The sequence below is a fragment of the Streptomyces sp. NPDC028298 genome (assembly GCF_055565895.1).
On the sequence record NZ_JBVHTL010000003.1, the window covers coordinates 1 to 55,397 of the forward strand.

General features: G+C 71.3%; 53 protein-coding genes, 1 rRNA gene and 1 riboswitch (1 of these 55 running past the window's edge). Of the genes, 34 read left to right on the forward strand and 20 right to left on the reverse strand.

Features of this window, described 5'->3' with window-relative positions:
• The 11 genes from rrf to ACZ4TO_RS15200 form a co-directional block, all read left to right on the forward strand.
• Nucleotides 1-84, forward strand: a 5S ribosomal RNA gene (gene rrf / locus ACZ4TO_RS15150); the annotation flags it as partial.
• 173 nt (nucleotides 85-257) lie between these two features.
• Entirely contained in the window at nucleotides 258-866 is a 609-nt protein-coding gene (locus ACZ4TO_RS15155; RefSeq protein WP_382797059.1) for a CDP-alcohol phosphatidyltransferase family protein, read from the forward strand.
• 115 nt (nucleotides 867-981) lie between these two features.
• Nucleotides 982-3,477: a sugar phosphate nucleotidyltransferase gene (locus ACZ4TO_RS15160; RefSeq protein ID WP_468024381.1), complete on the forward strand. Its 2,496-nt coding sequence runs from the start codon at nucleotides 982-984 to the stop codon at nucleotides 3,475-3,477.
• A 107-nt stretch (nucleotides 3,478-3,584) separates the two neighbouring features.
• Nucleotides 3,585-4,481, forward strand: a complete 897-nt coding sequence (locus ACZ4TO_RS15165) for a DUF881 domain-containing protein (RefSeq protein ID WP_382797055.1) — start codon at nucleotides 3,585-3,587, stop codon at nucleotides 4,479-4,481.
• A complete protein-coding gene (locus ACZ4TO_RS15170) occupies nucleotides 4,478-4,810 on the forward strand; it encodes a small basic family protein (protein WP_003988855.1) in 333 nt (110 codons plus the stop codon). The genes ACZ4TO_RS15165 and ACZ4TO_RS15170 overlap by 4 nt, the downstream gene beginning before the upstream one ends.
• Nucleotides 4,811-4,815: 5 nt before the next feature.
• The gene (locus tag ACZ4TO_RS15175; protein WP_382797053.1) at nucleotides 4,816-5,661 is read left to right on the forward strand and encodes a DUF881 domain-containing protein; all 846 of its coding nucleotides are present in this window, start codon (nucleotides 4,816-4,818) and stop codon (nucleotides 5,659-5,661) included.
• A gap of 61 nt (nucleotides 5,662-5,722) precedes the next feature.
• Nucleotides 5,723-6,679: an FHA domain-containing protein gene (locus ACZ4TO_RS15180; protein WP_382797051.1), complete on the forward strand. Its 957-nt coding sequence runs from the start codon at nucleotides 5,723-5,725 to the stop codon at nucleotides 6,677-6,679.
• Between the two features lie 42 nt (nucleotides 6,680-6,721).
• Nucleotides 6,722-7,477 carry a transcriptional regulator FtsR gene (gene ftsR / locus ACZ4TO_RS15185; RefSeq protein WP_382797050.1) on the forward strand — a complete coding sequence of 252 codons (756 nt, stop codon included), beginning with the start codon at nucleotides 6,722-6,724 and terminating at the stop codon, nucleotides 7,475-7,477.
• A gap of 86 nt (nucleotides 7,478-7,563) precedes the next feature.
• Nucleotides 7,564-8,037, forward strand: a complete 474-nt coding sequence (locus tag ACZ4TO_RS15190) for a bifunctional nuclease family protein (RefSeq protein ID WP_006123076.1) — start codon at nucleotides 7,564-7,566, stop codon at nucleotides 8,035-8,037.
• A 214-nt stretch (nucleotides 8,038-8,251) separates the two neighbouring features.
• Nucleotides 8,252-8,926 (forward strand): MerR family transcriptional regulator, encoded by a 675-nt coding sequence (locus ACZ4TO_RS15195; protein ID WP_382797049.1) that lies wholly within the window; start codon nucleotides 8,252-8,254, stop codon nucleotides 8,924-8,926.
• Nucleotides 8,927-8,995: 69 nt separating this feature from the next.
• Entirely contained in the window at nucleotides 8,996-10,612 is a 1,617-nt protein-coding gene (locus ACZ4TO_RS15200; RefSeq protein WP_468024382.1) for a DNA polymerase IV, read from the forward strand.
• A 196-nt stretch (nucleotides 10,613-10,808) separates the two neighbouring features.
• Here the strand turns inward: ACZ4TO_RS15200 and ACZ4TO_RS15205 are convergent, their stop codons facing one another.
• On the reverse strand, nucleotides 10,809-11,177 hold the full coding sequence (locus tag ACZ4TO_RS15205) for a PRC-barrel domain-containing protein (protein WP_382797045.1): 369 nt from the start codon (nucleotides 11,175-11,177) through the stop codon (nucleotides 10,809-10,811).
• A 114-nt stretch (nucleotides 11,178-11,291) separates the two neighbouring features.
• Nucleotides 11,292-11,388: riboswitch (glycine riboswitch) on the forward strand.
• A gap of 178 nt (nucleotides 11,389-11,566) precedes the next feature.
• Between ACZ4TO_RS15205 and gcvP the strand changes: the two genes are divergently transcribed.
• On the forward strand, nucleotides 11,567-14,452 hold the full coding sequence (gene gcvP / locus ACZ4TO_RS15210; protein WP_468024383.1) for an aminomethyl-transferring glycine dehydrogenase: 2,886 nt from the start codon (nucleotides 11,567-11,569) through the stop codon (nucleotides 14,450-14,452).
• Between the two features lie 136 nt (nucleotides 14,453-14,588).
• Here the strand turns inward: gcvP and ACZ4TO_RS15215 are convergent, their stop codons facing one another.
• Together ACZ4TO_RS15215 and ACZ4TO_RS15220 are read right to left on the reverse strand one after the other, a co-directional pair.
• Nucleotides 14,589-14,795, reverse strand: coding sequence for a DUF5999 family protein (locus ACZ4TO_RS15215; protein WP_339128072.1), 207 nt, complete (start codon nucleotides 14,793-14,795; stop codon nucleotides 14,589-14,591).
• Between the two features lie 394 nt (nucleotides 14,796-15,189).
• The gene (locus tag ACZ4TO_RS15220; protein WP_382797041.1) at nucleotides 15,190-15,774 is read right to left on the reverse strand and encodes a hypothetical protein; all 585 of its coding nucleotides are present in this window, start codon (nucleotides 15,772-15,774) and stop codon (nucleotides 15,190-15,192) included.
• A 539-nt stretch (nucleotides 15,775-16,313) separates the two neighbouring features.
• Here ACZ4TO_RS15220 and ACZ4TO_RS15225 point away from each other — a divergent pair.
• A complete protein-coding gene (locus ACZ4TO_RS15225) occupies nucleotides 16,314-17,831 on the forward strand; it encodes a glutamate-cysteine ligase family protein (protein WP_382797039.1) in 1,518 nt (505 codons plus the stop codon).
• Between the two features lie 36 nt (nucleotides 17,832-17,867).
• Here the strand turns inward: ACZ4TO_RS15225 and ACZ4TO_RS15230 are convergent, their stop codons facing one another.
• Nucleotides 17,868-19,625, reverse strand: a complete 1,758-nt coding sequence (locus ACZ4TO_RS15230; RefSeq protein ID WP_468024384.1) for a VWA domain-containing protein — start codon at nucleotides 19,623-19,625, stop codon at nucleotides 17,868-17,870.
• A gap of 184 nt (nucleotides 19,626-19,809) precedes the next feature.
• Here ACZ4TO_RS15230 and ACZ4TO_RS15235 point away from each other — a divergent pair, with 184 nt between their 5' ends.
• Nucleotides 19,810-20,610, forward strand: coding sequence for a CPBP family intramembrane glutamic endopeptidase (locus tag ACZ4TO_RS15235; RefSeq protein WP_382797036.1), 801 nt, complete (start codon nucleotides 19,810-19,812; stop codon nucleotides 20,608-20,610).
• Between the two features lie 3 nt (nucleotides 20,611-20,613).
• Here the strand turns inward: ACZ4TO_RS15235 and ACZ4TO_RS15240 are convergent, their stop codons facing one another.
• Entirely contained in the window at nucleotides 20,614-21,423 is an 810-nt protein-coding gene (locus ACZ4TO_RS15240) for a PhzF family phenazine biosynthesis protein (RefSeq protein WP_468024385.1), read from the reverse strand.
• A 163-nt stretch (nucleotides 21,424-21,586) separates the two neighbouring features.
• Between ACZ4TO_RS15240 and ACZ4TO_RS15245 the strand changes: the two genes are divergently transcribed.
• The gene (locus ACZ4TO_RS15245) at nucleotides 21,587-22,264 is read left to right on the forward strand and encodes a PadR family transcriptional regulator (protein WP_385040525.1); all 678 of its coding nucleotides are present in this window, start codon (nucleotides 21,587-21,589) and stop codon (nucleotides 22,262-22,264) included.
• A 108-nt stretch (nucleotides 22,265-22,372) separates the two neighbouring features.
• Here the strand turns inward: ACZ4TO_RS15245 and ACZ4TO_RS15250 are convergent, their stop codons facing one another.
• Nucleotides 22,373-22,801, reverse strand: coding sequence for a type II toxin-antitoxin system Rv0910 family toxin (locus ACZ4TO_RS15250; RefSeq protein ID WP_382797034.1), 429 nt, complete (start codon nucleotides 22,799-22,801; stop codon nucleotides 22,373-22,375).
• A 318-nt stretch (nucleotides 22,802-23,119) separates the two neighbouring features.
• Between ACZ4TO_RS15250 and ACZ4TO_RS15255 the strand changes: the two genes are divergently transcribed.
• The 3 genes from ACZ4TO_RS15255 (at nucleotide 23,120) to ACZ4TO_RS15265 (ending at nucleotide 25,989) form a co-directional block, all read left to right on the forward strand.
• Nucleotides 23,120-23,665 (forward strand): Clp protease N-terminal domain-containing protein, encoded by a 546-nt coding sequence (locus tag ACZ4TO_RS15255; protein WP_468024386.1) that lies wholly within the window; start codon nucleotides 23,120-23,122, stop codon nucleotides 23,663-23,665.
• Nucleotides 23,666-23,777: 112 nt separating this feature from the next.
• Nucleotides 23,778-24,788: an EamA family transporter gene (locus ACZ4TO_RS15260; RefSeq protein WP_385040447.1), complete on the forward strand. Its 1,011-nt coding sequence runs from the start codon at nucleotides 23,778-23,780 to the stop codon at nucleotides 24,786-24,788.
• Nucleotides 24,789-24,990: 202 nt separating this feature from the next.
• Nucleotides 24,991-25,989 carry a DMT family transporter gene (locus ACZ4TO_RS15265; RefSeq protein WP_468024387.1) on the forward strand — a complete coding sequence of 333 codons (999 nt, stop codon included), beginning with the start codon at nucleotides 24,991-24,993 and terminating at the stop codon, nucleotides 25,987-25,989.
• Between the two features lie 242 nt (nucleotides 25,990-26,231).
• On the opposite strand, the gene ACZ4TO_RS15270 is transcribed toward ACZ4TO_RS15265, so the two are convergent.
• Complete coding sequence (locus ACZ4TO_RS15270) at nucleotides 26,232-26,924, reverse strand: pyridoxamine 5'-phosphate oxidase family protein (protein WP_468024388.1); 693 nt, start codon at nucleotides 26,922-26,924, stop codon at nucleotides 26,232-26,234.
• 35 nt (nucleotides 26,925-26,959) lie between these two features.
• Between ACZ4TO_RS15270 and ACZ4TO_RS15275 the strand changes: the two genes are divergently transcribed.
• The gene (locus ACZ4TO_RS15275; RefSeq protein ID WP_468024389.1) at nucleotides 26,960-28,291 is read left to right on the forward strand and encodes an aminotransferase class I/II-fold pyridoxal phosphate-dependent enzyme; all 1,332 of its coding nucleotides are present in this window, start codon (nucleotides 26,960-26,962) and stop codon (nucleotides 28,289-28,291) included.
• 133 nt (nucleotides 28,292-28,424) lie between these two features.
• Here the strand turns inward: ACZ4TO_RS15275 and ACZ4TO_RS15280 are convergent, their stop codons facing one another.
• Entirely contained in the window at nucleotides 28,425-29,360 is a 936-nt protein-coding gene (locus ACZ4TO_RS15280; protein ID WP_382797024.1) for a DMT family transporter, read from the reverse strand.
• Nucleotides 29,361-29,434: 74 nt separating this feature from the next.
• Here ACZ4TO_RS15280 and ACZ4TO_RS15285 point away from each other — a divergent pair, with 74 nt between their 5' ends.
• Entirely contained in the window at nucleotides 29,435-30,337 is a 903-nt protein-coding gene (locus ACZ4TO_RS15285; RefSeq protein WP_382797022.1) for a LysR family transcriptional regulator, read from the forward strand.
• 21 nt (nucleotides 30,338-30,358) lie between these two features.
• On the opposite strand, the gene ACZ4TO_RS15290 is transcribed toward ACZ4TO_RS15285, so the two are convergent.
• Nucleotides 30,359-30,826, reverse strand: coding sequence for a pyridoxamine 5'-phosphate oxidase family protein (locus tag ACZ4TO_RS15290; protein ID WP_382797020.1), 468 nt, complete (start codon nucleotides 30,824-30,826; stop codon nucleotides 30,359-30,361).
• 187 nt (nucleotides 30,827-31,013) lie between these two features.
• Between ACZ4TO_RS15290 and ACZ4TO_RS15295 the strand changes: the two genes are divergently transcribed.
• Nucleotides 31,014-31,652, forward strand: coding sequence for a cysteine hydrolase family protein (locus ACZ4TO_RS15295; RefSeq protein WP_468024390.1), 639 nt, complete (start codon nucleotides 31,014-31,016; stop codon nucleotides 31,650-31,652).
• 12 nt (nucleotides 31,653-31,664) lie between these two features.
• Here the strand turns inward: ACZ4TO_RS15295 and ACZ4TO_RS15300 are convergent, their stop codons facing one another.
• On the reverse strand, nucleotides 31,665-32,102 hold the full coding sequence (locus ACZ4TO_RS15300; RefSeq protein ID WP_382797016.1) for a Rieske (2Fe-2S) protein: 438 nt from the start codon (nucleotides 32,100-32,102) through the stop codon (nucleotides 31,665-31,667).
• 220 nt (nucleotides 32,103-32,322) lie between these two features.
• Between ACZ4TO_RS15300 and ACZ4TO_RS15305 the strand changes: the two genes are divergently transcribed.
• The 7 genes from ACZ4TO_RS15305 to ACZ4TO_RS15335 all read left to right on the forward strand — a co-directional run bounded on the left by ACZ4TO_RS15305 (nucleotide 32,323) and on the right by ACZ4TO_RS15335 (nucleotide 38,583).
• Nucleotides 32,323-33,096: a HipA family kinase gene (locus ACZ4TO_RS15305; protein WP_382797014.1), complete on the forward strand. Its 774-nt coding sequence runs from the start codon at nucleotides 32,323-32,325 to the stop codon at nucleotides 33,094-33,096.
• The gene (locus tag ACZ4TO_RS15310; protein WP_382797012.1) at nucleotides 33,093-33,476 is read left to right on the forward strand and encodes a DUF3037 domain-containing protein; all 384 of its coding nucleotides are present in this window, start codon (nucleotides 33,093-33,095) and stop codon (nucleotides 33,474-33,476) included. Before ACZ4TO_RS15305 ends, ACZ4TO_RS15310 begins: the two co-directional genes overlap by 4 nt.
• A 203-nt stretch (nucleotides 33,477-33,679) precedes the next feature.
• Complete coding sequence (gene fabG / locus ACZ4TO_RS15315; RefSeq protein WP_382797010.1) at nucleotides 33,680-34,441, forward strand: 3-oxoacyl-ACP reductase FabG; 762 nt, start codon at nucleotides 33,680-33,682, stop codon at nucleotides 34,439-34,441.
• A gap of 17 nt (nucleotides 34,442-34,458) precedes the next feature.
• Nucleotides 34,459-35,220, forward strand: a complete 762-nt coding sequence (locus tag ACZ4TO_RS15320) for an SDR family oxidoreductase (RefSeq protein WP_365495146.1) — start codon at nucleotides 34,459-34,461, stop codon at nucleotides 35,218-35,220.
• A 246-nt stretch (nucleotides 35,221-35,466) separates the two neighbouring features.
• On the forward strand, nucleotides 35,467-37,053 hold the full coding sequence (locus ACZ4TO_RS15325) for an ABC transporter substrate-binding protein (protein WP_468024391.1): 1,587 nt from the start codon (nucleotides 35,467-35,469) through the stop codon (nucleotides 37,051-37,053).
• Nucleotides 37,054-37,219: 166 nt separating this feature from the next.
• Complete coding sequence (gene ung, locus ACZ4TO_RS15330; protein WP_385040421.1) at nucleotides 37,220-37,903, forward strand: uracil-DNA glycosylase; 684 nt, start codon at nucleotides 37,220-37,222, stop codon at nucleotides 37,901-37,903.
• A 122-nt stretch (nucleotides 37,904-38,025) separates the two neighbouring features.
• Entirely contained in the window at nucleotides 38,026-38,583 is a 558-nt protein-coding gene (locus ACZ4TO_RS15335) for a hypothetical protein (RefSeq protein WP_385040418.1), read from the forward strand.
• 26 nt (nucleotides 38,584-38,609) lie between these two features.
• Here the strand turns inward: ACZ4TO_RS15335 and ACZ4TO_RS15340 are convergent, their stop codons facing one another.
• On the reverse strand, nucleotides 38,610-39,071 hold the full coding sequence (locus ACZ4TO_RS15340; protein WP_468024392.1) for a hypothetical protein: 462 nt from the start codon (nucleotides 39,069-39,071) through the stop codon (nucleotides 38,610-38,612).
• A gap of 243 nt (nucleotides 39,072-39,314) precedes the next feature.
• On the opposite strand from ACZ4TO_RS15340, the gene ACZ4TO_RS15345 reads away from it, so the two are divergent.
• Nucleotides 39,315-40,226: a Gfo/Idh/MocA family protein gene (locus ACZ4TO_RS15345; protein ID WP_382797003.1), complete on the forward strand. Its 912-nt coding sequence runs from the start codon at nucleotides 39,315-39,317 to the stop codon at nucleotides 40,224-40,226.
• On the opposite strand, the gene lnt is transcribed toward ACZ4TO_RS15345, so the two are convergent.
• Both lnt and ACZ4TO_RS15355 read right to left on the reverse strand, forming a co-directional pair.
• Entirely contained in the window at nucleotides 40,144-41,730 is a 1,587-nt protein-coding gene (lnt, locus tag ACZ4TO_RS15350) for an apolipoprotein N-acyltransferase (RefSeq protein WP_382797001.1), read from the reverse strand. The two genes, ACZ4TO_RS15345 and lnt, sit on opposite strands and share 83 nt — an antisense overlap.
• 494 nt (nucleotides 41,731-42,224) lie before the next feature.
• The gene (locus ACZ4TO_RS15355) at nucleotides 42,225-42,710 is read right to left on the reverse strand and encodes a nuclear transport factor 2 family protein (protein ID WP_468024393.1); all 486 of its coding nucleotides are present in this window, start codon (nucleotides 42,708-42,710) and stop codon (nucleotides 42,225-42,227) included.
• A 183-nt stretch (nucleotides 42,711-42,893) separates the two neighbouring features.
• Between ACZ4TO_RS15355 and ACZ4TO_RS15360 the strand changes: the two genes are divergently transcribed.
• On the forward strand, nucleotides 42,894-43,634 hold the full coding sequence (locus tag ACZ4TO_RS15360; RefSeq protein ID WP_468024394.1) for an SDR family NAD(P)-dependent oxidoreductase: 741 nt from the start codon (nucleotides 42,894-42,896) through the stop codon (nucleotides 43,632-43,634).
• A gap of 447 nt (nucleotides 43,635-44,081) precedes the next feature.
• Here ACZ4TO_RS15360 and ACZ4TO_RS15365 read toward each other — a convergent pair whose 3' ends face one another.
• The 3 genes from ACZ4TO_RS15365 to ACZ4TO_RS15375 form a co-directional block, all read right to left on the reverse strand.
• On the reverse strand, nucleotides 44,082-44,261 hold the full coding sequence (locus ACZ4TO_RS15365; protein WP_078943018.1) for a hypothetical protein: 180 nt from the start codon (nucleotides 44,259-44,261) through the stop codon (nucleotides 44,082-44,084).
• 427 nt (nucleotides 44,262-44,688) lie between these two features.
• Nucleotides 44,689-45,564: an undecaprenyl-diphosphate phosphatase gene (locus ACZ4TO_RS15370; protein ID WP_382796995.1), complete on the reverse strand. Its 876-nt coding sequence runs from the start codon at nucleotides 45,562-45,564 to the stop codon at nucleotides 44,689-44,691.
• A gap of 288 nt (nucleotides 45,565-45,852) precedes the next feature.
• A complete protein-coding gene (locus ACZ4TO_RS15375) occupies nucleotides 45,853-46,314 on the reverse strand; it encodes a winged helix-turn-helix transcriptional regulator (protein WP_382796993.1) in 462 nt (153 codons plus the stop codon).
• A gap of 159 nt (nucleotides 46,315-46,473) precedes the next feature.
• On the opposite strand from ACZ4TO_RS15375, the gene ACZ4TO_RS15380 reads away from it, so the two are divergent.
• Nucleotides 46,474-47,649, forward strand: a complete 1,176-nt coding sequence (locus tag ACZ4TO_RS15380) for a thiolase family protein (protein ID WP_382796991.1) — start codon at nucleotides 46,474-46,476, stop codon at nucleotides 47,647-47,649.
• A gap of 39 nt (nucleotides 47,650-47,688) precedes the next feature.
• Here the strand turns inward: ACZ4TO_RS15380 and ACZ4TO_RS15385 are convergent, their stop codons facing one another.
• Nucleotides 47,689-48,507, reverse strand: a complete 819-nt coding sequence (locus tag ACZ4TO_RS15385) for a TVP38/TMEM64 family protein (RefSeq protein WP_467848620.1) — start codon at nucleotides 48,505-48,507, stop codon at nucleotides 47,689-47,691.
• A 50-nt stretch (nucleotides 48,508-48,557) separates the two neighbouring features.
• Here ACZ4TO_RS15385 and ACZ4TO_RS15390 point away from each other — a divergent pair, with 50 nt between their 5' ends.
• The 3 genes from ACZ4TO_RS15390 to ACZ4TO_RS15400 all read left to right on the forward strand — a co-directional run bounded on the left by ACZ4TO_RS15390 (nucleotide 48,558) and on the right by ACZ4TO_RS15400 (nucleotide 51,798).
• Nucleotides 48,558-49,292 carry a DNA alkylation repair protein gene (locus ACZ4TO_RS15390; protein ID WP_468024395.1) on the forward strand — a complete coding sequence of 245 codons (735 nt, stop codon included), beginning with the start codon at nucleotides 48,558-48,560 and terminating at the stop codon, nucleotides 49,290-49,292.
• 318 nt (nucleotides 49,293-49,610) lie between these two features.
• On the forward strand, nucleotides 49,611-50,780 hold the full coding sequence (gene tuf / locus ACZ4TO_RS15395) for an elongation factor Tu (RefSeq protein ID WP_385040396.1): 1,170 nt from the start codon (nucleotides 49,611-49,613) through the stop codon (nucleotides 50,778-50,780).
• Between the two features lie 172 nt (nucleotides 50,781-50,952).
• The gene (locus tag ACZ4TO_RS15400) at nucleotides 50,953-51,798 is read left to right on the forward strand and encodes a spermidine synthase (RefSeq protein ID WP_382796983.1); all 846 of its coding nucleotides are present in this window, start codon (nucleotides 50,953-50,955) and stop codon (nucleotides 51,796-51,798) included.
• Here the strand turns inward: ACZ4TO_RS15400 and ACZ4TO_RS15405 are convergent.
• From ACZ4TO_RS15405 to ACZ4TO_RS15415, 3 genes are all read right to left on the reverse strand, one after another.
• Complete coding sequence (locus ACZ4TO_RS15405) at nucleotides 51,760-53,124, reverse strand: MFS transporter (RefSeq protein WP_385040393.1); 1,365 nt, start codon at nucleotides 53,122-53,124, stop codon at nucleotides 51,760-51,762. The genes ACZ4TO_RS15400 and ACZ4TO_RS15405 overlap by 39 nt on opposite strands.
• 163 nt (nucleotides 53,125-53,287) lie before the next feature.
• Nucleotides 53,288-54,328 (reverse strand): DUF8017 domain-containing protein, encoded by a 1,041-nt coding sequence (locus ACZ4TO_RS15410; RefSeq protein WP_468024396.1) that lies wholly within the window; start codon nucleotides 54,326-54,328, stop codon nucleotides 53,288-53,290.
• Nucleotides 54,329-54,442: 114 nt separating this feature from the next.
• Nucleotides 54,443-55,397: the 3' portion of a DUF8017 domain-containing protein gene (locus ACZ4TO_RS15415; protein ID WP_468024397.1), read on the reverse strand. The gene runs 206 nt beyond the window's last position; only the last 955 of its 1,161 coding nucleotides appear in the window; the start codon falls outside the window, past its right edge; it ends in the stop codon at nucleotides 54,443-54,445.

Consider the following 55,397-nt stretch of genomic DNA (forward strand, 5'->3'; position numbering starts at 1 on the left):
TACATTCCGAACCCGGAAGCTAAGCCTCACAGCGCCGATGGTACTGCAGGGGGGACCCTGTGGGAGAGTAGGACGCCGCCGAACTAAATTTAGAGCTCCGGCTCTCGGGATTCATCCCGAGAGCCGGAGCTTTTTTGTTTTCCGGCAGAAATTCCGGAAGACGTTTCGCCTCTGCCTGCCCCCTCTGCGCCGACCCGTCCGGGCTGCGGGTAAGGTCAGGGAGCATCGTTGGCTCGTTTCCCACAGGAGGCCCCCGGGTGGAGGTCCAGGAGACCCGCGTTCAGACGAACCGGGTCCTCACCATCCCGAACATCCTCAGCATGGCGCGTCTCGCCGGCGTGCCCCTCTTCCTGTGGTTGATCCTCAGGCCGGAGTTCGGCGGCCCCAACAGCGACGGCTGGGCGCTGCTCGTCCTCATGCTGAGCGGTATCAGCGACTATCTGGACGGCAAGCTCGCCCGGCGCTGGAACCAGATCAGCAGCCTCGGCCGGCTGCTGGATCCCGCGGCCGACCGGCTCTACATTCTGTCCACGCTCGTCGGACTCACCTGGCGCGAGATTCTCCCGATCTGGCTCACGGCCGCACTTCTCGCGCGCGAGCTGGTTCTGCTGGTGATGGTGTGGATCCTCCGGCGCCACGGCTATCCGCCGCCGCAGGTGAACTTCCTCGGGAAGGCAGCCACCTTCAACCTGATGTACGCCTTCCCGTTGCTGCTGCTCAGTGACGCGAGCGGTTGGATCGCGACACTCGGCGCCATTTTCGGATGGGCGTTCGCCGGGTGGGGTACAACCCTCTATTGGTGGGCAGGAGTCCTCTACGTGGTGCAGGTCCGCCGGTTGATCCGGGCGGACGCCATGACCGATTGAGCTCGGCCCGATTGGGCGCAGTGGTGCCCCGATGGCCCCCGCCCGAAATCTGCGGGACAATCAGGACGGGTGAAGTCGGCTGTACCGTCGTCTCTTCAAGGAGGACGCTTCCGACATGAAGGCCGTCGTGATGGCCGGAGGCGAAGGCACACGCCTTCGTCCGATGACCTCGAGCATGCCCAAGCCGCTCCTGCCGGTGGTGAACCGCCCGATCATGGAGCATGTGCTCAGGCTGCTGAAAAGGCATGGGCTCAACGAAACCGTGGTCACCGTCCAGTTCCTGGCCTCAATGGTCAAGAACTACTTCGGTGACGGTGAAGAGCTCGGTATGGAGCTCACCTATGCCAATGAGGAGAAGCCACTCGGTACCGCCGGGAGCGTCAAGAACGCCGAGGAGGCGTTGAAGGACGACGCCTTCCTCGTCATCTCCGGTGATGCCCTCACCGACTTCGACCTCACCGAACTCATCAACTTCCACAAGGAGAAGGGCGCGCTCGTCACCGTCTGTCTGACGCGCGTGCCCAATCCGCTGGAATTCGGCATCACCATCGTGGACGAGGAAGGCAAGGTCGAACGCTTCCTGGAGAAGCCGACCTGGGGCCAGGTCTTCTCGGACACCGTGAACACGGGCATCTACGTCATGGAGCCCGAAGTCTTCGACTACGTCGAGGCCGATGTCTCCGTCGACTGGTCCGGCGACGTCTTCCCGCAGCTCATGAAGGAAGGCAAGCCCATCTACGGCTACATCGCCGAGGGCTACTGGGAGGACGTCGGCACGCACGAGAGCTATGTGAAGGCCCAGGCCGACGTCCTGGAGGGCAAGGTCGACGTCGAACTCGACGGGTTCGAGATCTCCCCGGGCGTCTGGGTGGCGGAGGGCGCCGAGGTGCATCCCGACGCCGTGCTGCGTGGGCCGCTCTACATCGGTGACTACGCCAAGGTCGAGGCGAACTCCGAGATCCGCGAGCACACCGTCGTGGGCTCCAACGTCGTCGTCAAGAATGGCGCGTTCCTGCACCGAGCCGTCGTGCACGACAACGTGTACATCGGGCAGCACAGCAACCTGCGCGGCTGTGTGGTCGGAAAGAACACCGACATCATGAGGGCCGCCCGCATCGAGGACGGCGCCGTGATCGGCGACGAATGCCTCGTCGGTGAAGAATCGATCATTCAGGGCAACGTCCGTGTCTACCCGTTCAAGACCATCGAGGCCGGCGCCTTCGTCAACACCTCGGTGATCTGGGAGTCGCGCGGCCAGGCCCACCTCTTCGGCGCCCGCGGTGTCTCCGGGATCCTGAACGTCGAGATCACCCCGGAACTGGTGGTGCGTCTGGCAGGGGCCTACGCGACGACCCTAAAGAAGGGCTCCACCGTCACCACGGCGCGCGACCACTCCCGAGGTGCCCGCGCACTGAAGCGAGCGGTGATCTCCGCGTTGCAGACCAGCGCCATCGACGTACGCGACCTGGAGAACGTACCGCTGCCCGTGGCGCGGCAGCAGACGGCCCGGGGCAGCGCCGGCGGCATCATGATCCGGACGACCCCGGGAGTGCCGGACTCCGTCGACATCATGTTCTTCGACGGGCAGGGCGCCGACCTGTCGCAGGGTGGGCAGCGGAAGCTGGACCGGGTGTTCGCGCGGCAGGAGTACCGGCGCGCCTTCCCCGGCGAGATCGGCGATCTGCACTTCCCCGGCAGCGTCTTCGACTCGTACACGGGATCGCTGCTCCGGAACGTCGACACCACCGGGATCGCGGATTCCGGTCTGAAGGTGGTCGTCGACGCCTCCAACGGCAGTGCCGGACTGGTGCTGCCCAGCCTGCTGGGCAAGCTCGGCGTGGACTCCCTGACCATCAATCCGGGTCTCGACGAGTCCAGGCCGACCGAGACGGCCGAGACCCGGCGGGCCGGCCTGGTGCGGCTGGGTGAGATCGTCGCGTCCGCGCGGGCCGCGTTCGGAGTGCGCTTCGACCCGGTGGGCGAGCGGCTCTCCCTCGTCGACGAGAAGGGACGGATCGTCGAGGACGACCGGGCCCTGCTCGTGATGCTGGACCTGGTGGCCGCGGAGCGGCGCAGCGGGCGGGTGGCGCTGCCGGTCACGACCACGCGGATCGCCGAACAGGTGGCCGCGTACCACGGCACGCAGGTGGAGTGGACGACCACGTCGCCCGACGACCTGACCCGGGTCGGCCGCGAGGAGTCGACGATCTTCGGCGGCGACGCGCGCGGCGGCTTCATCATCCCCGAGTTCAGCGGCGTCTTCGACGGCGCGGCGGCCTTCGTACGGCTCATCGGTCTGGTGGCGCGGACGCAGCTCACGCTCAGCCAGATCGACGCCCGGATTCCGCGGGCGCACGTCCTCAAGCGGGATCTCGCGACTCCGTGGGCCGTCAAGGGTCTGGTCATGCGCCGGGTCGTGGAGGAGGCGGGAGACCGCTTCGTGGACACCACGGACGGCGTCCGGGTCGTGGAGACGGACGGACGCTGGGTGATGGTGCTGCCCGACCCCGCCGAGGCCGTCACCCACCTGTGGGCGGAAGGTCCGGACGACGCCTCCGCGGAGGTTCTGCTCGACGAATGGGCGGCTGTTGTGGACAGCGCCGGCCGCTGAAACACTCTTCACCCGTACGTGTCGGACAAGTGCCCCCAAGGGGGCCTGTCCGGCACGTTGGTGGGGCCATTCGGAGGTAGTACCCGCGACGTGCGACGATGTGCGGCATGCCGCAGCAGCCCCCCGTTCGGAGCAGCGCTCCGCGCCCCTCGCGCCCGGACGCCTCCATGTCGCTGCTCACCAACGTCATGGACCACAGCCTCGACGAGGGTTACGCCGAGGCGGCGGCCCGCAGACAGGCCGACGGCGCCGGTGGCCTGCCGAAGACCCTCCGGGCCAAGGTGGGGCTCGCCGCGGGTCTGGTGCTCGCCGCGCTCGTGGTCACCGTGGGAGCGGCCAACGCGCGGCTCGCGGCCCCTGTCGTCGCCAAGGAGCGCCAGGAGCTCATCGACCGCATCGAGCGTGAGACTGCGGCCGCGGACAAGCTGGAGAACGGCGTCGACACCCTGCGCGCCGACGTCAGCGCCCGCCAGCGCGCGGCGCTGAAGAAGGACGGCGGAGAGCAGGCCGACCTGGTGAGCATCCTGTCCGGTGCCACCGATGTGCACGGACCGGGCGTGAAACTCGTCGTCAACGACGCCAAGGAAGCCAGTACGGGCGGTGACGGCACCAATCCGCGGGAGACCTCGGGATTCTCCGACACCGGACGGGTACGGGACCGCGACATGCAGCGCGTGGTCAACGGTCTGTGGGAGTCGGGCGCGGAGGCCATCTCCGTCAACGGGCAGCGGCTGACCGCTCTGTCGGCCATCAGGGCCGCGGGTGACGCGATACTGGTCGACAACAAGCCGCTGGTGCCGCCGTACACGGTGCTCGCGGTGGGGGACGGCCAAAGGCTCAGCACCAGGTTCCAGAACAGCGCCGACGGGCTGTATCTGCATGCCCTGCAGGAGAACTACGGCATCAGGACCGGCATCTCCGTCGAGGCGGACGTCCGCTTGTCCGCCGCACCGAGTGTGATCGTACGTACAGCAGAGCCGAGAACAGAGAAGGGCACACCGTGATCGCCGTACTGGGCCTCGTCGTGGGAGTCGTGGCTGGACTGTTGGTCCGGCCCGAGGTTCCGGCGGTCGTCGAGCCTTACCTTCCGATCGCCGTCGTGGCGGCGCTCGACGCCGTGTTCGGCGGTCTGCGCGCGATGCTCGACGGCATCTTCGACGACAAGGTCTTCGTGGTCTCGTTCCTGTCGAACGTGGTCGTCGCCGCGCTGATCGTCTTCCTGGGGGACAAGCTGGGCGTGGGTGCGCAGCTCTCCACGGGTGTCGTGGTCGTCCTCGGCATCCGGATCTTCTCCAATGCCGCGGCCATCCGCCGGCACGTGTTCCGGGCGTGAGGCCGATGAGCGACGAGAACGAAGCCGAGAGCCCCGACAACCCGCTGCGCCGGGAGCTGCCGGAGGAGGTACCGGCGGCCGCCGAGGAGACCGGGCCGCAGGTGGCCGAGGACAGTGGCACGCCGACGCTGTCCGGCCGTCAGAGGCTGGTCAAGGGGCTGTGGCCGCCGCGGGTGTCGCGTGCCCAACTCATCGTCGCGGTGCTGCTGTTCGGCCTGGGATTCGGGCTGGCCGTCCAGGTGGCGTCCAACAGCGACGGCGACAGCGCGCTGCGCGGCGCGCGCCAGGAAGATCTCGTGCGCATTCTCGATGAACTCGACAGCCGGACTCAGCGTCTTGAGGACGAGAAGCAGGGTCTCGAGGATCAGCGCACCGAGCTGGAGAACAGCTCGGACCAGGCCGAGGAGGCCCGCAAGCAGACGGTCGAGAAGGAGAAGCAACTCGGCATCCTGGCGGGCACCGTGGCCGCTCAGGGGCCCGGCATCACGTTGACCATCGACGACCCGAAGGGGACGGTCAAGGCGGACATGCTGCTCGACGCCATCCAGGAGCTGCGCGCCGCCGGTGCGGAGGCGATCCAGGTGAACGGCGTGCGCGTGGTCGCCGGTACCTATCTCTCCGACTCCGGGAGCGGAGTGAAGGTCGACGGGAACAAGATCACCCAGCCCTATCGTTTCAAGGTCATCGGCAAGCCGCAGGACCTCGAGCCGGCGCTGAACATCCCGGGAGGCGTGGTGCAGACACTGGAGAAGGAGCAGGCCACCGTCACGGTGGACCGCTCGACGAAGATCGTCGTAGATGCCTTGCGACCGGCGGAGCGGCCTGACTACGCTCGGTCGTCCTCCCGGTGAACGGCGGTCGGATGCCGGTCGTCGGGCGAGGGCAGGAGGTTGCGGGGGGTCGGCGCACCGAATGGGTGGTGCGTGGTGGAAACTGTCTGGTGGATACGGACGTTGTGAGGATGTCCGGGTCGACCGGTGTGTTCAATCAGGGTTCGTCCTGCCCCACGGGCGGGTCTGTTTCGGTCAAGGGGAATCGCCCGTGAAGTTGTTTGCGAAGTTGTTCGGCAAGAGCTCGCGAGAGGACAGCGGCGACAACGCGGCTGCCCGTCATCGCGCACCGCGCCAAGGGGACGCGGAGGCGCAGAGCGGCGACCGTCCGCTGTTCCGGGACCAGGTCGGCGGCCCCGGTGGTCAGGGCGCGTCGTCTGTTGACCCTGGCCAGCCCGGCCGCATAGGTTTCGGAGAACCGTCAGCCTCGAGCGCGGGCGGAGGGTATGCCTCCGACCCGTATGCGTCCCATGCCCCTGGTGGGCAGCCGCGGCAGGAGGATCCGTCCATGTCGGCCCAGGTGTGTACGAGGTGCGGGAACCGCAACGCGGAGAACAGCCGGTTCTGTTCCAACTGCGGTGCGCCGCTGCGGGGCGGACCCGAGCGTCCGTCGGAGACGACGTCCACGATCTCCATCTCCGGCATCGAGGCCTACGACGCCGAGGTGACGGGCCAGACGCCGTCGCCGATGCTCTCCCCGGAGGCGCAGGCGGCCGTGGACGCGCTGCCGGTTGGTTCGGCGCTCCTGGTGGTGCGCCGTGGCCCCAACTCGGGCAGCCGCTTCCTGCTGGACGGTGAGCTGACCACGGCGGGGCGTCATCCGCAGAGCGACATCTTCCTCGACGACGTGACGGTGTCGCGCCGGCATGTGGAGTTCCGTCGTGTCGCGGACGGTTCGTTCACGGTCGCCGACGTCGGCAGCCTGAACGGCACGTACGTCAACCGGGAGCGGATCGACCAGGTGCCTCTGTCGAACGGTGACGAGGTGCAGATCGGCAAGTACCGGCTGGTGTTCTACGCGAGCCAGCGGGGCATCTGACCCTCCCCCAACTCCGTCCGGGGGGCCACCGAGGGAATGTCCATGCTTCAAACACCGAGCGGCGGTGCCGGTAGCGGTACCGCCGCCGCGGACAGTGGGCTGATGAGCATCGGAGCGGTGCTGAGTCTGCTGCGCGACGAGTTCCCCGAAGTCACCATCTCCAAGATCAGATTCCTGGAGTCGGAGGGGCTCGTCGAGCCGCAGCGGACCCCGTCGGGGTATCGCAAGTTCAGCCCGGACGACGTCGAGCGCCTCGGCCACGTGCTGCGCATGCAGCGTGACCACTACCTTCCGCTGAAGGTGATCCGCGAGCACCTGGACGCGATGGCTCGCGGTGAGCAGGTGCGTCTGCCCTCCGTGGGCCGCCAGCGCGAGGCGGGGGAGCAGGAACCCCACGGGGAGCTCTACGGCGAGCCCGAGGGCCCCACGGTGGCCCGGGTGGGCCGTGAGGAGCTGCTGGCCGCCGCCGAGATCGGTGAGCAGCAGCTCCAGGAGTGGGAGTCGTACGGACTGATCGGCCCGCTGCCCGACGGTGTCTACGACGCGGAGGCGGTGACCGTCGCCGCGCTCGTCGTCGAGCTGGGACGCTTCGGGATCGAGCCGCGCCATCTGAGGGCGATGAAGGCCGCGGCCGAGCGTGACGCGGGACTGGTGGACCAGGTGGTCGCCCCGCTGCGGCGCCACCGCAATCCGCAGACCCGGGCGCACGCGGAAGCCCGTACGAAGGAACTCGCGGGGCTCACGGTGAAGCTGCACGCGGCGCTCGTGCAGACCGCGCTGGGCGTGCGTCTGCGCTGATCCGCGCCCCCGGCGCAGGCTGTGGATCGTCCACCCGTTCTGTGCCCGACTACCCAAACGTCCCGGGCACGGCCTAGGGTTGCTGTGTGAACGAGCTCGATGTCGTAGGTGTCCGGGTCGAAATGCCCTCCAACCAACCGATCGTGCTTCTGCGTGAAGTGGGAGGCGACCGCTACCTCCCCATCTGGATCGGACCGGGGGAGGCGACGGCGATCGCCTTCGCTCAGCAGGGCATGGCCCCCGCCCGACCGCTGACCCACGACCTGTTCAAGGACGTGCTGGAGGCCGTCGGCCAGGAACTCACCGAAGTACGCATCACCGACCTGCGTGAGGGCGTCTTCTACGCCGAGCTCGTCTTCGCCAGCGGGGTCGAGGTGAGTGCCAGACCGTCCGACGCCATAGCGCTGGCGCTGCGCACCGGAACGCCCATCTACGGCAGCGACGGGGTGCTCGACGACGCGGGGATCGCGATCCCGGACGAGCAGGAGGACGAGGTGGAGAAGTTCCGCGAGTTCCTCGACCAGATCTCGCCCGAGGACTTCGGTACCAACAGCCAGTGAGCCGGCCGGGCGGCTCTCGCGGGCGGCAATTGCCCGGGGCGAGTGTGGTGTGCCGCGGCCCGCGCCGAGAGCATTCGGCTAGCCTTTCCCCGCGGTAGGGCACGGGAAACCACTCTTAGGGTGATTATCACTCGGCGTGCCGAGTGTGGCGATCGTTGACGCGCCCCTGGTGACTGCCTACCGTCGAGAAGGCAGGTCAAGGACGGAGGTCGGCGTGAGAAGCAGCGGCGACGGTACGGCTGGGGGTGCTCCCGGACACGGTCCGGGAGAGAGCGGCCCGTACCCTCCCCCAAGCTCTCGGCTCGGCTCGAGCAGGGGGCGCCCCCATCACGGCAGCGCGGCCGAACAGGTTCCGGTCCGGCCGGCAGCAGTGCCCGACGAGGGAGGGACGGTTCCCGAGGAGGTCGGTTACCGAGGACCCACGGCGTGCGCCGCCGCGGGCATCACCTACCGACAGCTCGACTACTGGGCGCGGACCGGACTGGTCGAGCCCAGCGTGCGTCCCGCCTACGGGTCGGGGACGCAGCGCCTCTACAGCTTCCGGGACGTGGTGGTCCTCAAGATCGTCAAGCGGTTCCTCGACACCGGGGTGTCGCTCCAGAACATCCGCACCACGGTCCAGCACCTCAGGGAGCGCGGTTTCCAGGACCTGGAGCGCATGACGCTCATGAGCGACGGCGCGACGGTCTACGAGTGCACCTCCCCGGACGAGGTCCACGCGCTGCTTCAGGGCGGCCAGGGCGTCTTCGGCATCGCCGTGGGCGTGGTGTGGCGGGACGTCGAGGGGGCTCTGTCCCAGTTGCACGGAGAGCGTGTGGACACCGGCGAGACTCTCCTCTCGCACCATCCCGCGGACGAACTGGCGCGCAGGCGCAACCGTGCGGTGTGAGCCGCGTGCGATGACGCGATGCCCCGGTGAGCCGGGGCATTGTCAGTGGCGTAGGGCAGCATCGGAGATGTGAGAACCGCGCCCACGATCCTGCATCTCGACATGGATGCCTTCTTCGCCTCGGCGGAGCAGGCGTCCAAGCCGAGCCTGCGCGGGAAGGCCGTCGTCGTGGGCGGGCTCGGACCCCGCGGAGTCGTCGCCACCGCGTCGTACGAGGCACGCGTCTTCGGGGTGAACTCCGCGATGCCCATGGCCCAGGCCCGCAGGCGCGCACCGAACGCCGCCTACCTCGTGCCGCGCTTCGGGTTGTACCGAGAGATCAGCGAGCAGGTGATGGGGCTGCTGCGGGCCCTGTCGCCGCTGGTGGAGCCGCTGAGCCTGGACGAGGCGTTCGTGGACCTGGAGGCGGGCGGGGCGGCGTGGGACGAGGCGTCGGCGCGGCTGGCCGGCGTCAAACTGCGCGCGGACATCCGGGCCGTCACGGGGCTCACGGGATCGGTGGGTCTGGCGGCCTCCAAGATGCTGGCGAAGATCGCCTCGGAGCAGGCCAAGCCCGACGGTCTCGTCCTGATCGAGCCGGGCACCGAGCGGGCGCTGCTGGGCCCGATGCCGGTGCGGACGCTGCCGGGCGTGGGGCCCGCCACGGGCGACCATCTGCGCCGGGCCGGCATCAACAGCGTCGAGGAGCTCGCCGAGGCGGGCGAGGACGAGCTCGTACGCCTCCTGGGGAAGGCTCACGGGCACGCGCTGTTCGCGATGGCGCTGGCCCACGACGAGCGGCCCGTGGTGGCCGAGCGGGAGACCAAGTCGGTGTCGGTCGAGGACACGTACGACGTGGACATCCACGACCGGGTCCGGGTGGAGCTCGAGGTGCAGCGGCTCGCTGACCGGTGCGTGCGGCGGCTGCGCGGGGCCGGGCTGTCGGGGCGGACCATCGTGCTGAAGGTCCGCCGGTACGACTTCTCGACGCTGACGCGGTCCGAGACGCTGCGGGGACCCACGGACGACCCCGGGGTCGTCCGGGAGGCCGCCGCCCGGCTGCTGGAGGGCGTGGACACGACGGGTGGCGTCCGGCTGCTGGGGGTCGGTGTCTCCGGGCTCGCCGACTACACGCAGGAGGACCTGTTCGCGCAGGCGCAGGCCGCGGCCGTGGGGGAGCCGGTGGCCGAGGACCACGCCGCGGACGAACCGGCCCAGGCGGCCGCCGTGGCCGAGCCGGCGCCGCCGACCGAGCGGAGATGGCCCTCCGGGCACGACGTGCGGCATGCCGAGTACGGGCACGGCTGGGTGCAGGGGAGCGGGCTCGGGCGGGTCACCGTGCGGTTCGAGACGCCGTACTCCGAGCCCGGCCGGGTGCGGACCTTCCGGACGGACGATCCGCTGCTCGAACCGGCCGACCCGCTGCCGCTGGTGGAGCGAAGACCCGAGGCGGCCGACGGGGCGCCGTCCGGCCCCGGGTCATCGGGGCCGCAGGGTCCGGAGGCCCAGGGCCCCGCGCCGGCGGCCCAGGCAGGGGCGCGCCACCACGGGACGTCCGTCCAGGAAGCCGGCCCCCGGAGCGCCGAGCCGTCCGTCCGGGAAGCCGGAGCCAGGAGCGCCGAGTCGGCAGTCCCGGAGCCCGGGACTCGGAGCGTCGACCTGTCCTTCCGGGAACCCGGAACCCGGATCGCCGACCTGTCCGTCTGAGAAGCCGGAGCTCGAAGCGTCGACCCGGCCGTCCCGGACCCCGGAGCTCCGACCTGCCCGTCCCGGAAGGCGGAACGCCGAGGCCCCCGTCGTCGGACCCTGAGGTCGGGGCGCGGAGGTCTGGGACGGCCGCCGGCCCGGAAGCTGGGGTGCGGAGCCTCAGGGCCGGGCTGTAGGTGCGGGCGGGATCCCGGGATCAGGGGTCTTCCGAGCCCGCCAGGTGGCCGAAGTCGCGGTCCGGCGGGGGCGGGGACGCCACGTCGAGGCCGTAGTGGTGGTAGAGCTGGAGCTCCTGCTCGGGGGAGAGGTGGCGCCCGACGCCGAAGTCGGGGGCGTCCTTGATCAGGGCCCGGTCGAAGGGGATGCGCAAGGTCCCCTCGACGATCTCGCTGGGCTCCAGGGGTACGAAGGCGTCCCTGCTGAACAGCCCCGTACGTATGGCCGCCCACTCCGGGACACCGGTCGCGTCGTCGAGGTAGACCTCGTCGATCGTGCCGATCTTGGTGCCGTTGCTGTCGAACGCCTTGCGGCCGATCAGGTTGCGCGGATCGATGTCGGTCTGCACGGTCCCTCCAGTGGTCGCAAACTCATCCGTAAGTACTACAAAAGGGCACTTTTGTGAAGGCGGCCACTCGAAGGCTGTCGTCTTGTCCTCGCTGGTAGGCTGGCAAGCGGCTGCTGATCCCGTGCGGGAGAGTCCTCCGGAATTTCGTCGGAGGCGCCGAAGGAGCAACTCCTCCCCGGAATCTCTCAGGCTCACGTACCGCACGGACGAGGTCACTCTGGAAAGCAGGGCGGGTGTCGATGGCCTCCGCTCTCACCGACGGTGAAAGCCGGGTCGTCCGCGGGACCATCCGGTGAAACTCTCAGGTTGAGATGACAGAGGGGGAGGCCGTCGGGGTACCCGTGCCGGGGTGCCCCTCGAAGGTCGCGTCAGACCAGGAGGCCTCCGCCATGACCGCCCCTCGCATTCCGCTCTCCGAGCTCGAACAGGGAATCCCCTTCGAGCAGCGCCACATCGGACCCGACTCCGAAGCACGGGCCAAGATGCTCGCGCAGGTCGGTTACGGCTCGCTCGACGAGCTGACGGCCGCCGCGGTGCCGGACGTGATCAAGAACGTCGAGGCCCTGAACCTGCCGGCCGCGCGCACCGAGGCCGAGGTACTGGCCGAGCTCCGCTCCCTCGCGGACCGCAACCAGGTGCTCGGTTCCATGATCGGCCTGGGTTACTACGGCACGTTCACGCCGCCGGTGATCCTGCGCAACGTCATGGAGAACCCGGCCTGGTACACCGCGTACACGCCGTACCAGCCGGAGATCTCGCAGGGCCGACTCGAGGCGCTGCTGAACTTCCAGACCGTCGTCGCCGAGCTGTCCGGGCTGCCGACCTCCGGCGCCTCCCTCCTCGACGAGGGCACTGCCGCCGCCGAGGCCATGGCGCTGTCCCGCCGCATGGGCAAGAACAAGAAGGGTCTCTTCCTGGTCGACGCGGACGCGCTGCCGCAGACCATCGCCGTCATAGAGACCCGCGCTGAGCCGACCGGCGTCGAGATCGTCGTCGCCGACCTCGCCGACGGCATCCCGGCCGACCTCGCCGGGCGCGAGATCAACGGCGTGCTGATCCAGTACCCCGGCGCCTCCGGTGCCGTACGCGACATCAAGCCGATCATCGAGCAGGCGCACGAGCTGGGCGCCGTCGTCACGGTCGCCGCCGATCTGCTCGCCCTGACCCTGCTGACCTCGCCCGGCGAGCTCGGCGCGGACATCGCGGTCGGTACGACGCAGCGCTTCGGCGTGCCGATGGGCTTCGGTGGTCCGCACGCCGGATACATGGCGGTCCGCGAGAAGTTCGCGCGCAGCCTTCCCGGCCGGCTGGTCGGCGTGTCCGTGGACGCGGACGGGCACAAGGCGTACCGCCTCGCCCTGCAGACGCGCGAGCAGCACATCCGCCGCGAGAAGGCGACCAGCAACATCTGCACCGCCCAGGTGCTGCTCGCCGTGATGGCCGGCATGTACGCCGTCTACCACGGCCCCGAGGGCCTGCGGACCATCGCGCGGCGTACCCACCGCTACGCCACGGTGCTGGCCGCCGGGCTCACCGCCGGCGGTGTCGACGTCGTCCACGGCGCCTACTTCGACACGCTCACCGTGCGGGTCCCGGGCCGCGCCGCGGCGATCGTCGCCGCCGCCCGCGACAACGGCGTCAACCTCCGCCTCGTCGACGCCGACCTGGTGTCGATCTCGTGCGACGAGACGACCACGCGCGAGCAGCTCACCGCCGTGTGGAGCGCGTTCGGTGTCCTGGGCGACGTCGAGGCGCTGGACGCGAGCACCGAGGACACCCTGCCGGACGCGCTGCTGCGCACCGACGCGTACCTCACGCACCCGGTGTTCCACGACCACCGCTCCGAGACGGCGATGCTGCGCTACCTGCGCAAGCTCTCCGACCGCGACTACGCGCTCGACCGCGGCATGATCCCGCTGGGCTCCTGCACCATGAAGCTCAACGCGACCACCGAGATGGAGTCGGTGACCTGGCCCGAGTTCGGGCAGCTCCACCCCTTCGTCCCCGCCGAGCAGGCACAGGGCTACCTGACGCTGATCCACGAGCTGGAGGACCAGCTCGCCGAGGTCACCGGCTACGACAAGGTCTCGCTCCAGCCCAACGCCGGTTCGCAGGGCGAGCTGGCCGGTCTGCTGGCCGTCCGCGGCTACCACCGCGCCAACGGCGACGACCAGCGCACGGTGTGCCTCATCCCGTCCTCCGCGCACGGCACCAACGCCGCCAGCGCCGTGATGGCCGGCATGAAGGTCGTCGTCGTGAAGACCGCGGACGACGGTGAGATCGACGTCCAGGACCTGCGCGCCAAGATCGAGCAGTACCGCGACGAACTGTCGGTGCTGATGATCACGTACCCCTCGACACACGGTGTGTTCGAGGAGCACGTCGCCGACATCTGCGCCCAGGTGCACGAGGCCGGCGGCCAGGTCTACGTCGACGGCGCCAACCTGAACGCCCTGGTGGGTCTCGCCAAGCCGGGTCACTTCGGCGGCGACGTCTCGCACCTGAACCTGCACAAGACCTTCTGCATCCCGCACGGCGGCGGCGGCCCCGGCGTCGGCCCGGTCGGTGTGCGCGCCCACCTGGCGCCGTACCTCCCGAACCACCCGCTCCAGCCCGAGGCCGGTCCCGAGACGGGCGTCGGCCCGATCTCGGCCGCTCCCTGGGGCTCCGCGGGCATCCTGCCCATCTCCTGGTCGTACGTCCGCCTGATGGGCGGCGAGGGACTCAAGCGCGCCACGCAGGTGGCCGTCCTGTCCGCCAACTACATCGCCAAGCGCCTGGAGCCGCACTACCCGGTGCTGTACACGGGCCCCGGCGGTCTGGTCGCGCACGAGTGCATCATCGACCTGCGCCCGCTGACCAAGGCGACCGGCGTCAGCGTCGACGACATCGCCAAGCGCCTGATCGACTACGGCTTCCACGCGCCGACGATGTCGTTCCCGGTGGCCGGCACGCTGATGATCGAGCCGACCGAGTCCGAGGACCTGGGCGAGGTCGACCGGTTCTGCGACGCGATGATCGCGATCCGCGCGGAGATCGAGAAGGTCGGCGGCGGCGAATGGTCCGTGGACGACAACCCGCTGCGCGGGGCGCCGCACACGGCCGCCGCGCTCGGTGGCGACTGGGAGCACGCGTACAGCCGCGAGGAGGCCGTCTTCCCGGCCGGTGTCTCGGCCGCCGACAAGTACTGGCCGCCGGTGCGCCGCATCGACCAGGCCTACGGCGACCGGAACCTCGTCTGCTCCTGCCCGCCGCTGGACGCCTACGAGGACTGATCAGCGCTCGGCACGCGGACGCCTACGAGGAGTGATCGTCCTCGGACATGCGTCGGGGCCGGTTCGGAGAGTACGTCTCCGGGCCGGCCCCTCGTGTGTCTGGGCGGCCTGTCACGGCCGCCCGGGGTCGTGCGGCTCAGGCGGCCGTCATCACCGGCGCGCCGCCCAGCGGGCGGTGCGGGGCGATGATCTGCCCGTCCGGCAGGAGCTCACCGGTGTCCTCGAAGAGCAGAACGCCGTTGCACAGCAGGCTCCATCCCTGCTCCGGGTGATGCGCCACAAGGCGGGCGGACTCCCGGTCGGCTGATTCGGCTGCGGGACACAGTGGCTGGTGCTGGCACATGGATGGGATCTTTCGCTGGGTCGAGATGTGAGTGATGGCTGTGGTGTCTGTCTTGCGGCTCGAGGTACTCATCGCCGCCCCCCGTTGGTGTGTGGTCTGACCCCAGTGTTGCCCCACGGGCGCCGATCCGCAGGGATTTGAGGGCACCGCTTCTCACAGGTTGATGACGCATCACCCGTGCGGAGGGTTCACCCCAACTGCGCCGTCCTTTCGGGTGGTTCGAGGTGGCCGGATCGGGCTAGTCCGGTTGGGCGTGGAGCGCGTTTCCCCTCGTACGAGCGGCCTTCAGCGCTAACGAGCGAACCCTGCTCCGGGTTCGCGACAGCGCCGTGCCCCGCGGCAGGTTTACCCGTGTGGGGCACGGCTGCGGGGCACGGACGCGAGGATCGGAGGTTCAGGCGGGCGAGCTGAGGAGCGGTGCCGGCGTGACCCGGTGGGTGAGGACCGGCAGCAGTTCGGCGACGAGGTGCGGCCGGTGCGCGGCGATGCCGGGCGGGGCGGGTGCGAGCGGGACGAGGAGGTCGGTGGCGGCCGGATGGCCGGTGGCGCCGTCCGCCGTGCAGTCGCCGTGCAGCCAGAGCGTCAGCATGTACAGCTCCGGCACGGACAGCAGCCGCGCCTGGTAGGGCTGTTGCATGGTCTCGGCCTGTCGCAGGGCGCGTTCGGTGGCGGCGATGTACGGGCCCTCGAAGAAGCGCGAGAAGGCCCAGCCGTCCGGGGTCAGCATGGTGTCGGCGGCGGCCACCGCGCGGTCGCCGCTACGGATGAGGAAACGCCACCCGGCGAGCCGGGTGGCGGAGGCGCCCGCGGGGGTGATGCGGTCCAGGACGTGGACGGGCAGCGGGAGTTCGGGGGTGACGGGTCCCTGCGCCAGGCGCAGGGACGGGGTACGGGCTTCGCGGACAGCGGTGGGGGAACCGAGTGCCGTGAGTACGGTGCGCAGGGCGGGCGCGGGAGCCGGGGGTACGTGCAGCGGCATGGTGGGTCGCCTCTCATTCGACAGGCACAGTGGCGCGAGGGCGGGGGCGGACGGCGCTGTCAGCTCTCGGGTCAGAGGGGCGAGGGGTCTGGATCTGCCGACAGGGTGTCGCCTGCCGCCGTCACCGTGACGACAGGACCTAGGACCGCGAGCGCCAACTCTCTGCCTCGGTAGCGGAGTTTATACGACGCGTGTTCAGGCGGTGTTTCGTCTAGTCGTCGCGAATTCGAAGAACAAGTCGATATCCGGTCGGCGAAATGCGGGATTCCTCCCGGTTCTGCGCGATCGAAACGCGGTGACCTCGGAATGCTTCGCCCGAGCGGTCGGCCGATTCTCGTCGGCGTTTTTCACGAGATCGTTCCGGCCGGTAAACTTGCTGAATGCTCCATGCCCGGTGAATGTGCCCGGGGCCGATGTCCAGACTAGCGGTCGAAGAGCCCGCGCGGGACGTTATGGATCGTGTTGCCTGGGCATCATCCCCCGTGACCCGGGACGCCAGGGCCGTAACTCGGCCTGCCCATCCGAGGAGGGACACTTCGATGGGGGAGAAGGTCGTGGCAGGGACGTTCGGCCTGTCCGATCGGCAGCGCCACCGCGACAAGCTCCGACAGTGTCTGACGGGGCTGGAGCGACTGCTGGAGGAGAAGAGGTTCGACCGTCCGAAGAACCTGATGGGCCTGGAGATCGAATTGAATCTCGCGGGTCCTGACGGCATGCCCAGAATGATGAACGGGCAGGTTCTCGAAAGGATTGCGAGCCGCGACTTCCAAACAGAACTCGCCATGTTCAACCTGGAAGTCAACATAGCCCCACACCGGCTGGGCGGCCGGGTATTCGACCGGCTCGCCGAGGAGATCCGCACCTCGCTCGCGTATGCCCACCGGAAAGCCAGCGAGGTCGACGCCGGAATCGTCATGATCGGTATTCTGCCGACGCTCGGGCAGGACGATCTGGTGTCCTCCAACCTGTCGGAGGCCGACCGCTACATGCTGCTCAACGATCAGATCGTGGCCGCGCGCGGGGAGGATTTCGCACTCGACATCGACGGGGTGGAGCGCCTGGTCTGCAGGTCGACGTCCATCGCGCCCGAAGCCGCCTGCACCTCGGTGCAGTTGCACCTCCAGGTCACACCGGGCCGGTTCGCGGACGTGTGGAACGCCGCGCAGGCGGTGGCGGCCGCGCAGGTCGCGATCGGCGCCAACTCGCCCTTCCTGTTCGGGCGCGAGCTGTGGCGCGAGTCGAGGCCCCCGCTCTTCCAGCAGTCCACCGACACCCGGCCGCCGGAGCTGCAGGCGCAAGGGGTCCGGCCGCGCACCTGGTTCGGCGAACGGTGGGTCACCTCGGCGTACGACCTCTTCGAGGAGAACCTGCGGTTCTTCCCGCCCCTGCTGCCCTTCTGCGACGAGGAGGACCCGCTCGGCGTCCTCGACGCCGGGGGCGTGCCCAAGCTGGCCGAACTGGTGCTGCACAACGGCACGGTGTACCGCTGGAACCGGCCCGTGTACGGGATCGCCGACGGCGTCCCGCATCTGCGGGTCGAGAACCGGGTGCTGCCCGCCGGACCGACCGTCACCGACGTCATCGCCAACGCGGCCTTCTACTACGGCCTGGTCCGCGCGCTCGCCGAGGAGCAGCGTCCGGTGTGGACCCGGATGTCCTTCGAGGCGGCCGCGGCGAACTTCGACGAGGCCTGCCGGCACGGCATCGAGGCCCGCCTGGAGTGGCCGCGGCGCGGCCGTTACGGCGGGACCGCGCAGGTGGACGCGGCGAACCTGGTGCGCGACGAGTTGCTGCCGCTGGCCGCCGCGGGCCTGGACGCGTGGGGCATCGAGCCCGCCGACCGTGACCTCTACCTCGGCGTGATCGAGGACCGGTGCCGGCTGCGCGTCAACGGCGCGACCTGGCAGGCGGCGACCTTCCACCGGGCCCTGGAGAAGGGGCTCGGCCGGGAGGCCGCGCTGGCCGCGACGACGCGGCGCTACGGCGAGCTGATGCATCTCGGCGAGCCCGTGCACACATGGCCGGTCGGGCTGCCGGAGCCGGTTCCGCTGGGGTGACGCGAGGCGGTGCGCCCGACGTCGCGCCGGGAGCGGTCAGTCCGGGGTTCCGGCGCCCGCCGCCGTGATCGCCTTGAGCATCGCCGCGTGGATCTGTGAGGGCTCGTTGACGCGCTGGCCGGAGCCGCCGGTCGCCCTGGCGATCTCGTCGACCTCCCGCCGGTCGCTGTCCGGGCCCACCGCGATGGCGATGAGCGGCACCGGGCGCTCCGGGTCGGCCAGCTTCTGCAGCTCGGTGATGAGTTCGGACCGGGAGATGCTGCCGGGGTCGCGGTTGACCCCGTCCGTGAGGACGACGAGCGCGTTGAACCGGCCCTTCGTGTAGGAGGCGACGGCCTCCTTGTACGCGGCGAGCGTGGTGTCGTACAGACCGGTCTCTCCGTGCGGGACCGGCTTCAGGGAGGAGAAGGCGGCGGTCAGTCTCGCGCGCTGGCTGCCCTTCTTCTTGCTGTCGCCGAGTCGCTCGGTCGGTACGAGGACGCGGTAGTCCTTGTCGCCGTCGAGCTTGGTGGAGAACTTCCACAGCCCGATCTCGTCCTCGGCGGTGAAGGTGGCGAGGGCCTGGAGCAGGGATTCCTTGGTGACGTCCATACGGGACCGCCCGTCGCCCGGCAGTGTCACGCCCATGGAGGAGGAGGCGTCGACGACCGTCGTGATCCGGGCGCTCTCCACGGTGATCGTCCACATCCCGAGGGCCTCCTGGACCGCGCCCTTCGACGAGGAGTCGGCCAGGACGCGCGCGTACGGCTGCGGCGACCTGCCGCCGGCCTCGGCGACGAGTGTGGCCGCCGGGCTCTCCGCGTCGGTGCGGAACCCGAACAGCCGCAGGAACTGCCGGGGTGCCGCCTCGCCGAGCAGGGTCATGAACCGCAGGGCCGCGCGGCCCTCGTCCGTGCTCAGTCCGGGCTCGTCGACCAGCGTGTACGGGTAGTCGAGCAGCGGCGAGCCGTCCTTGGGGTAGAACAGGTCGAGGTCCTGACCGCCGTCCTGAGCGCTGTTGTGCGCGAACGCGGCCTGCTCGGAGAGGATCAGGGCCTGATTGCTGTCGGCGCCGTCCGAGCCGTCGCGGGGCAGGGTGTCCAGGAGCGCGGTGTCGCTGCCGGAGGTGCGGTGCGAGAGCGCCTTGGCCAGGGCCGCCGCCCGGACGTCGCCGTCCTTGACGCCCGAGGCGGCCGCGCTGATCCGTGCCAGCGCGAGCAGTCCCGGCGAGCTGCGGGCGGGGTCGACCGCGCCCAGCCGTAGCTTCCTGGCCCGTGTCGAGTCGCCGGCCAGCTCGGTCCAGGTGTACGTCTTGTCGGGCCAGCCCAGTGCCTTGGCGGCCGACGGGACCACGGCGACGCCTACGGGTGAGGAGGCGACGTTGCCCAGGCTGGTGACCTGCGTGGCGGCGCTGGTGCCGGTGACGCGGTCCACCCACGCGTCGGAGTCCGGCACCCACACCTGCACGTCGGACTTCTCGCCCTTCCCGAGCGAGGCGGCGACCTCGTACGACTCGCGGGCGGTCACGCCGACGTCGAGACAGCGGCCGTCGGAGGTGACGTCCTTCTCGCGGGCGTCCTCGGCGATGGCCCTGAGCGCGGGCGCGATGTCCGGGGAGGCGGCCACCTCGATGTGCACCACGTCGTCCTCGCAGGAGCTCCCGAGGGAGAACAGCCCCCCGTGGATCGCGGCGGCCGTGCCTCCGACGACGGTGAGGACGAGTGCCGTCGCGAGGGCCGTGTTGCGGCGGCGCGCGCGGATCCGGGGGTCGGCGGAGCCCGCCCGTCGAGCATCGGGCAAGCTGTGTCGTCCCATGACGGTGAGGTCCTCCCGGGTGAGCCTGAGCCGTGAGACAGCCGCGGAACAGGGGAAGGGGGACGCAGGCCCCGTACGGTGCCCGCCCCCCGACGGCCTGTCGCGCACGATCTTCGTAACTTCTTTCGAGACCCTAGCGGGGCGCGGACGGGGATGCGGCGGGAATACCCAACTGGAGGCGGGAGTGCAGGTGGAGGCGGGACCGGTGGCCGATTCTTTTCCGGCCGAGAGGCTGACCCGACGGATTCTCCGGGACGAGACGCTGCTCGTCCTGGCCCTGTCGCTCGGGGCGAGCGGCGTGTCAGCGCTCATCAGTTTCGTCGGATCGGTCACGAAACCCGGCGGGCTCAAGGATCAGGCGGCCACCCTCAACGCCTCGGCGGCGCCGGGCCGTCCCTGGCTCGACCTGGCCTGGCAGCTCTTCGGCATCGCGTCCGCGCTGGTGCCGGTCGCGCTCGTCGCGCACCTGCTGATCCGCGAGGGCCAGGGGATGCGCGTGATCGGCTTCGACCGTACGCGTCCCTGGCCGGACCTCGGACGCGGCGCCCTGGTCGCGGCGGTGATCGGGAGCACCGGAATCGCCTTCTACCTTGCGGCGCGCGGGTTCGGCGCCAACCTCACGGTGGTGCCCGAGGCGTTGCCGGACGTCTGGTGGAAGTATCCGGTGCTCATCCTGTCGGCCGTGCAGAACGCCGTGCTGGAGGAGGTCATCGTCGTCGGGTATCTGCTGCGGCGGCTCGGCCAGTTGGGCTGGACGCCCGGGACGGCGCTGATGGCGAGTGCGGTGCTGCGCGGTTCGTACCACCTCTACCAGGGCATCGGCGGGTTCGTCGGCAACATGGTGATGGGCGTGGTCTTCGTCTATCTGTACCGGCGTTGGGGCCGGGTCGGGCCGCTCGTGGTCGCCCATTCGCTGCTCGACATCGGTGCCTTCGTGGGGTACGCGCTGCTCGCGGGCAAGGTGGGATGGCTCCCGACCGCGTGATCGTCAGACGAGCAGCTCGCCCTCGATGACCGTGACCGCGTGGCCCGAGAGCAGGGTCCGTTCCCCGCGCACCTCGGTGCGGACCAGGCCGGAGCGCGGGGAGGCCTGCAGTCCGGTGAGGGCCCGGCGGCCGAGGCGCTCCGACCAGAACGGGGCCAGGGCCGTGTGGGCGCTGCCGGTGACCGGGTCCTCGTCGATGCCGACGTTCGGGAAGAAGCCGCGGGAGACGAAGTCGTAGCCCCGTGAAGGGTCCTCGGCGCGTGCGGTCGCGATGACGCCGCGCTCGGAGTGGCGGGCGAGTGCCCTGTGGTCCGGGGCGAGGGCGCGGACCGTCTTCTCGTCGGCGACCTCGACCAGCAGGTCACCGGTGTTCGGGCCGGTGTCGAGGGTGCGCAGCGGTTCGGCGCCGAGGGCCTCGGCGACACCGTCGGGGATCTCGACCGGGGTGAGGGGCGCCGTCGGGAAGTCGAGGGTGATCGAGCCGTCGGCCTCGGGGGTGGCGACGAGGACACCGCTGCGCGTGGCGAAGCGCACCGGGCCCCGATGGGCGCCTGTGGTGGTCAGGACGTGCGCCGCGGCGAGGGTCGCGTGTCCGCACAGGGCCACCTCGGTGGCGGGGGTGAACCAGCGCAGCGCCCAGTCCGCCTCGCCGCCCTCCGGGAGCCGGTGGGTGAACGCCGTCTCCGCGTGGTTGACCTCCCGGGCCACGTTCTGGAGCCAGGCGTCGTCGGGGAAGGAGTCGAGGAGGAGGACCCCGGCCGGGTTCCCGGCGAAGGGGCGGTCGGTGAAGGCGTCGACGATACGAATCCGCATGTCCCGAAGCTAGCGGTCCCGGGCGCCCACCGGCCAAGGCCAATCGGGGCCGGCTGGCCCCCTGCCGGCGAGGGAGGTATTTCGGCAGGGGGTTGTCATGCGAACACTACCGATATATCGTTGACGCATCGCGACCGATCAACGATGGAGTGGAGTGATGGCGATGCGTTCCCGTGGAGAAGACTTCGGATACGAGCACGAACACGGACACGGACATGGACACCATGGCGGACCCGGCCGTCGGGGTCGGGGCGGCTTCGAGGGGCTGCGGGGGGCTTTCGGGCCCTTCGGTCCCGGCGGTCCCGGCGGCGGACCCGGCGGTCCCGGCTTCGGCTTCGGCGGACCCGGCTTCGGCCCGGGCCCCTGGGGCGGGCGCGGCGGCCGGGGCGGACCCCGGGGCAGGGCGCGGCGCGGCGACGTACGCGCGTCGATCCTCGCCCTGCTCAAGGACCGGCCCATGCACGGTTACGAGATGATCCAGGAGATCGCCGAGCGCAGCGGCGGGGCGTGGAAGCCCAGCCCGGGTTCGGTGTACCCGACCCTTCAGATGCTGGAGGACGAGGGCCTGATCATCAGTGAGGCCGAGGGCGGCAAGAAGCTGTTCTCGCTCACCGAGCCGGGGCGCAGCGCGGCCGACGAAGGTCCCGAGGCGCCCTGGGAAGAGGCCGGGCGCGGGGTCGACTGGGAGACGCTGCACGAGATCCGGCAGGCCGGCTTCGGTCTCATGGAGGCCTTCGGCCAGGTCTGGAAGACCGGCAGCAAGGGTCAGCGCGAGAAGGCGCTGGCGGTCATCAACGAAGCCCGCAAGAAGCTGTACCTGATCCTCGCCGACGAGGACTGACGGCGTGCTGTGGTACCTGCCGGCGCCCCGTGGAAGCGTTTCCGCGGGGCGCCTGTCCGTGTACGGGGGGCCGTCCGCCGCCTCGGGCGGCGCGCGGACGCGCGAGGTTCAGGCCACCAGTCCGGCCAGCTTGCGCAGCGACTCGTCGAGGGCGGCGGTCGCCGAGTCCTTGAGCTTGCCGGCCATCAACGAGACCGCCGCACCCGTGAACTCCCCGTCGATCCGCACCGAGGTGGCGTCGTCGTCGGGGGTGAGCGTGTAGCGCGTGGAGACGTTCACCGACATCGGGCCCTTGCCGCGGATGGCCAGCGCGCGGCCGGGCTCCAGTTCCTCGATCGTCCAGGTGACCTCGGCCGGGAAGCCCATGAGCTTCATGTTCTCCGCGAACGTGCCGCCCACCTCGAACTTCTCCGGGCCGCCCTGCGGGAAGTTGGTGTGCGTCGCGTTCCACTCGCCGTAGGCGGACCAGTCGGTGAGCTGGGCCCAGATCTTCTCGGCGGGCGCCTCGATCCGTGCCTCCGCGCTGACTTCGGCCATGCGACCACCCCTTCGTGTCGGGCGCTGCGCCCGGCGCAGCTACGGTGTCGCGGAACGTAGCTCCAGGCCCCGGAACATTCAATACTGATGAACCGTCAGGAATTGTGGAGGGGTGGACGGCCCGGCTCCGGCGCGGGCGGACGGGGGCGCCGCCGGCCACGGGGAGGTGTGGGAAGGCGGCGCGCGCAGCCGTGCGGAAATCGGCGCGAAGTCATCCGCGAGGAGGAGGAACCGCACAGGGATGCCCACCTTGTGTCGGATCCGAAGATGCTGCCCGCCGCCGATGACCCCGGGCCGCGAGGCTGATGAGGTGGAGAGGTGCCGCCCCGCATTCCCGAGCAGTCCGCCGCCACGAGCGGACCGAAGCATGCCGGCATCGAGGCCGGACTCGGCGCGGAGCTGGCCCCGGTGATCACCGGCGCGCGCAGAAGAGCGCTGCGCGACGGAGACCGGCAGATCGACACGGCTCATCTGCTGCACTCCCTGCTGGAGTGCGACCCCGAGGCGCGGGCCGTCTTCGGGGACGGGCCGCAGCTCGCCCGGCTGCTCGGCTATCTCGTGCAGCGCAGCATCGGCTACGGACTCCGCTGGCAGAGCGCCGTCCGGAACTCCGGCGCGGTGCCCGCCCCGGCCAGGGGGAGCTGGTCCCCCGTGGCGGCCGACGCGATGGGGGAGGCGTACGAGCGTGCCGTGGTGCGTGGTGACGAGCGCGCCCGCGGTCTCGACCTGCTGGCGGCCATCGTCGCCGACCCCCGGTCGCGGGCCGTCGAGGTCCTCGGACGGGCCGGCGTCGACCTCCCGCGACTGAGGGAGCGCGTCGAGAGCGCACACGAGGAGTGTGTGGGCCGGGGCGACGCGGGCTGACCGGGGTGAGGAGCGCGCCGGACGGACGCCACCAGGCGGATGTCCTGTCCCCGGTCCAGCGGTTGAGACAGGTGTCTTTGGGGGTGACGGTCATGTCGTCGCCTGTCATCATGTGGCCGTGCATACGTCTCAGGGCAGTCAGGACAACCAGGGGAGAGGCGTCGGTCTGGGCCTGGCGCTCGTGTCGGCGGTCGCCTTCGGCGGATCCGGCGTCGCGGCCAAGCCGTTGATCGAGGCCGGACTCGACCCGCTCCACGTGGTGTGGCTCCGCGTCGCCGGCGCCGCCCTCGTCATGCTGCCGATCGCCGTGCGGCACCGGGGGCTGGTCAAGCGACGCCCCGCGCTGCTCGCCGGCTTCGGTCTCCTCGGCGTGGCCGGTGTCCAGGCCTGCTACTTCGCCGCGATCTCCCGTGTTCCCGTCGGCGTCGCCCTCCTGGTCGAGTACCTCGCCCCCGCGCTGGTCCTCGGCTGGGTGCGCTTCGTGCAGCGCCGGCCCGTCACCCGTGCCGCGGCACTCGGAGTCGTCCTCGCGGTCGGCGGACTCGCCTGCGTGGTGGAGGTGTGGTCGGGGCTCGGCTTCGACGCCGTCGGACTCCTGCTCGCGCTGGGCGCCGCCTGCTGCCAGGTCGGCTACTTCGTCCTGTCCGACCAGGGCAGCGACGCGGGCGACGAGGCACCCGACCCGCTGGGCGTGATCGCGTACGGACTTCTCGTCGGCACCCTCGTCCTGACCGTGGTCGCGCGCCCCTGGACCATGCACTGGTCCGTTCTCGGAGGCAGCGCGGACATGAACGGGACGTCCGTGCCCGCCACGCTGCTCCTCGGCTGGATCGTCCTCGTCGCGACCGTCGTCGCCTACGCCACCGGCGTCCTGTCCGTGCGCAGGCTCTCCCCGCAGGTCGCGGGTGTCGTGGCGTGTCTCGAAGCGGTGATCGCCACGGTCCTGGCATGGGTGCTGCTGGGCGAGCACCTCTCGGCGCCCCAGATCGCGGGCGGTGCCGTCGTGCTGCTCGGCGCCTTCATCGCGCAGTCGTCGGCCCCGGCGAAACCCTCGCGGGAGCCGGTCGCGAGCGGGTCGGGTGACGCCGAGAGAGAGTTGTCGGCCCACGGAACGGCCGTCTAAGGTGCTGATCATGCCGTCGACGCTCGTTCTTCCGCCTCCGGCCGCCTGAGGCGGGCGTACCGGAACACCGCCCGGCCCCGTGCCGGGCGGAACGGCGCTGCCCGCAGAAGAAGTCCGAGGACCTTCCGCACACCCGTGCCCCCGCGGCACGGGCTGCGACGCGGTCCCTTCCCGAACTTCTGCGGAACTGCGGAGAGAACACGTGTCGAACACCGCTGTCGGCCTGCCCGTCGGGCGAGGCCTGCTCTATCTGATCGTCGCCGGTGCCGCCTGGGGCACCGCGGGCGCCGCCGCGTCACTGGTCTACCGGGCCAGTGACATGGGGCCGGTCGCCCTCTCCTTCTGGCGCTGCGCGGGCGGACTCGCCCTGCTGCTCGCCGTACGCCTGCGTGGCCGCGGTGGCCCGCGCCGTCGCCCTCGTCCCCAAGAGCGAGGGGAGCGCGACGCCCTGCAAGAGCCGCTCGGCCGCAAAGCGCTGCGGATCGGTCTGATCGGCCTCGGGCTGGCGCTCTTCCAGACCGCCTACTTCGCCGCCGTCGAGGCGACCGGCCTCGCGGTCGCGACCGTCGTCACCCTGGGCGCGGGGCCCGTCCTCATCGCCCTCGGCGCCCGGCTGACCATGGGGGAGCGGCTCGGCCGGGGTGGCATCGCCGCCGTCGCGGGGGCGCTGACCGGGCTCGGCGTGCTGGTCCTCGGCGGCGGGGACGCCACCGTGCGTCCCTGGGGCGTCCTGCTCGCGGTTCTCTCCGCGGCCGGCTACTCCGCGATGACGCTGCTCACCCGGTGGTGGGGGCGCGACTCCCGCGTGGACGGGTCGAGCACGACCGTGTGGGCGTTCGCCGTCACCACCGTGTGCCTGCTGCCGCTCGGGGTCGCCGAGGGGCTGTTCCCGCACGCCGTCCAGCCCGTCCGTCTCCTGGTGCTGCTGGCCTACATCGCCGCCGTGCCCACCGCGCTGGCCTACGCGCTCTTCTTCGCCGGTGCCGCCGTCGTCCGCTCCGCCGCCGTGTCCGTGATCATGCTTCTGGAACCGGTCTGCGCGGCCGTGCTCGCCGTCGGTCTGCTCGGCGAGCGGCTCACCGCGGCGACACTCGTCGGCACCCTGCTGATGCTCGGCTCGGTCGCCGGACTCGCGGTGGCGGAGGCGCGTGCCGCGGGCGCGGAACGGCTCGCGGCGCCCGAGGAGGCACTTCTCGTGTGAGCCCCCGCCGGACGCGGGACACCGGAAGCGGGACGCCGGACGCTGGACGTCCGCCGTCCCGCGTGAGGTGGCTGCGCCCGGGTGGGGCCGCCTGACGCGGGTGTGCCCCGTGCCTGTGTGATGCCGCTGTGCGCAGGTGCGGCCAGGACGGCACCGGTTCCAGTGGGAGGCGGTGCCGTCCTCGGCGCCGGGCGGGCCGGGTCGTTCGCGGCGGGTGTCGTGACGACCGCCCGCCCCGGGGTCTACAGGGCCGTCAGGTAGTCCGGCACGCCGATGCCCGGTGCCAGGGTGTCCGCCGGGACCGGGACGCCGTGGCCCTTGGTCAGCGGGATCACGCCGGTCCAGTGGGGGAGCGAGAGATCCTCGGGGTCGTCGCTCGGGCCGCCCGTGCGCAGCTTGGCGGAGACCTCGTCGAGATCCAGGCTGATCACGGCCGTGGCCGCGAGTTCCTTGGCGTTGGCGGGACGGGAGTCGGCCGAGCGGCCCGGGACGGCGTGGTCGACCAGCGCGTCCAGCGCCAGCCGCTTCTCCTCGGGATCCGTCACCTGGTGGGCGATGCCGTGCACGACTACGGAGCGGTAGTTGATCGAGTGGTGGAAGGCCGAGCGGGCCAGCACCAGTCCGTCGACATGGCTCACGGTGAGGCAGACGGCCAGCCCGGGATAGGTCCCGCCCGCCATGCGCAGGGGACGCGAACCCGTGGACCCGTGCACGTAGAGCCGCTCGCCGACCCGCGCGTACAGCGTGGGCAGAACGACGGGCGCGCCGTCGCGGACGAAGCCGAGATGGCAGATGTACCCCTCGTCGAGTATCGAGTGCACCAGCTCCCGGTCGTACGCGGCGCGTTCCTTGGAGCGGGTGGGGACAGTGCGGTCGGTCGGGGTGTAGGCAGCGGACGCCGTCGGCCCCGGCTGCTGGGTGATCGTCTCCGACATTGCCATCTCCATTGCACTAGTGCATAATCTCTTTTGTGCTAGGAGAGTATCGGATCGAAGGGCGTCGCGCAGCCGAGATCGCCGCCGACGTCGAGCGGGCGGTCGGGGCGGGGGATCTGGAACCCGGACAGCTCCTGCCGCCCATGCGCGAGCTGGCCGAGGAACTCGGGGTCAACCCGAACACGGTCGCGGCGGCCTACCGCACGCTGCGCGAGCGCGGGGTCATCGAGACCGCCGGCCGCCGCGGCAGCCGGGTGCGCCCGAAGCCGGCCACCACGGGGCGCGAGCACCTGCGCGTCGAGGTGCCCGAGGGCGTGCGGGACGTGAGCGAGGGCAATCCCGATCCCGCCCTCCTGCCGGAGCTCGCCGAGGCCTTCGCGGTCGCGGCCGCGGAGTCGGACCGGCATCCCGTGCAGTACGGGCAGGACCCCGTCGAGCCGGAGCTGGGGCGGCTGGCCCGCGCCGGGCTCGACGCGGACGGCGTGCCCGAGGGGCCCGTGGTCGTCACCTCCGGCTCGCTCGACGCGATCGAGCGCGTCCTGATGGCCCACCTCAGGCCCGGCGACACGGTCGCCGTCGAGGACCCCGGCTGGGGCAGCCTGTTCGACCTGCTGCCGGCGCTCGGGCTGCGTACGGCCGGGGTCGGCGTCGACGACGAGGGCCTGCTTCCCGACGACGTACGGCAGGCGCTGGCGGCCGGGGCGCGGGCGCTGATCGTCACCGACCGGGCGCAGAACCCGACCGGCGCCGCGGTCACCGCCGAGCGCGCGCGGGCGCTGCGCTCCGTGCTCCGGGAGTACCCGCGAACCCTGCTCATCGAGGACGACCACGGCCATCAGATCGTCGACGTGCCCCTGCATCCCCTCGCCGGGGTCACGCACCACTGGGCCTTCGTGCGTTCCGTCGCCAAGGCGTACGGGCCCGATCTGCGGCTCGCCGTCCTCACCGGGGACCCCGTCACCGTCGACCGTGTGCACGGGAGACAGCGGGTCGGACCCGGCTGGGTGAGCCGCGTGCTCCAGAAAGCCGTGGTCCACCTGTGGACCTCCGGCGCGGTGGACGTGCCGGCCGTGGCGGCGGCGTACGGGGCGCGCCGCGACATGCTGATCGACGCGCTGCGGGAGCGCGGTGTCGAGGCACGCGGACGCAGCGGGATGAACGTCTGGATCGCCGTCCCCGACGAGACCGGGGCCGTCTCCCGGCTGTTGCAGCGCGGCTGGGCGGTCGCGCCCGGCGCCCGTTTCCGGATGAGTTCGCCGCCGGGTGTCCGGATCACCGTCTCCACGCTTCGGCCCGAGGACGCCGGGCCGCTCGCGGACGCCGTGGCCTCCGCCGTGGGACCGGCCCCCGCGCGCCGCTACGTCTGAGCCGTGCCGTACGTCTGAGCCGTGCCGCTACGTGTGAGGTGTGCGCCTCGTGCCGCCCAGGGTCTGCCCGACAGTGCCTGGGCGACAGGGCCCGTCCGACAGGTCCTGGCCGCGGCTCGGGGCGAGCCGGGTCTCAGCGGCGCGGCTTCGCCTGGGTGAGGAAGGCGCCCGCGAGGACGATCACCGCGCCGACCGGTGTCGACCAGGCCAGCGACTCGCCGAGGATCGCGACACCGGCGGCGGTGGCGATGACCGGGATGAAGTACGTGACCATCTGGGCCGTCGTCGGGCCGACCTCGGCGACGATGCCGTACTGGAGGAGCATGGCCAGACCCGTTCCGAGTGCCCCGAGGGCCGCGACCGCGAGCAGCGGCACCCAGGCGACGTGACTGGGGAACGTGGTGAACAGCGGGGTGACGAAGGCGAGTTGCACCGTGGCCAGGAGCAGTTGGGCGCCGGTCATCGACAGATGGGAGTTTCCGGTGCCCGCCAGGGTCCGGCGCACGTAGATCCAGCCGACCGGATAGCTCAGCGACGCCAGCAGGGCCATGGCCGTGCCCGTGGCGTCCAGGCCGTGGAAGCCCTGCCAGACGCCGAGGACCGTCAGGACGCCCAGGAAGCCGATGCCGAGGCCGGCCACTCTGCGCCGGGTCGGCCGGTCCTCGGAGAGGGCGACCAGGGACAGGGCCATGCCCCACAGCGGCGACGTCGCGTTGCAGATGCCGGCGAGCGTGGACGGGATCGTCAGCTCGGAGTAGGCGAAGAGGGAGAAGGGCAGCGCGTTCAGCAGGAAGGCCGCGACCGTGAGGTGCCCCCACGTGCGCGCCCCGCGCGGCAGCCGCTCCCGCTTCACCGCCATCGCCGCCACGAGCACCGCGCTCCCGAACAGCAGCCGGCCGAAGGTGACCTGGAACGGCGCGAAGCCGTCCGTGCCGACCTTGATCAGCAGAAAGCTGAAGCCCCAGATCAGCGACAGGAAGCCGAAGCGGATCCGCCAGTCGAGGGCGGCGCGGCGGCGGGGTGCGACGCCGTTCGGCGTGACAGGGCGGGGAGAGGCGACGGTGCTCATGGGGCAAGAATGCGGCAGGACGATCTCGTAGCACAAGCGAGAATGTTCGAGCGATATCTCGTAGCATTGCTTACATGTTGAATCTGGAGCGACTGCGCACGCTCGACGCCCTCGCCCGGTACGGCTCGGTGAGCGGCGCGGCCGAGGGACTGCACGTGACGACGTCGGCCGTCTCCCAGCAGATGTCGAAGCTGGAGCGCGAGGTGGGACAGCAGCTCCTCGCCAAGAACGGCCGGGGCGTGCGGCTGACCGACGCTGGGCGGCTCCTCGCCGAACACGCGGCCCGCATCCTTTCCCAGGTCGAGCTCGCGCAGTCCGACCTGGAGGCGCAGCGCGGTCAGGTGGCCGGCGAGCTCAGGCTGTCCGCGTTCCCGACCGCGGCGCGCGGACTGTTCCCGGCGGCGCTCGCGGAGCTGCGGGCCCGGCACCCCGGACTGCGGGTGCGCTCCAGCGAGCTGGAGCCGGAGGCCGGGGTCGCGGGAGTGGTGCGCGGGGACCTGGACCTCGCGGTCGTGCTCGACTGGTACAACAAGCCGATGCCCCTGCCCGACGGACTGGTGAAGGCGTCGATCCTCGACGACCCCGCCGATGTGGCGATGCCGGCCGGCCACCGGCTCGCGGGCCGAGCCGAGGTCGACCTCGGGGACTTCGCCGAGGACGAGTGGATCACCTGGGCCGAGGGCGAGTTCTGTCACGAGTGGCTGATGTTCACGCTGCGCTCCCAGGGCGTCGAGCCGCGCATCGGACACCGCGCCGGGGAGACGCACACCCAGCTCGGACTCGTCGCCGCGGGGCTCGGCGTGTGCGTGGCCCCGCTCCTCGGACGTCATCCGATGCCCGAGGGAGTCGTCACCGTGCCGGTCCGCCAGCGCGTGCGCCGCCATGTCTACGTCGTCTGGCGGGCCGACGCCGACCGCCGGCCCTCGATCAGGGCGGCGGTGGACGCCTTGCGCAGGGCCGGAGCGGCCCTGGAGTAGAAGCCTGCGGCGGGTGTCCGGCTACATCGGAGGGAGCTTGCGGAAGTCCCACGAGGCGATCGCGGACGGTGTCAGCCGCATCCACGCGTGCCGGCCGTCGTGCGGCATCTCCTCCAGACCGAAGTTCTTGCGGGCGAACAGGATCTCGGGGACGTCGAGTTCGGCGCACAGCTCCCCGGTGCGGGGGAACTCGCCGACGAACTCCACGGTGCCGGACAGCTCGACGCCCCGCAGCTCCCCGTACTCCTCGCCCGAGTCGATCACCACCGCGACGCGCGGGTCGTTCCGCAGTTGCACCCACCGCTTGCTGCGCACCACGGAGTACAGCCACAGCGAGGTGCCGTCCCAGGCGAACCACAGGGCGCTCACGTGCGGGACTCCGTCCTTCGACACGGAGGCGACGCGGCAGGTGCGCTGGGTGGTGAGGAACTCGTCCAGTTCACCGGGGGTCATCATGATCTTCCGGCCCCTGCGCTGGGTGACGGTCATACGGTCCCCTCCCGATTGCGTGGATCGGCCAAGTCCTGCCCGATCTTTCACAGGTGCACCGACTCTGTCCGTCGGGGCTTTCCTCAAAGCTTTCTGACGTTCCGTCAGGAAAATCATGCGGCGTCTTCCGTCCGCACGCAATGCTCGTTACGCTCCGCCGTCCCGACCCGCGACGACAAGGAGAGCCATGCCGTCGTCAGAGCACCTCAGCGAACTCCTCGACCCCGTCGGCACGGTACTGCTCACCGTGGAGTGCCAACAGGGCGTCGTGGGCCCGGACAGCGCGCTGCCCGAACTCGCCCAGGAGGCGCGGTCGTCCGGAGCGCTCGACCGGATCGCCCGGCTGGTGGCCGCCGCGCACGAGAGCGGGGTGCAGGTGATCCACGCGGTCGCGGAGCGCCGCCCCGACGGCCGCGGCGCCAACCGCAACGCCCGGCTGTTCAGGGCCGCCGAGCGACTGCCCGTACGGCAGACGACCGGCTCGGCGGCGGTGCGGATCGCGCCGCCCGTCGAGGTCGCCGAGGAGGACCTCGTCGTGCGGCGGCTGCACGGCCTGTCGCCGATCTCGGGCACCGACGTCGACCCGCTGCTGCGCAACCTGGGCTGCCGCACCCTCGTCGTGACGGGCGTATCGGCCAACATCGCGATTCCCAACGCCGTGTTCGACGCCGTCAACCGCGGCTACACCGTCGTCGTTCCCGCGGACGCCGTCGCCGGGGTGCCCTCCGAGTACACCCCAGCGATGGTCCGGAACACGCTGGCGCTGGTCGCCACCGTCACGACCACCGAGGACGTGCTCGCCTGCCTCGAAGGACGGCGCGGCTGACGCCGGTGCTCCTCAGGCGAGCTTGATCGCGCCCCCGTCGACGGTGATGTCCGCCTTGGCCAGCCCGGTCGTCGCGGGCCCCTTCTTCACGCTGCCGTCGGTGGCCGAGAACTCGCTGCCGTGACACGGGCAGGTGATGACACCGTTCGCTATGCCCTTGACCGCGCAGCCCTGGTGGGTGCACTTGGACGAGAAGGCCTTGTACGTGCCCGCCGTCGGCTGGGTCACCACGACGCCCTGGTCGGCGAAGACCTTGCCGCCGCCCTCCGGGATCTCGCTCGTCTTGGCGAGTTCCGTGCCTGCCGCGCCGTTGCCCGAGCCCACACTGTCGGAGGCCTTGTCGTCCGCCCCGCACGCGGTCAGCGCGACGGCGAGTCCCGCCGCCCCGACCGCCGCCACGACGGTGCGCCGGGCAGGGGCCTGTGCGGAGTGAAGCGATTCGCTGGTCATGCTGGCTTTCCCTTCAGCGGACATGATCTGGATCTGTCGAGAGGTACGGTCCACCAGCACGCACTGTTCAGGCAATGGCGACTTCTTGACCTGATCCACAGCCCCCCGACAGCCGGATGTGCGGCGGCGCGGCCCCTCCGGCCCCGGACACCGGGCTCCGCCTCCGCCACCGTCACCGGGTCGCGTCCGCCGGGCGCGACCACCCCAGTAACCTGGGGCGATGCTCAAGGAAGTGAACGCCTCCCGCTACATCACGCCGTTGCGCGAGGGCGGCTCGCTGCCGGGACTCGTCGAGGCCGACGACCTCGGGACGTACGTCATGAAGTTCACCGGCGCCGGACAGGGCCGCAAGACGCTCGTCGCGGAGGTCGTCTGCGGTGAACTGGCCCGCCGGCTGGGCCTGCGGGTGCCCGGCCTGGTGACGATCGGCCTCGACCCGGTCCTCGGGCTCGGCGAACCGGACCAGGAGGTCCAGGAGCTGCTGAAGTCGAGCGGCGGCCCGAACCTCGGGATGGAATTCCTCCCGCGCGCGATCGGCTTCGACCCCCTCGCCTTCGAGGTGAGCGCGGAGGACGCCGGGCGGATCGTCTGGTTCGACGCCCTCGTCAACAACGTCGACCGCTCCTGGCGCAACCCCAACCTGCTGATGTGGCACGGCGATCTGTGGCTCATCGACCACGGCGCCACCATGATCTGGCACCACCACTGGCCCGGAGCCGAGACCTCCGCCGCCAAGCCGTACGACATCTCCGACCACGCGCTCGCCCCCTTCCGCCCCGACGTCGCCTCGGCCGCCGCCGAACTGGCCCCGCTGGTCACCGAGGAGCTGCTCGCCGAGGTCACGGCGCAGATCCCCGAGGCATGGCTGGCCGGCGAGCCGGGCTTCGACACGGTCGAGGCGCTGCGGCGCGCCTACGCACGGCCGCTGCTGGCGCGCGCCGCCGTCATCCACGAGCGGATCAAGGGCCTCGACGGCACCGAGGGGGACAAGTGAACGAGCGGGACGTCTTCGAGTACGCGCTGCTGCGGGTGGTGCCGCGGGTCGAGCGCGGCGAGTGCTTCAACGCGGGCGTGCTGGTGTACTGCCGCGCCCACTCCTTCGTGGCGGCCCGGACCCATCTGGACGAGAGCAAGCTGCTCGCGCTCGACCCGGACGCGGACGTGCCGGGCGTACGGGCCGCGCTGCGCGCCGTCGAAGGAGTCTGCGCCGGCGGAGAAGCCGCTGGTCAGGCCGCGGGCGACGATCCCGGGCGGCGCTTTCGCTGGCTGATCGCGCCGCGCTCGACGGTGGTCCAGCCGGGGCCCGTGCACACCGGCCTGACGGCCGATCCCGAGGCCGAGACCGAGCGGTTGCTCCAGCTCCTGGTCAGGTAATGGATCACATGCGCGCGGTGCGCCGTTGACACCGGGTGCCAGGGCTTCTAGCGTCACGTCTGCTGAAGGTACTAAGCGGTCGCTCACCGGACGGGCGTACCGTGTGAGCCGCGGGTCCTCCGGGACCCCGAAGACTCCGCAAGGTTGTCGAGACAGCTTGGCCGGGCTTGGGCCGGCTTTTCCAAGGGCGAGGAGAACCAGCAATGTCCACCACTGAGCAGCGCGTCGCCGTAGTCACCGGTGCCGCGCGCGGCATCGGTGCCGCGACCGCCGTACGACTGGCCGCGGAGGGCCGCGCCGTCGCGGTGATCGACCTCGACGAGGCCGCGTGCAAGGACACCGTCGAGAAGATCACGGCCGCCGGCGGCAAGGCTCTCGCGGTCGGCTGCGACGTCTCCGACGAGGCCCAGGTGGAGGCCGCCGTCGCGCGGATCGCCGAGGAGCTCGGCGCGCCGACCATCCTGGTGAACAACGCGGGTGTCCTCCGGGACAACCTGCTGTTCAAGATGAGCGCGTCCGACTGGGACACCGTCATGAACGTGCACCTGCGCGGCGCCTTCCTGATGGCGAAGGCCGTCCAGAAGTACATGGTCGAGGCCAAGTTCGGCCGCATCGTCAACCTGTCGTCGTCCTCGGCGCTGGGCAACCGCGGCCAGGCGAACTACTCCACCGCCAAGGCCGGTCTCCAGGGCTTCACCAAGACCCTGGCCATCGAGCTCGGCAAGTTCGGCGTGACCGCGAACGCCGTGGCGCCCGGCTTCATCGTCACCGACATGACCGCCGCCACCGCCGCCCGCGTCGGGATGGACTTCGACGACTTCCAGGCCGCCGCCGCGACCCAGATCCCCGTGCAGCGCGTCGGCAACCCCGACGACATCGCCAACTCCATCGCCTTCTTCACCGGCGAGGCCGCCGGATTCGTCTCGGGCCAGGTGCTGTACGTGGCCGGCGGACCGCTCAACTAGACGCAGGGGAAACGCACATGACCACGCTTCCCGAACTCTCGGGCAAGGTCGCGCTCATCACGGGCGCGAGCCGCGGCATCGGCTACGGCGTCGCGGAGGCCCTGATCGCCCGCGGCGACCGGGTCTGCATCACCGGCCGCAACGAGGACGCCCTCAAGGAGGCCGTCGAGACGCTCGGCGCCGACCGCGTCATCGCCGTCGCCGGCAAGGCCCACGACGAGGCCCACCAGGCCGTCGCCGTCGAGCGCACCATGGAGGCCTTCGGCCGCGTCGACTTCCTGGTCAACAACGCCGGTACGAACCCGGTGTTCGGGCCCATCGCCGAACTGGACCTGAACGTGGCGCGGAAGGTCTTCGAGACCAACGTCGTCTCGGCGCTCGGCTTCGCCCAGCAGACCTGGAAGGCCTGGCAGGGCGAGAACGGCGGCGCGATCGTCAACATCGCCTCGGTCGCCGGCCTCGCGCCTTCGCCCTTCATCGGCGCGTACGGCATCAGCAAGGCCGCGATGATCAACCTGACCGTGCAGCTCGCGCACGAGTTCGCCCCCAAGGTCCGGGTCAACGCCATCGCGCCCGCCGTGGTGAAGACGAAGTTTGCGGCCGCACTCTACGAGGGCCGCGAGGCGGAGGCCGCCGCGGCCTACCCGCTCGGCCGGCTCGGCGTGCCCTCCGACATCGGCGGCGCCGCCGCCTTCCTCACCTCGCAGCAGTCGGACTGGGTCACCGGTCAGACGCTCGTGGTCGACGGCGGGATGTTCCTCAACGCCGGAGTCGAATAACACGAGGACCGGTCGGGCGCTCCCCCTGGGTGGGGAGCGCCCGACCGGTTTTTTGTTGAAAGTTGACAAACACTCAGTCCGCCCCGGGCGAGCCGGAGTTCGACGTGCGGAGTGTGGACGCGTTCACATCATGCTGACAACGTAGTCACATACATGCTGATCAAGTGCCCTGCCGGGGAAACGCCGTTCCCCCGGCAGGGCACTGCGGTATGGTCTGCCGACCCTTGGCACGGCGGATCCAGGAGCGTGTACGTGTTCAACCGGAACCGATACCTGCGACAGCTCGCGGCGATCACCTCCATATCCCTGGTGGCCGCGTGCGGCGCCATCTCCAAGGGATCACCGGCCGACGAGGGGCCGATCGTCGTGGGCACCACCAGCGCCCCCAGCACCCTGGACCCGGCGGCCTCCTGGGACGGATCGTGGGAGCTGTTCCGCAACATCTACCAGACGCTGCTGAGCTATCCGACCGGCGCGGCGTCTCCGCAGCCCGACGCCGCGCGGAAGTGCGGATTCACGGATGGAACCAACACCGTCTACCGCTGCGAACTGCGCCCGGACCTGAAGTTCTCCGACGGCCACCCGCTCGACGCGTCCGCCGTAAAGCACTCCATCGACCGCATCAGGAAGATCGGCGTACGCGGCGGTCCCGCCGGCCTGCTCGGCAGTCTCGACCGGGTGCAGGCACTGGGCGAGCGTGACGTCGTCTTCCACCTCAACAAGCCGGACGCCACGTTCCCGCTGGTGCTGGCCACCCCGGCGATGTCGATCGTCGACCCCGCCGAATACCCCGCCGACGCCCTGCGGAACGACAACAAGGTCTTCGGCTCCGGGCCCTACGTCCTGCGCTCCTACACGGAGGACAAGCAGGCCGAACTCGTCAGGAACGACCACTACGACGGCTTCGCCAAGCGCAAGAACGACGCGGTGACGATCCGCTACTTCCAGGACTCGGCCCAGTTGGTCGGGGCGCTGAAGGCCAAGAAGATCGACGTCACCTACCGCGGCCTCGCCGCCTCGGACGTCGTCGCGCTCCAGGGGCAGGGCGACCGCAAGGACATCCAGCTCGTCGACGGAGCCGGAACCGAGATCAGCTACCTGGTCTTCAACCCCGAGGACCCGTGGGCCGGGAAGCTCCCCGTGCGCCGCGCGATCGCCCAGGTCGTCGACCGCTCCGCCATCATCCACAAGGTCTACCAGGACACCGTCGACCCGCTCTACTCCATGGTCCCCGCCGGACTGGCCGGGCACACCACCGGCTACTTCGACGCGTACGGCAGCCCGAGCCCGGCCAAGGCCCGCACGATCCTGCACGACGCGCACATCGACCGGCGCGTCCCGCTCACCCTCTGGTACACGACCGACCGCTACGGCTCCGAGACCGGCCCGGAGTTCCGCGAGCTCAAGCGCCAGCTCGACGGCTCCGGCCTGTTCAGCGTCACGCTCAAGAGCCGCCCCTGGAAGACGTACGAAGCGGGCTACCGCAACGGCGAGTACCCGGTCTTCGGCCGCGGCTGGTTCCCCGACTTCCCCGACGCCGAGAACTTCATCGCCCCGTTCGTGGGGGAGCGGAACGCCCTCGGGACGCCCTATCCGACCCCCCGGATCACCGATGTCCTGCTGCCCGAGTCGCGCGGGGTGCGGGATCGCGGGGCGGTGGTGAAGCAGTTCGAGGAGGCCCAGAAGATCCTCGTCGACGACGCCCGGCTGCTGCCTCTGTGGCAGGGCAGGCAGTATGTGGCCGCGAACGTGGAGATCTCGGGCGGGGAGCGGGCGCTGGACCCGTCGACGATCATGATGATGTGGGAGCTGGACCGCAAGACGAGCTGGTAGCGCGCCCGGTGGGCCGGGTGACGCGCGGGCCCGCGCGTCACCCGCCGTGGGCCCGCGGGGGCACACCGTACCCCTCATCCGGCCCCGACGCGGGCCCGGAACCGATTGTCAGTGGGCGACGGTAGGTTCTTGGTCTGGAAGTCACCGCACATCGAAGGAAGTTGACGTGACCGATATCGCCATGTTGCCCGAGTCCTGGCGCGGCGTCCTGGGCGACGAGCTTCAGCAGCCCTACTTCAAGGAACTCACCGAGTTCGTCGAGGAGGAGCGCGCGAAGGGTCCCGTCTTCCCGCCCCGCGAGGAGGTCTTCGCGGCGCTCGACGCCACCCCGTACGACCGGGTGAAGGTCCTGATCCTCGGCCAGGACCCGTACCACGGCGAGGGCCAGGGCCACGGCCTGTGCTTCTCGGTCCGCCCCGGGGTCAAGACCCCGCCCTCGCTGCGGAACATCTACAAGGAGATGAAGGAGGAGCTCGGCACCCCGATCCCGGACAACGGCTATCTGATGCCGTGGGCCGAGCAGGGTGTGCTGCTGCTCAACGCGGTGCTCACCGTCCGCTCCGGTGAGGCGAACTCGCACAAGGGCAAGGGCTGGGAGAAGTTCACCGACGCGGTCATCCGCGCCGTGGCCGACCGCCCCGACCCGGCCGTCTTCGTCCTGTGGGGCAACTACGCGCAGAAGAAGCTCCCCCTGATCGACGAGGAGCGGCACGTGGTGGTGAAGGGCGCGCACCCGTCGCCGCTGTCCGCCAAGAAGTTCTTCGGCTCGCACCCGTTCACGCAGATCGACGCGGCCGTGGCCGCCCAGGGCCATGAACCGATCGACTGGCGCATCCCCGACCTCGGCTGACCGCCGGACCGCCGGCCAGGCCCGTCACCGGCCTGGCCCAGCGGCCCACGGGGGCGCCTGAGCGCGATTGCCACCGGCTCCGGTTAGCTTCGTCAGGGACAGTGACGAGCCTGGAGGACGCGGTGGCGGAGCAACAGGAGCAGGCGGCGCCGGACGCCATGATGACCCGGATCGGACAGGCCGTCATGCTGCACCACGCCGGGGACCGCGAGGAGGCCCGGGGCCGCTTCCTGGATCTGTGGGGAGAGATCGGGGACGGCGGCGACGCGCTGCACCGCTGCACCCTGGCCCACTACATGGCCGACACCCAGGACGACCCCGCAGACGAACTCGCCTGGGACCTGCGGGCCCTCGCGGCGGCCGAGGAACTGGGCGACGGCCGCGTCGCCGAGCCCCACCAGTCCCTCGCCGTCCGCGCCTTCTACCCCTCGCTGCATCTGAACCTCGCCGCCGACTACGCGAAGCTCGGCCGCTCCGAGGCCGCCCGCACGCATCTGCGCCGGGCCCGCGGCGCGGCCGGCGCCCTCGCGGACGACCGGTACGGCGACGGTGTCCGCGCGGCCATCGGCCGCCTGGAGCTGAGGCTCCGGGACACCGGCGCCGCGGCGGAGACCGCCGGATCCGACCGCTTCGACGGACCCGGGGGCGAGACCCTGGGCCCGCCCAGACAACGCCCCTGACCGCCGCGCCGATGCCGCGGGCGCTGTCAGTGTCCGTACGTCTTCGCGCAGAGGACCGCCTCCGGGCTGTCCGCCTTCCAGCCCCCGTACTTCCGGCCGAGCGCGCACACGTCCGGACGCTTCGGCACGGCCGGGGCACCGGGCGGGACGGCCGTACGGTGCCGGGGATGCCGTGGCTCGGGGCGCGGGACCGGACGGGCGTGCCGCGGCGGGGCCGGGGGTGCCGCGGCTCGCGGCGGGGGAGCCGGCCGGTGCCGGGCCGCCGCCTCGGCCGAGGGCTTAGGCGAGGGGCCGACACGCTCCAGCGCCTCCCGCGCCGGCGCCTGCACGATCCGGGGTCCTTCCTTGCTGTCCGCACGCGGCGCGCTGTGCCGCGCCGGAGCGGCGGGGGACGCGGAGGCGGACGGCCGCTGGACGGTCACACAGCCGGAGAGGGCTGTGACCGCCACGGCGACCAGGAGCGTTGCGGTCGTCGTCGTTCGATGCACCCGCGCAACTCTGCTGGTTCCGGAGGACTTCCAGGGCGCCGAGAAGCGCCGGATGCCCCACACGGGTGATCCTTCCGCTCCTCCGGTGGGCGCGGGCGTCGGCGAGCTGACAGGCTTCCGGGGCGTACGTCGCCCGGAAACCGGCGCCACCCGCGCACCGCCGCCCCAGGGGGCCGATCACCCAGGCACGACGCGGCCGTATGCTTCCGACGGAACCCGCGTCGGCGAGTGAAGGAGACCCCTGTGAAGGTCGGCTGCATCGGACTCGGCGACATCGCGCAGAAGGCGTATCTGCCGGTGCTCGGCGTGCAGCCCGGGATCGAACTGCATCTCCAGACCCGGACGCCCGCCACACTCGACCGGGTCGCCGACAGCCTTCACCTGCCGCCGGCCGCGCGTCACCGCGACCTGGACGCCCTGCTGGCCCAGGACCTCGACGCGGCGTTCGTGCACGCGCCCACGGTGGCCCACCCGGAGATCGTCACCCGGCTGCTGGAGGCGGGCGTACCGACGTACGTCGACAAGCCGCTCGCCTACGAGCTGGGCGAGTCGGAGCGGCTGGTGCGCCTCGCGGAGGAGCGGAACGTCAGCCTCGCGGTCGGTTTCAACCGGCGTCACGCACCCGCGTACGCGCAGTGCGCCGAGCACCCCCGCGAGCTGATCCTGATGCAGAAGAACCGCACGGGGCTGCCCGAGGAGCCCCGCACCATGGTTCTCGACGACTTCATCCACGTCGTCGACACCCTGCGCTTCCTGGTGCCGGGTCAGGTCGACGACGTGACCGTGCGGGCCCGGACCCAGGACGGGCTGCTGCACCATGTCGTCCTCCAGCTCGCCGGGGACGGGTTCACCGCACTCGGGGTGATGAACCGGCTCAGCGGTTCGAGCGAGGAGATCCTCGAGGTCTCGGGCCAGGACACCAAGCGGCAGGTCGTCAATCTCGCCGACGTGATCGACCACAAGGGCCAGCCGACCGTGCGCCGGCGCGGCGACTGGGTCCCGGTGGCCCGGCAGCGCGGGATCGAGCAGGCCGTCCTCGCGTTCCTCGACGCCGTGCGCGGCGGAAAGGTGCTCAGCGCCCGGGACGCGCTGGCGACTCACGAGTTGTGCGAGCGGGTCGTACAAGCGGTTCAGGACCGGTCCGCCGCAGCCTGAACGTACGCGCGCCCTCCGCGACGCACAGCGCCGCCATCACCAGCAGGGCGCCGTGCACCGGCCAGTCGCCGAACCGGACGTACGGAGTGACGCCCCGGGCCAGCGGCACGTCGTACATCGTCGCGCCGCTCGTGTCCGTGCCGAGCCAGGAGCCGATACGGCCGCCGTCCGGGCCGTAGACGGCGGAGACCCCCGTGAGCGTCGCGTGCACCATGGGCCGACCGGTCTCCGCGGCACGCAGCGCGGCGAGCGAGGCATGCTGCTCGGGGGCCCAGCTCCGCTGGAACGAGGACGTCGAGGACTGTGCCACCAGCACCTCGGCGCCGTCCTGGACGAGGTGACGGCTCATGTCGGGGAACGCCGTCTCGAAGCAGATCATGGGGCCGACGCGCAGCCCGTGACCGACGTTCATCACCACCTGTTCCGTACCCCGCACACGGTCCTCGCCCGCGGCCTTGCCCACGGAGGTGGCCCAGCCGAGCAGGGAGCGCGCGGGCACGTACTCGCCGAACGGCACGAGCCGCATCTTGTCGTAGCGGTCGCCCGTCGGGCCGAGCGGTCCCACCAGGACCGAACTCTTGTAGATGCCCGGCCGGTCGGAGCGGCGCGCGTCGACGTTCACCAGGATGTCGGCGCCGACCTCGCGGGACAACGCCGCGACGCGCCGCGCCAGATCGGGCCGGTCGGCCAGGTCGAAGCCGACGCTGCTCTCGCCCCAGACGACCAGGTCGGCGCCCTGGCCCACGAGTTGACGGGTCAGCGCCTCCTCGCGCGCGAAGCGCCTGTCACCGCTCGTGCTCCCGTCCACGACACCGGGCTGCACGACCGCGATCCGCACCCGGCCGTCGACGTCCGGGCGCGGCGACCACACCCAGGCCGCCGAGGTCGCGGCGGCCGTCGCGACCAGTCCGGCCACCGCGGGCATACGGGACTCACGCACCGAGACCAGCACGGCGACCGCGATGTTGACCGCCACCACGAGGAAGCTGAGCAGCCACACCCCGCCGACCGAGGCCAGCCTCAGGGCCGGCTCCACCTGCCACTGACTCGACCCGAGCAGACCCCAGGGACCGCCCAGACCCTGCCAGGACCGGGCGAGTTCGACCATCAGCCACCCGGACGGCAGGACGAGCAGGGCGGCCCCGACCCGGCCCGGTGAGGGCAGTCCGGCCAGGAAGCGCCGGACGAGCCAGCCCCACGGAGCCCACAGCGCGCCGAGCAGCGCCGCTATGACCACCGTGAAGACGTGCAGGCTCGGCAGCAGCCAGTGGTGCACCGCGAGCATGAACCCGAACCCGCCGAACCAGCCGTCGTACGCGGCACGCCTGCCCGTGGGGGCCGAGCGGGCCAGGAGGATCCAGGGCACGAGGGCCACGTACGCGAACCACCACCACGACAGGGCGGGGAACGCGAGCATCGGCAGCGCGCCCGCCAGCGCGGCGACGACATCGCGCCGCCAGGGGGAGACCAGCCATGGGCCGAACGCACGGTCGGGCCTGTTCATCCTCCGCCTCCCTGCCCCGGGGTCTCTCCAGTGTGCGCGTCGAAGGCGATCTACGACAGGGGGCGTGGTGATCAGAGAGGGGCGCGCCGGAGGGTGGGCGCTCCCGGGGCGCCGGGGCCGCGTGGGCTGGTCGAGGCCCCTCATCCCGCCGGAGTGCGGGGACCGGGAGCCCCGGCGGGATGAGGGTGGGAAGGGAGAGGGGAGGGGTGGAGGGCGGGACGGATCGGGAGGGAAGGAGTGGACGGGAGGAGGGAGGGGGAGGGCGGAACGAGGTTGGCGGGGAAGGGGAGGTAGGGCGGCGGGGCGGGGTTGGCGGCGAAGGGGGGCGGAAGGGGAAGGGCGGGATGGGGGCGGCTGCGAAGGGGACGGAAGGGGAAGAGCGGGATGGGGGCGGCTGCGAAGGGGACGGAAGGGGAAGAGCGGGGCGGGGTCGGCGGCGAAAGGGGCAGAAGGGAAAGGGCGGGGCGGGGGCGGAGGGTGTCGGGCGGGGGTGGTCAGGTGTCGGTGGGTGTCCGCGGGGGCTGCGGCATGCGGCGCCATTTCTCCTGGACGGTCACCTGGCGCAGTCGCCAGCCGTCGCCGGTGCGCAGCAGGTCGAAGACGTACCGGCCGCCGCACACGAGGTCGGGCGCGGTCGAGTCGCCCTCCTGCCCGGCGAACCGCATCGGATTGATGTAGTCCGCCTGGACCTCGGCCGTGTCACCGGTGTCCTGGTCCAGGACGCCGAACCGGACCCGCCGGTTGACGATCAGATGCTGGCGCATCGCGAACAGGTCGAGGCTCTGGGCGAGCCATTCGGCGACCTCGGCGGCGTCGCCCTCGACGCCCCCGGCCGAGCGGTAGTCGGCGCGGCCCTTCGGAGCGAACAGCCCCCGGTATCCCTCCCAGTCGCCGTCGTCCACGGCCACCGCGTACGCGGTGACGATCTCGTCCACGGAGAACCGGTCCAGCACGGTCGCGAGCTCCACACGCTGCGTCATCGGCTCAGTGTTGGCCACCGCGCCTGCCACGCCAAGGGGCCGGGCGGGGATATTCGGTCCGGCCGGGTCGGATACGCCGTACCGACGCCGATCCGGATCTGCGATCGTGGGTGCTCCATGATCCACTCGGGTGATCCCCGACCGCGGGGATCACCCGAGTGGCGTTCCGTTCAGGAGGCTCGTATGACACGTCCGGTCACGATCGTCACGGGTGGCAGCCGGGGTATCGGCGCCGCGACCTGTACGCGGCTCGCCGCGGACGGGCACGATGTGGTCGTCGGTTACGTGAGCGACGCCGCGGCAGCAGAGCGCACCGCGGTCGTCGCCCGTGAGGCCGGGGCGAACTGTGTCGCCGTCCGCGTGGACACCTCCGACGCGGCCGCCGTCGAGCGGCTCTTCGACACGGCCGAGGACCGGCTGGGGCCGGTTACGGGGCTGGTGAACAACGCAGGGGTCACCGGACCGCTCGGGCGGCTCGCGGACGCCGATGCCGCGGATCTGCGCCGGGTGGTCGAGGTCAACCTGCTCGGCACGCTGCTCTGTTCGCGCCGTGCCGTCCGGTCCATGGCGGCACGGGGAGGGGGCGCCATCGTGAACGTGTCCTCGGCGGCCGCCACGCTGGGCAGTCCCGGCGAGTTCGTGCACTACGCGGCGAGCAAGGCGGGCGTGGACGCGCTGACCGTGGGGCTGGCCAAGGAACTCGGTCCGGACGGCATCCGTGTCAACGCGGTCGCGCCCGGCATGATCGACACCGAGATGCACGCGACGATGGGCGACCCGGGCCGCGCCGAACGGGCCGCCGCGTCGATCCCCCTGCGCCGCGTCGGCGCGGCGGAGGAGATCGCCGCGGCCATCGCGTGGTTGCTGTCGCCCGACGCGTCGTACACGACGGGGACGGTGCTCCGGGTGTCGGGCGGGCGGTGAGTCCGCGGAGGTGAAGCCGGTGCCGTGCGGGCGGTGAGTCCGTGGGGTGAAGCGGGCGTCCCGGGCGGAGGTTCTGCGGGGAGTCGCCGGGCGGACGAGGCCCTTCGCGGCGCCGCGGGACGCTGAGCGTCGGCGGCGTCGGGGGAACCGGAGGGCTATGAGCTTGCCGGGGTGCTGGGGGGCCGGGGGCCGATGAGTTTCTGCGGCACCAGCGAAGCAGGGGGCTATGACCTTGCTGCGGGGCTGCGGGGCTGCGGGGCTGCGGGGCTGCGGGGCTGCGGGGCTGCGGGGCTGCCGGGCAGGGTGCTGGCGGGGCCGGCGGGGCCTGGGTGTTGTGGGCCGTGGTGCCCGCGGGACCGGGTGTTACGGGTCGCGGTGCCGGTGGAACCGGGGTGTCGAGGGCCGTGCTGCCGGCGGGCGGTGCGTGCCCGCGGGGCCGGGGTGGTGTTACGCCGCTTCGATGATCTCGCCGCGGATCGCCTCGGCCCACTTCACGATCAGCAGTTCGTACTCCGCCCGCTCCTGTGCGGACAGGGAGCCGCCCGTCCGCGTCCACAGGGCGCGGATCTGTTCGTTCAACGCGGCAGCAGACCGCACGGAACCAGGCGGAGTGACTTCGGGGGACATGCGGACCAGCCTAGGCGCAAGGACTGACACTGCGCTACCGGGCGGCTACTCAAGTCGTATGTGCTGCGTCACGGTACTGAAGAACAGGGCCCCTAAGGTGGCCGAACTCCGCCCTCCGTGGCCGGAGTCGGTCCCGCGTCGGGCGGATCGGCGACGGCGTTCGCGCGGTCAGCCGTGGGGCATGCCCGCCTCCGCCCGTTCCGTCCAGACCCGTGCCGCGAGCGCCTCCGCCTCCTCCTGAGGGATACCCGCCCTCACGAGGATGACCCCGCGGCTGCCATCCGGGAACTTCACACTGCGCGCTTCGGTACCCAACCTGCCCTGCGCGGGATCTTTCGGCATGCTCCACCTCCAGTCGGAGAGACCACGCTAAAGCGCCGCAACCCGGTGCGCAGATCGGTTCGGCCAGACGGCCTAGACGCTCGGGTCAGCCGGAGGACTCGGCCGCGTGCGGGCTGAGGACGTCGGTCCCGACCAGCCCGATGATGACGAGCCCGAGGGCGATCCGGTACCAGACGAACGGCATGAAGCTCTTGTGGGAGATGAACTTCATGAACCACGCGATGACGGCGTATCCGACCCCGAAGGCGATGATCGTCGCGAAGACGGTCGGTCCCCAGGAGACGTGTCCCTCCGCGGCCGCGTCCTTGAGTTCGAAGGTGCCGGAGGCGAGGACGGCCGGCATGGCGAGCAGGAAGGAGTAGCGGGCCGCCGCCGCGCGGCTGTAGCCCATGAACAGGCCGCCACTGATGGTGGCGCCGGACCGGGAGACGCCGGGGACCAGGGCCATCGCCTGGCAGAGGCCGAACAGCAGGCCGTCCTTGGTGTTCAGGTCCTCGAGCACCTTGCGCTGCTTCGCCGCCCGGTGCCTGCCGCCCGTTTCGTCACGGGCCGCGAGCCGGTCGGCGATGCCTATGACGATGCCCATCACGATCAACATGGTCGCGGTGACCCGCAGATCGCGGAACGGTCCCTCGATCTGGTCCTTGAGCGTGACCCCGAGCACTCCGATCGGGATCGAGCCGACGATCACCAGCCAGCCCATCTGGGCGTCATGGTCGCGGCGCATCGCCTTGTTCGTGAGCGAGCGGAACCACGCCGACAGGATCCGTCCCACGTCCTTGCGGAAGTAGATCAGCACCGCGGCCTCGGTGCCGAGCTGCGTGATCGCGGTGAACGCCGCGCCGGGGTCGTCCCAGCCCGCGAAGGCCGCGGTCAGCCGCAGATGCGCGCTGGAGGAGACGGGGAGGAATTCGGTCAGCCCCTGGACGAGTCCGAGGACGAGGGATTGAAACCAAGACATGAAGTTACGTGGTCCAAGTGCTGATCGTGGAACGGGAGATGGGCACGTCCGGCACCGCGGAGTGCGGCGGTCACGGACGCTCAGGGAAGCCTAACCTCCGCTGCCGACAGCCCGGCCACGGGGGTTTCGGTGACCGTCCGACCACCCTGTGCGGCGGTTCGCTTTCCCGTAGCCCGTAGCCCGTAGCCCGTAGCCCGTAGCCCGTAGCCCGTAGCCCGTAGCCCGTAGCCCGTAGCCCGGAGCCCGTAGCCCGCAGCCCGCCCATCACGGCGCGGCGCGGCGCGGTGGCTAGTCCGCCAGCGGTCCCGTGACCGTCCAGCCCGGGGCCTGCGGGTGGGCCGTGAGGGATTCGTGCTCGACCTGCTCGCCGCACTCGCGGCAGACGACCTGGGGGACCAGTTCGTGGCCGCAGGTGTGCTCCAGCACCATGGGCCGGAAGCCGCCCTCCTGGAGGTGCCGGTCGCCCCAGGACATCAGCATCAACAGGACGGGGCTCAGTTCGAGGCCCGCGCGCGTGGGCCGGTACTCGTAGCGCTTGGGGCGGTCGCTGTACTCCGCCTTCTCCAGCAGCCCGGCGTCGACGAGCCGCTTCAGCCTGGCCGTCAGCACGTCGCGGGGGGCGCCGATGTTGCGCGCGAGCTGGTCGAACCGCGTCGCGCCGAGCGACACCTCGCGCAGGACCAGCAGGGAGTACTTCTCGCCGACGAGGGCGAGCGTCGCGGCGATCGAGCAGGGGCGGGGGTCCTTCATGGCGCCAGTCTACGAAGGTGGGTTGGATGTTCCAACTCACTGGGTTACTCTTGGGTCACTTAGTGGGTTTGGAAATCCAACTCACTCGGTTCGGTGACCGGCCCCGCTCGGTCGCCGGTCTTCCCGACCTCAGTGACCGACCGACCTGAGAGGCATCCCATGCGTGACGCCGTGATCGTCGAAGCCGTACGCACCCCCGTGGGCAAGGGCAAGCCGAACGGTTCCCTCGCCCACGTCCACCCCGTGGAACTCCTCGCCCACACCCTGCGCGCGCTCGTCGAGCGCACCGGGATCGACCCCGCGCTGATCGACGACGTCATCGGCGGCACCGTCGACCAGGTCGGCGAGCAGGCCATGAACACCACCCGGTACGCGGTGCTCTCGGCGGGTTTCCCCGACACCGTTCCGGCGACCACCGTGGACCGCCAGTGCGGCTCGTCCCAGCAGGCGGTGCACTTCGCGGCGCAGGGCGTCATGTCGGGGGCGTACGACATCGTCGTGGCCTGTGGCGTGGAGTCGATGAGCCGAGTGCCCATGTGGTCCAACGTGCCGGCGGGCGCGGACCCCTTCGGCCCCGGCGTCGCCGAGCGCTACCCCGAGGGTCTGGTGCCGCAGGGCATCAGTGCCGAACTCATCGCCGCCAAGTGGGGCATCACCCGCGAGCGGATGGACGACTTCGCGATCGGCTCGCACCGGAAGGCGGCACAGGCCTGGGACGGCGGTCTGTTCGACGCCGAGGTCGCGCCTCTGGAAGGCCTGGCCCGCGACGAGAGCGTCCGCCCCGGCAGCACTCCCGAGGTGCTCGCCGGACTGAAGCCCGCGTACTACGACCCCGGCTTCGCCGAACGCTTTCCGCAGATCGACTGGTCCGTCACGGCCGGGAACGCGAGCCCGGTCAACGACGGCGCCTCCGCCGTGCTCATCACGTCGAGCGAGACCGCCGCCCGCCTCGGCCTGCGTCCCGTCGCCCGGCTCCACAGCTTCGCCGTCACCGGCTCCGACCCGCTGCTGATGCTCACCGGTGTCGTCCCCGCCACCGAGAAGGTGCTGCGCAAGGCCGGTCTCGGCCTCGGTGACATCGACCTCTTCGAGGTGAACGAGGCCTTCGCCGCCGTCGTTCTCGCCTGGCAGCAGGAGACGGGCGCCGACCTGTCCAAGGTCAACGTGCACGGCGGAGCCATCGCGATCGGCCACCCGCTCGGCGCGAGCGGCACCCGCCTCACCACGACCCTCGTCCACGCGATGCGCGCCCGGGGCGCCCGCTACGCGCTCCAGACGATGTGCGAGGCGGGCGGACTGGCGAACGCGATGATCCTGGAAGGGCTGCGCCCCTAGCGGGCGCGGCCGTTCCCCCGTACGGGTGCCGCGCGGGTCTCAGTGGCCGCGCAGGTGGTGGCGCTTGCGCCAGGCCACCACCGTTCCGACCAGGGCGGGAACGGTGATCAGGGCCATCGCGATCAGGAACGCGGGGGAGGTCGGCGACGAGGCCCGGGCGCCGGCGACGGCGTACGCGGCGGTGTTCGGGATCGAGCCGAGCGCCGTCGCGACCACGAAGGGCAGCCAGCCCATGCGCGACACCGCCGCGCAGTAGTTCGCCGCCCAGAACGGCACGCCGGGGAACAGCCGGGCCACCATCATCGAGCGGAAGCCGTGCCGGCTGAGCTGGCCGTCCGCCGCCTTCAGCCAGCGGGCCCGCAGCAGCGGCCGCAGCGCGTCCTGCCCGAGGAGCCGGCCGAGTCCGAACGCGGCACCCGCGCCGAGCACCGTGCCCACCAGCGCGGTGCCCAGGCCCAGTTGGGAGCCGAACACGGCACCGGCCGCCAGATTGAGCAGCGGCCGGGGCACGAAGGCGACCGTGCACAGCCCGTACGCCACGGCGAACGCGACGGCCGCCGCGGCGCCGCCGAGCTGAGGCGGCCAGCCGTCGGCGAGCAGCCGCTGCGGATCGAAGAGGAACACGCTCGACGCGGCCGCCGCGAGCAGCACGACCAGCAGGGAGAGCCGCGCCCAGGGGGACAGCAGCGCTCTCAGGAGGCGCCCGCCCGGAGCGGTGCGGACGGCGGTCGGGACCGCGGGTGCGGCGACGGCGATCTCCCGGCCCACGACCAGGTCGTCGGCGACGGTGAGCTGCGTGGCGGCGGCCTGGGGAGTGGCCGTGGCGGTGCCCCCAGAGCGGGTGGTGGCATCGAGCATTCCGGTGACACTAGCCGACGCATGTGTGTGGTCGCCGTATGGTTCGTCTCATGGGCGTCACAGCTTCCGGAACGTCGGGTGCCGGGTCCGAGGTCCCGGACAGCGTGCTCGCGGACACCCTCGTGGAGCGGCTGACCTCCGTGTATCCGGCGGCGGCCGACGCCGACCGGGCCGCTTCGATGCGCGCGTACATGAAGGACATCGCTCCCTTCCTCGGCCTGACGACACCCGTGCGCCGCGGCCTCTCCCGCACCGTGCTGCTGGACACCGCCCGGCCCGACGAGAAGGACTGCGCCGCGCTCGCCCTGCGCTGCTGGCGGCTGCCGGAACGCGAGTACCAGTACTTCGCGGTCGACTATCTGCGCCGCCATGTCGGGCGCCTGTCGTCGGGCTTCCTGCCGGTGGCCTGGCACCTCGTGTCCACCGTCTCCTGGTGGGACACCGTCGACGCGCTCGCCGCGCACGTGGTGGGAGGCCTGGTGGCCGCCGACCCGCGCCTGCGCGCCGACATGGACGCCTGGATCGAGGACGACGACCTGTGGGTCGCCCGCACGGCGCTGCTCCATCAGCTCCGGTACAAGGAGGCCACCGACACCGGGCGGCTCTTCGCGTACTGCGCCCGGCAGGCGGGCCATCCCGACTTCTTCATCCGCAAGGCCATCGGATGGTGTCTGCGCGAGTACGCCAAGACCGACCCGGGCGCCGTACGGGACTTCGTCGCCGCCGAGCGGGCGCACCTCGCGCCGCTGTCCGTGCGCGAGGCGCTCAAGAACATCGGTCCCTGAGGCCGCCGGCGCCCCTCACGCCACACCGGTCCGCGGGGCACCGTAAATCATTCGACGCGGGGAGACCCGTCGGAGATGATCTCCTCATGTTCCGGTACGCCTTCCTCCTCGCAGCATCCGCAGTCGCGGATGCGCCGAAGGCTGCCGTCCAGATCATCACGGCAGCCGTCGACGGCGCCCGAAGCTGACCCTTCCCGGATCGTCCGGCGGACCCCGCAGGGGGAGGGTCGGTCACTCCTGGGGGTCCCCGTCCCGGCCACGACGCGCCGGGGCCATCACTCAGCTCCGCTGACACCGAAGAGGCTTCGAGGAACCGCCATGCCCAAGACGGCTTACGTGCGCACCAAACCGCACCTGAACATCGGCACCATGGGTCACGTCGACCACGGCAAGACCACCCTGACCGCCGCCATCACCAAGGTCCTCGCCGAACGCGGCTCCGGCACGTTCGTCCCGTTCGACCGGATCGACCGCGCGCCCGAGGAGGCCGCGCGCGGCATCACCATCAACATCGCGCACGTCGAGTACGAGACCGACACCCGGCACTACGCGCACGTCGACATGCCGGGCCACGCCGACTACGTCAAGAACATGGTCACCGGCGCGGCCCAGCTCGACGGGGCGATCCTCGTCGTGTCCGCGCTGGACGGGATCATGCCGCAGACCGCCGAGCACGTGCTGCTCGCCCGGCAGGTGGGCGTCGACCACATCGTCGTCGCCCTCAACAAGGCCGACGCGGCCGACGAGGAGCTCACGGACCTGGTCGAGCTGGAGGTCCGCGAACTGCTCTCCGCGCAGGGGTACGGGGGTGACTCCGTCCCCGTCGTGCGGGTGTCCGGCCTCAAGGCCCTGGAGGGGGACCCCCGGTGGACGGCGGCGATCGACGCGCTGCTCGACGCCGTGGACACCTATGTGCCGATGCCCGAGCGCTATCTCGACGCGCCGTTCCTGATGCCGGTCGAGAACGTGCTCACCATCACCGGGCGCGGAACGGTCGTCACCGGTGCCGTGGAGCGCGGCACGATCCGCGTCGGCGACCGGGTCGAGGTGCTCGGCGCGGGCGTCGACACGGTGGTCACCGGCCTGGAGACCTTCGGCAAGCCGATGGAGGAGGCGCAGGCCGGCGACAACGTGGCGCTGCTGCTGCGCGGGGTGCCACGCGACGCGGTACGCCGCGGGCACATCGTCGCCGCGCCCGGCAGTGTCGTACCCAGCAGCCGTTTCACGGCGCGGGTGTACGTGCTGTCGACGCGCGAGGGCGGCCGTACGACAGCGGTCTCCACCGGGTACCGGCCCCAGTTCTACATCCGCACCGCGGACGTGGTCGGGGACGTCGACCTCGGCGAGGCGGCCGTAGCCCGGCCCGGCGACACGGTCGTCATGACCGTCGAGCTCGGGCGCGAGGTGCCGCTGGAGCCGGGCCTCGGCTTCGCGATCCGCGAGGGCGGCCGCACCGTCGGCGCCGGGACGGTGACGTCGGTCGGCTGACGCCCGGCCGCGGACGGGGACGCGGGGCCCGCCACACCGTGGCGGGCCCCGTTCCCGTTCCTGTTCCCGTTCCCGTCGCAGTGACCGGCTCCGGTCCAGGTGGCGGGAGGGCCCGTTCGCGGTGCTCCGGTCGGCTCCGTCCGTGTCGGGGCGGGTGCCGCACAATGGACCCGTGGACGAGCCGATACCCGTGACGCGGGCCGTGGATCACGGGACCGCCAAGCTGATGCCCGACGTGGACCGCGAGCGGGCCTGGCTGCTGACCGTGGACGGCGCACCGCAGTCGTACGTCGATCTGGACGAACCGACGCACCTGGAGTTCGAGTACACCCGGCGTCTCGGCCACGTGCTGGACACGGTGGCGGAACCGGGGCGCGCTCTGGACGTCCTGCACCTCGGCGGCGGGGCGCTGACCCTGCCCCGCTACGTAGCCGCCACCCGGCCCGGTTCACGCCAGGACGTGATCGAGGCGGACAAGGGCCTGCTGGCCATGATCGACGAGTGTCTGCCGGTGCCCGGCGGCTCGGGCATCGAACTGCACCGCGCCGACGCCCGCGCCTGGATCGAGACCGCCGCCCCCGCCTCCGCCGACATCCTGATCGCGGACGTCTTCGGCGGCTCGCGCATACCGGCGCACCTGACCACCGTCGCGTACGCGAGCGCCGCCGAGCGTGTGCTGCGCCCCGGCGGTGTCTACCTCGCCAACCTCGCGGACGCGGCGCCCTTCGCGTTTCTGCGCTCCCAGCTCGCCACGTTCCGCACCGTGTTCGAGGAGATCGCCCTCATCGCCGAACCCGGAGTGCTGCGCGGCCGGCGCTTCGGCAACGCCGTGCTCGTGGCCTCCCACCAGCCGTTCGACACGGCGGCACTGGCCCGTCGTACCGCCGCCGACGCCTTTCCGGCCCGCGTCGAACACGGCCCCGCGCTGCGGGACTTCATCGCCGGCGCCGCTCCGGTGCGCGACGAGGACGCGGTTCCGTCACCCGAGCCGCCCGGCGGCTCCTTCGGCATCGGCTGACGCCTGCCGGGTGCCGGGCACCTCGACCGGAGTGCCCTGCGCCACGGCCCGGGACCGCCGCGTTAGATTGCGGACGTCGGGGACGCACAGCACCGCCGCCGTGGCCACCACGACGAGCGTCGCGCAGCCCCACAGCGCGGGCGTCCGGCCGAAGGCCTGCTCCGCGGGACCCGCCAGTGCCGTGGCCAGCGGGACCATCGCGATCGAGCCGAACCAGTCGTACGCCGACACCCGCGAGAGCTTGTCCTCGGGGATCTCCTGGTGGAGCGCCGTCATCCACGACACACCGAACACCTCGATCGCCAGACCGCTGACGAACATCACCGCGTACAGAGGTCCCACCGGCAGGGGGACCGCGAGCGCGGCGGCGGGTGCCGCGAGCGGGAAGACGCACAGGGTGCCCGTGAGCAGCAGGCGACGGGGCTTCCAGCGGGTCATGAGCAGTGCGCCGCCCACGGTCCCGGCGCCGAACGCGCCGAGCGCCAGGCCCCAGGGCCCCGCCCCGCCCAGACTGTCCCGGGCGACCAGCGGACCGTAGACCGCGTCCGCCGCTCCGACGACCGCGACCACCACGGAGAACTGCGCGACGATCGCCCACAGCCAGGGACGGCCGACGAACTCGTGCCAGCCGTCGCGCAGATCGGAGAGGAGTCCGCCGCCCGGCTCCCGCGGCGGTATGTGGCTCACGTCGAGGAAGGAACGCAGTGCGCCGGCGACCGCGAAGGCCACCGCGTCCACCGCGAGCACCCAGCCCGGTCCGATGACGGCCACCAGGGCGCCGCCCAGGGCCGCGCCGCCGAGACCCGCGCCCTGCATCGCCATCCGGAACATCGCGAACGCGCGGCTCGCCTGCTCCCCGCGCACGGAGGACATGAGCATGCCCTCGGCGGCCGGGTTGAAGAAGGCCTGACCGGTGCCGCCGAGCGCGGACAGCAGCATCATCTGCCACAGCCGGGCCTCGCCGGAGATGACCAGGACGGCGAAGGCCGCCTGCGACACACAGTTGAGGGCGTTGGCGGCGACCATCACCCGGTGCCGCGGCAGCCGGTCCGCGACGGCTCCGCCGATCAGCAGGAACAGCACCAGCGGCAGGGTGCGGGCCGCGGCCACCAGGCCGACGTCGCCTCCGTCGCCGCCCGCGGCGAGCACCGCGAACGCGGCGGCGATCAACGCGCCCTGGCTGCCCAGGTTGGTGACGACGGCGGAGGCCGTCAGAAGGCTGTAGTTCCGGCCCGCCCACGAGGGGCGGCGGGAGGGTCGGGCGCGGTCGGCGGCTGAGGTCACGGGGAGACTATCGCCGCCCGGTGCCCGACTTGCCAAACCCATTGACCTGCGCCCTTGCCGGGATCAGTCCCGCGTGACGGCCCGGGCGGAGCGTGCGCGGGCTCAGGACCCGTCGGCTGGCCCCGGGTTCGGGAACCCGCCGGTCCGCCCGGGCTCGGGAACCGTCGGCCCGCGCGGGCTCAGGAACCCGCCGGCCCGCGGGGGCTCAGGAACCCGTCGGGTCGCCGTGCAGCCGTACGGTGCTGAGGATCTTCTTCACCGTCGCGTCCGGGATCTCCTCCGAGACGCCCTTGGCCGCGTAGAGCGTCCAGGACACGAAGTCGCCCGCCGAGTTCTTGAAGGCGAAGGTGGTCGCCTTGCCGTCGGAGTCGCACTTGCCCTTCTTGACGACACCCTTGGAGTACGTCGTCGCGACGCTGCCCTCGATGCCGGCGGCCGTGGTGTACGCCTGGGGCTTGCCGATCTTCAGCAGCTTCTTCGAAGCGTCCTTCTGATCGGTGTAGCCACCGAAGACCCACCACGCGGAGTCGTTGCGCGCCACGTCGCCGGTGTTCTTCGCGCCGCTCTGGCCCTTGGTGCCCGCGGCGGCGAGCGAGGTGTCCTCGGTGCGGCCGTCCTTGTTCGCGTCGGACGTGCACCACTTCTCCTTGAGGAACGCGGGCGCGGACATGCCGATGAGCAGGGAGCCGTCGCCCTTCTTGTCGTCCTCGAAGCCGATGAAGGTGCCGGAGGTGCTGACGTTCCAGTTCGGCGGCACGTCGAAGGCGGTGCCCCACTTGGGGTTCACCACGACCTTCCAGCCGGCGATCGTCGCCTTCTCGTCGCCGCCGCCGCGCGGGTCGGCCTCGCTCGCGCTCGCGCTCGCCGACGTGGACGCCGACGCCTTCGGGGACTTGGAGGTGTCCCCGCCGGCCTTGTCGTCCGAGCCGCTGTTCCCGCCCAGGACGAGGTAACCGGTGACCCCGGCGGCGATCACGACGACAAGGGCCGCGACGATCGCGGTGATCTTCGTCTTGTTGCCGCCACCGCCGTTGCCGCCGGGCACCTGGGGCGAGCCGAGGGGGTCCGAAGGGGCTCCCCACTGCGGCTGTCCCGGCTGCTGTCCGTACGGGCCGGGCTGCGGGTACCCCGTCTGCTGGTATCCCGGCTGCTGATACGGATTCGGCTGCTGGTAACCCGGCTGCTGATACGGGTTCTGGTCCTGCGGATTCTGCTCGCCCCCGGGCGGCTGCTGTCCTGGCCACATGGCTGGTAACGATAGAGGGGCCCGTGACCCGGGTGCCACGGCGGTCCCCGAAACGGCCGCGCCATCAGGCCACTTGTCCCATTGATCCCGGCTCGGCACGGCTCTGACGCCGGCTCAGCCTCCCGTCGGGTCCCCGTGCAGCCGCACCGTGCTCAGGATCTTCAGGATGGTCGCGTCGGGGATCTCGTCCCGTACGCCGGTGGCCCCGTAGAGATTCCACGCCACGAAGTCGCCCGCGGAGTTCTTGAATCCGAACGTGACGGCCTTGCCGTCGCTCGCGCACTTCCCCTTCCGGGGCGTGTTCTCGGACCTGGCCCAGGCGACGCTCCCGGTGATGCCCGAGGCGGTCGTGTAGGGCTCGGCCTTCTTGTCGAACGTCAGGCTCTTCTTGTCGGGCTGGGTGTAGCCGCCGTAGACCCACCACGGGACCTGGTTCACGGCGACCTCGTCGGTGCTCTTCGCTCCGCTCGCGCCCTTGGTGCCGGCGGCGCCGAGCGCGGTGTCCTCCGTGCGGCCGTCCTTGTCGCCGTCGGAACTGCACCACTTGGACTTGAAGTAGGCGGGCGCCGACATCATGATCAGCGGTTTGTCGCCGGCCTTCGCGTCGTGCTTCTCGAAGCCGATCGAGGTGCCGGGTGAGGCCACCTCCCAGGTGGCGGGTACGTCGAAGGCGGTGCCCCACTTGGGGTTGACGACGACCTTCCAGCCCGGGACGGTCGGCTGCTCGGCGGCCCCGCCGCGCGCGGCGCCGTCGGACGCGGAGGAGCCCGGGCTGCTCGGGCTGCTCGGGCTGCTCGCCGATGGTGTCGTGCCCGTGCCCTCGCCGTCATGGCCGGCCCGGTCGTCCTTGGCGCCGCCGAGCAGGAGCGCGCCGGTCACCCCGGCGGCCACGACCACCGCGGTCGCGGCCACGATCGCGACCACCTTCGTCCGGTTCCCGTTCCCGCGCGGCGGCTCGGGCGCACCCGCGGGAGCGGCCGCACCCCACGGCTGCTGCGGCGTTCCGTACGGGCCGGGCTGCCCCGCCCGCTCCGGAGGCTGTCCGTACGCGCCGGGTTGCGGGTACGGC

Bases quoted from the DNA above. Each gene is read 5' to 3' on its own strand.
- ACZ4TO_RS15270 (WP_468024388.1), bottom strand. From the start codon at position 26,924: ATGTCGGAGACGATCACCCAGCAGCCGGGGCCGACGGCGTCCGCTGCC.
- ACZ4TO_RS15165 (WP_382797055.1), top strand. From the start codon at position 3,585: ATGCCGCAGCAGCCCCCCGTTCGGAGCAGCGCTCCGCGCCCCTCGCGC.
- ACZ4TO_RS15380 (WP_382796991.1), top strand. From the start codon at position 46,474: ATGCGTGACGCCGTGATCGTCGAAGCCGTACGCACCCCCGTGGGCAAG.
- ACZ4TO_RS15160 (WP_468024381.1), top strand. From the start codon at position 982: ATGAAGGCCGTCGTGATGGCCGGAGGCGAAGGCACACGCCTTCGTCCG.
- fabG (WP_382797010.1), top strand. From the start codon at position 33,680: ATGTCCACCACTGAGCAGCGCGTCGCCGTAGTCACCGGTGCCGCGCGC.
- tuf (WP_385040396.1), top strand. From the start codon at position 49,611: ATGCCCAAGACGGCTTACGTGCGCACCAAACCGCACCTGAACATCGGC.
- ACZ4TO_RS15300 (WP_382797016.1), bottom strand. From the start codon at position 32,102: ATGACCAGCGAATCGCTTCACTCCGCACAGGCCCCTGCCCGGCGCACC.
- ACZ4TO_RS15390 (WP_468024395.1), top strand. From the start codon at position 48,558: ATGGGCGTCACAGCTTCCGGAACGTCGGGTGCCGGGTCCGAGGTCCCG.
- ACZ4TO_RS15230 (WP_468024384.1), bottom strand. From the start codon at position 19,625: ATGGGACGACACAGCTTGCCCGATGCTCGACGGGCGGGCTCCGCCGAC.
- ACZ4TO_RS15220 (WP_382797041.1), bottom strand. From the start codon at position 15,774: ATGCCGCTGCACGTACCCCCGGCTCCCGCGCCCGCCCTGCGCACCGTA.
- ACZ4TO_RS15240 (WP_468024385.1), bottom strand. From the start codon at position 21,423: ATGCGGATTCGTATCGTCGACGCCTTCACCGACCGCCCCTTCGCCGGG.
- gcvP (WP_468024383.1), top strand. From the start codon at position 11,567: ATGACCGCCCCTCGCATTCCGCTCTCCGAGCTCGAACAGGGAATCCCC.
- ACZ4TO_RS15175 (WP_382797053.1), top strand. From the start codon at position 4,816: ATGAGCGACGAGAACGAAGCCGAGAGCCCCGACAACCCGCTGCGCCGG.
- ACZ4TO_RS15285 (WP_382797022.1), top strand. From the start codon at position 29,435: ATGTTGAATCTGGAGCGACTGCGCACGCTCGACGCCCTCGCCCGGTAC.
- ACZ4TO_RS15410 (WP_468024396.1), bottom strand. From the start codon at position 54,328: ATGTGGCCAGGACAGCAGCCGCCCGGGGGCGAGCAGAATCCGCAGGAC.
- ftsR (WP_382797050.1), top strand. From the start codon at position 6,722: ATGCTTCAAACACCGAGCGGCGGTGCCGGTAGCGGTACCGCCGCCGCG.
- lnt (WP_382797001.1), bottom strand. From the start codon at position 41,730: ATGAACAGGCCCGACCGTGCGTTCGGCCCATGGCTGGTCTCCCCCTGG.
- ACZ4TO_RS15355 (WP_468024393.1), bottom strand. From the start codon at position 42,710: ATGACGCAGCGTGTGGAGCTCGCGACCGTGCTGGACCGGTTCTCCGTG.
- ACZ4TO_RS15215 (WP_339128072.1), bottom strand. From the start codon at position 14,795: ATGTGCCAGCACCAGCCACTGTGTCCCGCAGCCGAATCAGCCGACCGG.
- ACZ4TO_RS15370 (WP_382796995.1), bottom strand. From the start codon at position 45,564: ATGTCTTGGTTTCAATCCCTCGTCCTCGGACTCGTCCAGGGGCTGACC.
- ACZ4TO_RS15305 (WP_382797014.1), top strand. From the start codon at position 32,323: ATGCTCAAGGAAGTGAACGCCTCCCGCTACATCACGCCGTTGCGCGAG.
- ACZ4TO_RS15360 (WP_468024394.1), top strand. From the start codon at position 42,894: ATGACACGTCCGGTCACGATCGTCACGGGTGGCAGCCGGGGTATCGGC.
- ACZ4TO_RS15245 (WP_385040525.1), top strand. From the start codon at position 21,587: ATGCGTTCCCGTGGAGAAGACTTCGGATACGAGCACGAACACGGACAC.
- ACZ4TO_RS15320 (WP_365495146.1), top strand. From the start codon at position 34,459: ATGACCACGCTTCCCGAACTCTCGGGCAAGGTCGCGCTCATCACGGGC.
- ACZ4TO_RS15290 (WP_382797020.1), bottom strand. From the start codon at position 30,826: ATGACCGTCACCCAGCGCAGGGGCCGGAAGATCATGATGACCCCCGGT.
- ACZ4TO_RS15405 (WP_385040393.1), bottom strand. From the start codon at position 53,124: ATGGGTTTGGCAAGTCGGGCACCGGGCGGCGATAGTCTCCCCGTGACC.
- ACZ4TO_RS15225 (WP_382797039.1), top strand. From the start codon at position 16,314: ATGGGGGAGAAGGTCGTGGCAGGGACGTTCGGCCTGTCCGATCGGCAG.
- ACZ4TO_RS15180 (WP_382797051.1), top strand. From the start codon at position 5,723: ATGGGTGGTGCGTGGTGGAAACTGTCTGGTGGATACGGACGTTGTGAG.
- ACZ4TO_RS15385 (WP_467848620.1), bottom strand. From the start codon at position 48,507: ATGCTCGATGCCACCACCCGCTCTGGGGGCACCGCCACGGCCACTCCC.
- ACZ4TO_RS15295 (WP_468024390.1), top strand. From the start codon at position 31,014: ATGCCGTCGTCAGAGCACCTCAGCGAACTCCTCGACCCCGTCGGCACG.
- ACZ4TO_RS15365 (WP_078943018.1), bottom strand. From the start codon at position 44,261: ATGTCCCCCGAAGTCACTCCGCCTGGTTCCGTGCGGTCTGCTGCCGCG.
- ACZ4TO_RS15375 (WP_382796993.1), bottom strand. From the start codon at position 46,314: ATGAAGGACCCCCGCCCCTGCTCGATCGCCGCGACGCTCGCCCTCGTC.
- ACZ4TO_RS15280 (WP_382797024.1), bottom strand. From the start codon at position 29,360: ATGAGCACCGTCGCCTCTCCCCGCCCTGTCACGCCGAACGGCGTCGCA.
- ACZ4TO_RS15250 (WP_382797034.1), bottom strand. From the start codon at position 22,801: ATGGCCGAAGTCAGCGCGGAGGCACGGATCGAGGCGCCCGCCGAGAAG.